Annotated in this window: 46 protein-coding genes and 3 tRNA genes (1 of these 49 only partly in view); 11 read left to right on the top strand and 38 right to left on the bottom strand. The window is 59.4% G+C overall.

From position 1 onward, the window contains the following. A partial coding sequence (locus MM194_RS12870; RefSeq protein ID WP_241343753.1) for a hypothetical protein occupies nt 1-256 on the top strand: 256 nt, incomplete at its 5' end. A gap of 10 nt (nt 257-266) precedes the next feature. Here MM194_RS12870 and gmhB read toward each other — a convergent pair. The 22 genes from gmhB to MM194_RS12760 form a co-directional block, all read right to left on the bottom strand. After that, entirely contained in the window at nt 267-809 is a 543-nt protein-coding gene (gene gmhB / locus MM194_RS12865) for a D-glycero-beta-D-manno-heptose 1,7-bisphosphate 7-phosphatase (RefSeq protein WP_241343752.1), read from the bottom strand. A gap of 110 nt (nt 810-919) precedes the next feature. Then, on the bottom strand, nt 920-2,104 hold the full coding sequence (tuf, locus tag MM194_RS12860) for an elongation factor Tu (protein ID WP_033130105.1): 1,185 nt from the start codon (nt 2,102-2,104) through the stop codon (nt 920-922). A 54-nt stretch (nt 2,105-2,158) separates the two neighbouring features. Beyond that, entirely contained in the window at nt 2,159-4,264 is a 2,106-nt protein-coding gene (gene fusA, locus MM194_RS12855) for an elongation factor G (protein WP_241343751.1), read from the bottom strand. Nucleotides 4,265-4,338: 74 nt separating this feature from the next. Further along, nucleotides 4,339-4,809: a 30S ribosomal protein S7 gene (gene rpsG, locus MM194_RS12850; RefSeq protein ID WP_033129801.1), complete on the bottom strand. Its 471-nt coding sequence runs from the start codon at nt 4,807-4,809 to the stop codon at nt 4,339-4,341. 93 nt (nt 4,810-4,902) lie between these two features. Further along, nucleotides 4,903-5,277, bottom strand: coding sequence for a 30S ribosomal protein S12 (rpsL, locus tag MM194_RS12845; protein ID WP_005306278.1), 375 nt, complete (start codon nt 5,275-5,277; stop codon nt 4,903-4,905). A gap of 182 nt (nt 5,278-5,459) precedes the next feature. After that, nucleotides 5,460-5,738, bottom strand: a complete 279-nt coding sequence (gene tusB / locus MM194_RS12840) for a sulfurtransferase complex subunit TusB (protein ID WP_241343750.1) — start codon at nt 5,736-5,738, stop codon at nt 5,460-5,462. Between the two features lie 7 nt (nt 5,739-5,745). After that, on the bottom strand, nt 5,746-6,102 hold the full coding sequence (tusC, locus tag MM194_RS12835) for a sulfurtransferase complex subunit TusC (RefSeq protein WP_033129800.1): 357 nt from the start codon (nt 6,100-6,102) through the stop codon (nt 5,746-5,748). Nucleotides 6,103-6,111: 9 nt separating this feature from the next. Next, entirely contained in the window at nt 6,112-6,504 is a 393-nt protein-coding gene (gene tusD / locus MM194_RS12830) for a sulfurtransferase complex subunit TusD (protein WP_241343749.1), read from the bottom strand. Between the two features lie 86 nt (nt 6,505-6,590). Next, complete coding sequence (locus tag MM194_RS12825; protein ID WP_033129798.1) at nt 6,591-6,971, bottom strand: RidA family protein; 381 nt, start codon at nt 6,969-6,971, stop codon at nt 6,591-6,593. Between the two features lie 25 nt (nt 6,972-6,996). Next, nucleotides 6,997-7,713, bottom strand: coding sequence for a transcriptional regulator (locus MM194_RS12820; protein ID WP_033129797.1), 717 nt, complete (start codon nt 7,711-7,713; stop codon nt 6,997-6,999). Nucleotides 7,714-7,909: 196 nt separating this feature from the next. Next, nucleotides 7,910-12,214, bottom strand: coding sequence for a DNA-directed RNA polymerase subunit beta' (gene rpoC / locus MM194_RS12815; RefSeq protein ID WP_241343748.1), 4,305 nt, complete (start codon nt 12,212-12,214; stop codon nt 7,910-7,912). An 80-nt stretch (nt 12,215-12,294) separates the two neighbouring features. Next, complete coding sequence (gene rpoB / locus MM194_RS12810; RefSeq protein WP_033130099.1) at nt 12,295-16,323, bottom strand: DNA-directed RNA polymerase subunit beta; 4,029 nt, start codon at nt 16,321-16,323, stop codon at nt 12,295-12,297. A gap of 221 nt (nt 16,324-16,544) precedes the next feature. Next, the gene (gene rplL, locus MM194_RS12805) at nt 16,545-16,907 is read right to left on the bottom strand and encodes a 50S ribosomal protein L7/L12 (protein WP_033130100.1); all 363 of its coding nucleotides are present in this window, start codon (nt 16,905-16,907) and stop codon (nt 16,545-16,547) included. A gap of 51 nt (nt 16,908-16,958) precedes the next feature. Further along, nucleotides 16,959-17,459 carry a 50S ribosomal protein L10 gene (rplJ, locus tag MM194_RS12800; RefSeq protein WP_033130101.1) on the bottom strand — a complete coding sequence of 167 codons (501 nt, stop codon included), beginning with the start codon at nt 17,457-17,459 and terminating at the stop codon, nt 16,959-16,961. Between the two features lie 257 nt (nt 17,460-17,716). Then, on the bottom strand, nt 17,717-18,418 hold the full coding sequence (gene rplA / locus MM194_RS12795; protein WP_033130102.1) for a 50S ribosomal protein L1: 702 nt from the start codon (nt 18,416-18,418) through the stop codon (nt 17,717-17,719). Nucleotides 18,419-18,422: 4 nt separating this feature from the next. Next, a complete protein-coding gene (rplK, locus tag MM194_RS12790; protein WP_016352267.1) occupies nt 18,423-18,851 on the bottom strand; it encodes a 50S ribosomal protein L11 in 429 nt (142 codons plus the stop codon). 134 nt (nt 18,852-18,985) lie between these two features. After that, the gene (gene nusG / locus MM194_RS12785; RefSeq protein ID WP_033130103.1) at nt 18,986-19,537 is read right to left on the bottom strand and encodes a transcription termination/antitermination protein NusG; all 552 of its coding nucleotides are present in this window, start codon (nt 19,535-19,537) and stop codon (nt 18,986-18,988) included. A 9-nt stretch (nt 19,538-19,546) separates the two neighbouring features. Continuing rightward, complete coding sequence (secE, locus tag MM194_RS12780; RefSeq protein ID WP_033130104.1) at nt 19,547-19,918, bottom strand: preprotein translocase subunit SecE; 372 nt, start codon at nt 19,916-19,918, stop codon at nt 19,547-19,549. A 60-nt stretch (nt 19,919-19,978) separates the two neighbouring features. Further along, a tRNA-Trp gene (locus MM194_RS12775) sits at nt 19,979-20,055 on the bottom strand. Between the two features lie 52 nt (nt 20,056-20,107). Continuing rightward, nucleotides 20,108-21,292 carry an elongation factor Tu gene (tuf, locus tag MM194_RS12770; RefSeq protein ID WP_033130105.1) on the bottom strand — a complete coding sequence of 395 codons (1,185 nt, stop codon included), beginning with the start codon at nt 21,290-21,292 and terminating at the stop codon, nt 20,108-20,110. A gap of 173 nt (nt 21,293-21,465) precedes the next feature. Next, a tRNA-Gly gene (locus tag MM194_RS12765) sits at nt 21,466-21,540 on the bottom strand. Between the two features lie 37 nt (nt 21,541-21,577). Then, nucleotides 21,578-21,662 (bottom strand) — tRNA-Tyr (locus MM194_RS12760). A gap of 261 nt (nt 21,663-21,923) precedes the next feature. On the opposite strand from MM194_RS12760, the gene coaA reads away from it, so the two are divergent. Further along, a complete protein-coding gene (gene coaA / locus MM194_RS12755; protein WP_033131263.1) occupies nt 21,924-22,862 on the top strand; it encodes a type I pantothenate kinase in 939 nt (312 codons plus the stop codon). A 77-nt stretch (nt 22,863-22,939) separates the two neighbouring features. Here the strand turns inward: coaA and birA are convergent, their stop codons facing one another. Next, on the bottom strand, nt 22,940-23,905 hold the full coding sequence (gene birA / locus MM194_RS12750; RefSeq protein ID WP_033131262.1) for a bifunctional biotin--[acetyl-CoA-carboxylase] ligase/biotin operon repressor BirA: 966 nt from the start codon (nt 23,903-23,905) through the stop codon (nt 22,940-22,942). Continuing rightward, nucleotides 23,902-24,939: a UDP-N-acetylmuramate dehydrogenase gene (gene murB, locus MM194_RS12745; protein WP_033131261.1), complete on the bottom strand. Its 1,038-nt coding sequence runs from the start codon at nt 24,937-24,939 to the stop codon at nt 23,902-23,904. The genes birA and murB overlap by 4 nt, the downstream gene beginning before the upstream one ends. Nucleotides 24,940-25,065: 126 nt before the next feature. Here murB and MM194_RS12740 point away from each other — a divergent pair, with 126 nt between their 5' ends. Beyond that, complete coding sequence (locus MM194_RS12740; RefSeq protein WP_033131260.1) at nt 25,066-25,719, top strand: TrkA family potassium uptake protein; 654 nt, start codon at nt 25,066-25,068, stop codon at nt 25,717-25,719. Next, nucleotides 25,716-27,071, top strand: coding sequence for a TrkH family potassium uptake protein (locus MM194_RS12735; protein WP_241343747.1), 1,356 nt, complete (start codon nt 25,716-25,718; stop codon nt 27,069-27,071). The genes MM194_RS12740 and MM194_RS12735 overlap by 4 nt, the downstream gene beginning before the upstream one ends. Before the next feature lie 83 nt (nt 27,072-27,154). On the opposite strand, the gene MM194_RS12730 is transcribed toward MM194_RS12735, so the two are convergent. Then, nucleotides 27,155-29,122 (bottom strand): DNA topoisomerase III, encoded by a 1,968-nt coding sequence (locus tag MM194_RS12730; protein WP_241343746.1) that lies wholly within the window; start codon nt 29,120-29,122, stop codon nt 27,155-27,157. 347 nt (nt 29,123-29,469) lie between these two features. On the opposite strand from MM194_RS12730, the gene MM194_RS12725 reads away from it, so the two are divergent. Further along, nucleotides 29,470-30,600 carry a NapC/NirT family cytochrome c gene (locus tag MM194_RS12725; protein ID WP_241343745.1) on the top strand — a complete coding sequence of 377 codons (1,131 nt, stop codon included), beginning with the start codon at nt 29,470-29,472 and terminating at the stop codon, nt 30,598-30,600. 22 nt (nt 30,601-30,622) lie between these two features. After that, the gene (torA, locus tag MM194_RS12720) at nt 30,623-33,103 is read left to right on the top strand and encodes a trimethylamine-N-oxide reductase TorA (protein ID WP_241343744.1); all 2,481 of its coding nucleotides are present in this window, start codon (nt 30,623-30,625) and stop codon (nt 33,101-33,103) included. Nucleotides 33,104-33,247: 144 nt separating this feature from the next. On the opposite strand, the gene MM194_RS12715 is transcribed toward torA, so the two are convergent. The 4 genes from MM194_RS12715 to MM194_RS12700 all read right to left on the bottom strand — a co-directional run bounded on the left by MM194_RS12715 (nt 33,248) and on the right by MM194_RS12700 (nt 36,282). Next, on the bottom strand, nt 33,248-33,709 hold the full coding sequence (locus tag MM194_RS12715) for a hypothetical protein (protein WP_042644464.1): 462 nt from the start codon (nt 33,707-33,709) through the stop codon (nt 33,248-33,250). Between the two features lie 43 nt (nt 33,710-33,752). Further along, nucleotides 33,753-35,102: a sensor histidine kinase gene (locus MM194_RS12710; RefSeq protein ID WP_241343743.1), complete on the bottom strand. Its 1,350-nt coding sequence runs from the start codon at nt 35,100-35,102 to the stop codon at nt 33,753-33,755. A gap of 78 nt (nt 35,103-35,180) precedes the next feature. Next, a complete protein-coding gene (locus MM194_RS12705) occupies nt 35,181-35,837 on the bottom strand; it encodes a response regulator transcription factor (RefSeq protein WP_005306366.1) in 657 nt (218 codons plus the stop codon). A 112-nt stretch (nt 35,838-35,949) separates the two neighbouring features. Further along, a complete protein-coding gene (locus MM194_RS12700; RefSeq protein ID WP_033131253.1) occupies nt 35,950-36,282 on the bottom strand; it encodes a hypothetical protein in 333 nt (110 codons plus the stop codon). 63 nt (nt 36,283-36,345) lie between these two features. Here MM194_RS12700 and MM194_RS12695 point away from each other — a divergent pair, with 63 nt between their 5' ends. Beyond that, complete coding sequence (locus tag MM194_RS12695; RefSeq protein ID WP_241343742.1) at nt 36,346-36,597, top strand: PepSY domain-containing protein; 252 nt, start codon at nt 36,346-36,348, stop codon at nt 36,595-36,597. Nucleotides 36,598-36,609: 12 nt separating this feature from the next. On the opposite strand, the gene MM194_RS12690 is transcribed toward MM194_RS12695, so the two are convergent. Both MM194_RS12690 and msrP read right to left on the bottom strand, forming a co-directional pair. Further along, nucleotides 36,610-37,278: a protein-methionine-sulfoxide reductase heme-binding subunit MsrQ gene (locus MM194_RS12690; protein WP_241343741.1), complete on the bottom strand. Its 669-nt coding sequence runs from the start codon at nt 37,276-37,278 to the stop codon at nt 36,610-36,612. A 28-nt stretch (nt 37,279-37,306) separates the two neighbouring features. Further along, nucleotides 37,307-38,311: a protein-methionine-sulfoxide reductase catalytic subunit MsrP gene (gene msrP, locus MM194_RS12685; protein WP_241343740.1), complete on the bottom strand. Its 1,005-nt coding sequence runs from the start codon at nt 38,309-38,311 to the stop codon at nt 37,307-37,309. Between the two features lie 365 nt (nt 38,312-38,676). On the opposite strand from msrP, the gene MM194_RS12680 reads away from it, so the two are divergent. Beyond that, nucleotides 38,677-39,150: a DUF1097 domain-containing protein gene (locus tag MM194_RS12680; protein ID WP_033131249.1), complete on the top strand. Its 474-nt coding sequence runs from the start codon at nt 38,677-38,679 to the stop codon at nt 39,148-39,150. A gap of 77 nt (nt 39,151-39,227) precedes the next feature. On the opposite strand, the gene MM194_RS12675 is transcribed toward MM194_RS12680, so the two are convergent. The 4 genes from MM194_RS12675 to MM194_RS12660 form a co-directional block, all read right to left on the bottom strand. After that, nucleotides 39,228-40,508 (bottom strand): sigma 54-interacting transcriptional regulator, encoded by a 1,281-nt coding sequence (locus MM194_RS12675; protein WP_033131248.1) that lies wholly within the window; start codon nt 40,506-40,508, stop codon nt 39,228-39,230. Nucleotides 40,509-40,557: 49 nt separating this feature from the next. Further along, a complete protein-coding gene (locus MM194_RS12670) occupies nt 40,558-41,064 on the bottom strand; it encodes a hypothetical protein (protein ID WP_241343739.1) in 507 nt (168 codons plus the stop codon). 356 nt (nt 41,065-41,420) lie between these two features. After that, entirely contained in the window at nt 41,421-42,821 is a 1,401-nt protein-coding gene (locus MM194_RS12665) for an ATP-binding protein (protein WP_241343755.1), read from the bottom strand. Nucleotides 42,822-42,921: 100 nt separating this feature from the next. After that, nucleotides 42,922-43,014, bottom strand: a complete 93-nt coding sequence (locus tag MM194_RS12660; protein WP_152599273.1) for a YnhF family membrane protein — start codon at nt 43,012-43,014, stop codon at nt 42,922-42,924. A gap of 126 nt (nt 43,015-43,140) precedes the next feature. On the opposite strand from MM194_RS12660, the gene MM194_RS12655 reads away from it, so the two are divergent. Further along, nucleotides 43,141-43,689 carry a 2-amino-4-hydroxy-6-hydroxymethyldihydropteridine diphosphokinase gene (locus MM194_RS12655; protein ID WP_033131246.1) on the top strand — a complete coding sequence of 183 codons (549 nt, stop codon included), beginning with the start codon at nt 43,141-43,143 and terminating at the stop codon, nt 43,687-43,689. 110 nt (nt 43,690-43,799) lie between these two features. Here the strand turns inward: MM194_RS12655 and MM194_RS12650 are convergent, their stop codons facing one another. Both MM194_RS12650 and MM194_RS12645 read right to left on the bottom strand, forming a co-directional pair. Next, nucleotides 43,800-44,504 (bottom strand): SDR family oxidoreductase, encoded by a 705-nt coding sequence (locus MM194_RS12650; protein WP_241343738.1) that lies wholly within the window; start codon nt 44,502-44,504, stop codon nt 43,800-43,802. Between the two features lie 74 nt (nt 44,505-44,578). Further along, on the bottom strand, nt 44,579-45,115 hold the full coding sequence (locus MM194_RS12645; protein WP_033131244.1) for a DUF2301 domain-containing membrane protein: 537 nt from the start codon (nt 45,113-45,115) through the stop codon (nt 44,579-44,581). Nucleotides 45,116-45,197: 82 nt separating this feature from the next. Here MM194_RS12645 and MM194_RS12640 point away from each other — a divergent pair, with 82 nt between their 5' ends. After that, a complete protein-coding gene (locus MM194_RS12640; RefSeq protein ID WP_033131243.1) occupies nt 45,198-45,962 on the top strand; it encodes a transporter substrate-binding domain-containing protein in 765 nt (254 codons plus the stop codon). A gap of 334 nt (nt 45,963-46,296) precedes the next feature. On the opposite strand, the gene asnC is transcribed toward MM194_RS12640, so the two are convergent. Further along, nucleotides 46,297-46,758 (bottom strand): transcriptional regulator AsnC, encoded by a 462-nt coding sequence (gene asnC, locus MM194_RS12635; protein WP_033131242.1) that lies wholly within the window; start codon nt 46,756-46,758, stop codon nt 46,297-46,299. A gap of 153 nt (nt 46,759-46,911) precedes the next feature. Between asnC and asnA the strand changes: the two genes are divergently transcribed. Continuing rightward, nucleotides 46,912-47,141, top strand: the start of a protein-coding gene (gene asnA / locus MM194_RS12630) for an aspartate--ammonia ligase (RefSeq protein ID WP_241343737.1). It continues 763 nt past the right edge of the window; only the first 230 of its 993 coding nucleotides appear in the window; it begins with the start codon at nt 46,912-46,914; the stop codon falls past the right edge of the window.

Below are 47,141 nucleotides of genomic sequence, written 5' to 3'. Positions count from 1 at the left end.
AGATTGCTTGATTCAAATTGTTAAAGAGCGACGCAGCTTTTGGCTGCTGCGGGAGTGGCATTCTACTCAACCGCCTTCTCGAGTCAAGCCTTATTTTCAGAGGCTTTTCGAGGCACCGACTGGCTTAGCTGCGTTGCCGCTTGCCCTGTCGATGGAGGCGCATTATAGGGAGTTGAAACGTTCTGGCAAGTGCTTAATTGCAAAAAGATGGCTTTCGTCGACCGTTAGCTTACAAAGCCACCAAACTGCATATTAAGCGCACGAAATCAGCCTGCTGCAGGCACCGAGATAGCAAAATCCTGCAGATTGTCATGGATGGCATCGGCCAATGCGATACCAGCATCGGTGATCGGCTTGCCGGTACGCACCATGACTTTATGACCGACCTTGGCATTGGCTGCCGCTTTCAAGTCGGAAGGTTTGTCACCCACCATATAGGAACGACTCATGTCGATACCCAGCTCCTGTTGTGCCAGCAACAACATGCCAGGTCCAGGCTTACGGCAATCACAGGGCAAGCCGTGATCCGGGTGATGGGGACAGAAGTAGATGCCATCCAGATCCACATCCCGATCGGCCAGCGACCAGTCCATCCACTCGGTCAGATTAATGAAGTCATCTTCACTGAAATAACCGCGGGCGATGCCCGACTGATTGGTGACCACAACCAGCAGGTAACCTTTCTTCTTCAACAATTGCAGGGCTTCGATGACACCAGGCAGGAAGTGGAAGTCATCGACCTGGCTGACATAGCCGGTGTCTTCGTTGATGACACCATCACGATCCAGAAAAATGGCGGGCTTGCTCACGGGGACTACCTCTATCAATGTTTCGCACAGTATCTCACAGGCCATATAAAGCCCAAAAAGTAAAAGGGGTGGCCGAAGCCACCCCTTTATGTGTGCATATAACGAATCGATTAAGCGATTACGCTAGCTACAACACCAGCACCTACGGTACGGCCACCTTCACGGATAGCGAAACGCAGGCCGTCGTCCATCGCGATCGGCGCTATCAGGGTAACAACCATTTTGATGTTGTCGCCTGGCATTACCATTTCAACGCCTTCCGGCAGTTCGATGGTACCGGTCACGTCGGTAGTACGGAAGTAGAACTGAGGACGGTAGCCCTTGAAGAACGGAGTATGACGACCACCTTCTTCTTTGGACAGCACGTACACTTCAGATTCGAACTTGGTGTGCGGCTTGATGGAGCCCGGCTTGGCCAGTACTTGACCACGCTCTACGTCTTCACGCTTCACGCCACGCAGCAGCGCGCCAACGTTCTCACCGGCACGACCTTCGTCCAGCAGTTTGCGGAACATTTCAACACCGGTACAGGTGGTGGTCACGGTATCTTTGATACCGACGATTTCTACAGACTCACCAACCTTGACGATGCCGCGCTCTACACGACCGGTAACGACGGTACCACGGCCAGCGATGGAGAAGACGTCTTCGATAGGCATCAGGAACGGCAGGTCGATTGCACGCTCCGGCTCCGGGATGTAGGTATCCAGGTGGTTAGCCAGCTCGATGATCTTCTCTTCCCAAGCAGCGTCGCCTTCCAGTGCTTTCAGGGCGGAACCACGAACGACCGGCAGGTCATCACCCGGGAAGTCGTATTCGGTCAGCAGTTCACGCACTTCCATTTCGACCAGCTCGAGCAGCTCTTCGTCGTCGACCATGTCGCACTTGTTCATGAATACGATCATGTACGGGATACCAACCTGACGACCCAGCAGGATGTGCTCACGAGTTTGCGGCATCGGGCCGTCAGTCGCTGCAACAACCAGGATCGCGCCGTCCATCTGGGCAGCACCGGTGATCATGTTCTTAACGTAGTCGGCGTGACCCGGGCAATCTACGTGGGCGTAGTGGCGGGCAGCAGTGTCGTATTCTACGTGGGAGGTGTTGATGGTGATACCACGCTCACGCTCTTCCGGCGCCTTGTCGATCTGGTCGAAGGCGAAAGCTTTACCACCGAAGTGCTTGGCCAGCACGTTGGTGATGGCGGCGGTCAGGGTGGTTTTACCGTGGTCAACGTGGCCGATGGTGCCGACGTTTACGTGCGGTTTGTTACGCTCAAATTTTTCTTTAGACACGACGTAGTCCTTCTAGGTTAAACCCGCCTACCGTCGTAAGCGGGGAATCATAAATTACTTGGATTTGCGCTCTTCGATGACTGCCTGAGCCACGTTGTTCGGGGCGTCGGAGTACTTAGCAAATTCCATAGCGTAGGAAGCACGACCTTGGGTAGCGGAACGCAGGGCGGTCGCATAACCGAACATCTCGGCCAGCGGCACCAGGGCGCGTACGATCTTGCCGGACGGGCCGTCTTCCATACCTTCGATCAGGCCACGACGACGGTTCAAGTCACCGATAACGTCGCCCATGTAATCTTCCGGAGTTTCGACTTCGACCTTCATGATCGGCTCGAGCAGGACCGGGCTTGCCTTCATGTAACCAGCCTTGAAGGCCAGGGAAGCTGCGATCTTGAACGCCAGTTCGGAGGAGTCGACATCGTGGTAAGAACCGTAGTGCAGACGCACGCCCAGATCCATTACCGGATAGCCTGCCAGCGGGCCGGATTTCAGCTGCTCACGGATACCCTTGTCAACGCCCGGGATGTATTCACCAGGAATCACGCCGCCCTTGATGTCGTTAACGAACTCATAGGCTTTGCCGGCTTCCAGCGGGTACATGTCGATGATGACGTGACCGTACTGACCACGACCACCAGACTGCTTGGCGTGCTTACCTTCGATATCCTTGACGGTTTCACGAATGGTTTCACGGTAGGCAACCTGCGGCTTACCTACGTTCGCTTCAACCTTGAACTCGCGACGCATACGGTCAACGATGATGTCCAGGTGCAGCTCACCCATACCGGCGATGATGGTTTGGCCAGATTCTTCGTCAGTCCATACGCGGAAAGACGGATCTTCCTGCGCCAGACGGCCGAGTGCCAGACCCATCTTCTCTTGGTCAGCCTTGGTTTTCGGCTCAACCGCGATGGAGATTACCGGCTCCGGGAATTCCATACGCTCGAGGATGATCGGTGATTTTTCGTCACACAGGGTGTCACCAGTGGTCACGTCTTTCAGACCGATGGCGGCAGCGATATCACCTGCGCGAACTTCTTTGATCTCTTCACGCTTGTTGGCGTGCATCTGAACGATACGGCCAAAACGCTCGCGCTTCTCTTTGACAGAGTTCAGCACGGAGTCACCGGAGTTAACTACACCGGAGTAGACGCGGAAGAAGGTCAGGTTGCCTACGAACGGGTCGGTAGCAATCTTGAATGCCAGAGCAGAGAACGGCTCTTCATCAGAAGCATGACGCTCGTCTTTGGTGACGCCGTCCAGCTTCAGACCGTCGATGGCGGCTACGTCGGTCGGAGCCGGCAGATAGTCAACCACGGCATCCAGCATGGCCTGTACGCCCTTGTTCTTGAACGCGGAGCCACAGGTAACCAGGATGATTTCGTTGTTCAGAACACGCAGACGAAGAGCTTTCTTGATCTCTTCCTCGGTCAGTTCTTCACCACCCAGGTATTTTTCCATCAGGTCTTCAGACGCTTCGGCAGCGGCTTCAACCAGGGTCATGCGCATTTCTTGCGCTTGTTCCAGCAGCTCGGCCGGGACGTCTTCGTAATCGAAGGATACGCCCTGGTCAGCTTCGCTCCAGTTGATGGCTTTCATCTTGACCAGATCGATAACGCCCTTGAAGTTCTCTTCTGAACCGATGTTCAGTTGCAGCGGAACCGGGTTACCTTTCAGGCGGGTCTTGATGTGCTCAACGCAGCGCAGATAGTTGGCGCCAGTACGGTCCATCTTGTTGACGAACGCGATACGGGGAACCTTGTACTTGTTAGCCTGACGCCATACGGTCTCAGACTGTGGCTGTACGCCACCTACGGCACAGTACACCATCACGGCACCGTCCAGAACACGCATTGAACGCTCTACTTCGATAGTAAAGTCAACGTGGCCCGGGGTATCGATGATGTTGATACGGTGCGGTTGGAACTGTTTGCCCATACCGGACCAGAATGCGGTGGTCGCGGCGGAGGTGATAGTGATACCACGCTCTTGTTCCTGTTCCATCCAGTCCATGGTGGCGGCGCCATCGTGAACTTCACCGATCTTGTGACTTACACCGGTATAAAACAGAACGCGCTCGGTAGTGGTAGTCTTACCGGCGTCGATGTGAGCAGAGATACCGATGTTACGATAACGCTCAATGGGGGTTGTACGAGCCATTGTCATCCTCTTACTAGGAGCGTGCCCCTAGATAACTGAAGGTGCGCAGAGCCAAAAGACCCTGCGCAAGCGGATTACCAGCGGAAGTGAGCGAAGGCCTTGTTCGCTTCAGCCATACGGTGAACGTCTTCACGTTTCTTGACAGACGAACCCTTATTGTCAGCGGCATCCAGCAGCTCGCCAGCCAAACGCTGAGCCATTGATTTTTCACCACGTTTACGAGCGGCATCAACCAACCAGCGCATTGCCAGGGCATTGCGACGGACCGGACGAACTTCTACCGGTACCTGATAAGTTGCACCACCGACACGACGAGATTTAACCTCGACGGACGGACGGATGTTGTCCAGAGCGACTTCGAACAGGGCCAGGTGCTCTTTGCCAGATTTGGTGGCAATGATGTCCAGGGCGCCATATACGATGGCTTCTGCAACAGATTTCTTACCGTCAACCATTACTACGTTGACAAATTTAGCCAGCAGCTCTGATCCGAACTTAGGATCCGGCAGGATTTTACGCTGACCAACAACACGACGTCTTGGCATTTCAAATTCTCCGTAACTTCAGGGATTACCCAAAACTAGAAAGTTATCTAACTAGAAACGAATTAACGTTTGGCCTTACTTAACGGAGAACCATTAAGCTTTAGGACGCTTCACGCCATACTTGGAGCGAGCCTGCTTACGGTCTTTAACACCGGCACAGTCCAACGCACCACGAACGGTGTGATAACGAACACCTGGCAAATCCTTGACACGACCGCCACGGATCAGAACAACGGAGTGTTCCTGCAGGTTGTGACCTTCACCGCCGATGTAGGAGGTGACTTCGAAGCCGTTGGTCAGACGTACACGGCACACTTTACGCAGTGCAGAGTTAGGCTTCTTCGGGGTGGTGGTATATACACGAGTGCATACGCCACGCTTCTGAGGGCACGCTTCCAGCGCCGGCACGTTGCTTTTTACAACGAGCTTGATGCGTGGCTTGCGAACCAACTGGTTAATAGTTGCCATCAAAAGGCTCCTGATAATGACTTCATAAACGTGTGAAAAATCCTCCCCGCAGATACGGGGACGCGAAATTTTATGCCCTGTTGTCTGGGGAGTCAAGATTTATACAATTCGTACGGCCAAAGGGCAAATGACATCCTGACAGGAGTGTGGTAACCATCTGAGCTACCGAGTAAAAATAGAAACTAGCCAGCCCAGGTCTGTGGCGATCCCTGCTCGGCGATCAGCCTGATCAGGCCGAGCATATCGAGTTCCATCCCGATCCGGCCCTGCAATCCCCGCGCCTTCAGGTCTTCTTCCATCACATAGAGCGGGATCCCGACCAAACGCGCGCACCATTGCGGGGCTGTTGCCGCCACCACGGCGTCCTGCATCAGCACCAACACATCCTCGGCATCCCGATAACGCAGCGCCTGCTCCAGATCCTGGCTCAGGAAGGGAGAGTTCAATACCAGCTGTATCATGGGGACCTCAGAAGCTGATGTGGGTTGTACAACCGTTCCACTGATGGCGGATCTCGGCAGGTGACAAAACCGTCACGGGGATCAGCAGAGCCGAGGCTGTCAGGCCCCGCTCTGCCAGGGACGCCGCACAGACATAGACCTCTTCGATATCGTACAGTTCCAACATCTTGAAGGTCGGCGCGTAGTGGCGCTGCAATATCCCCTGTGGTGACTGCTCCCTGACCAGTTGCAACACCCCGTCCCCGATCAGGAACAGGGCCAGAGATTCGGTCAATGCCGAGGTCGCCAGCAAGGCATCAAGGCCTTCCCGACCATTCGCCGTGCCGTGGGGACCCCGTCGACAGATAAAGGCAATCTTGCTCATCGAGCCTCCCTAGAACTGGACGAAGCGATCTGCGGTCAGGCTGGCCTCGGCCAGCTGCCCCAATCCACTCAGGCGAAACGGGGCCTGCAGGTTGAACTGGGTCTTGCCGACCCCTTTCGCCTCGGTTTCATCGAGCACACCGCGCCGCATGGCGGCCGCGACACACACATCGATGGCGATGCCTTGCGCCAGCGCCAGCTCACGCCACAGCGCCACCAAGTCGGTCTCGTCGGAGGCAGGGGCATGCAAGCTGCTGCCGTTATGAACCCCATCCTGATAGAAGAACAGGTGAGACAGGCGATGACCCTGGTCGATGAGGCTCAGGGCAAAACGATAGGCGGTGCTGGCCGTCTGGGTGCCATAGGCGGACCCGGTCACCAGCAGGGCAAAACTCAGACTCATATCCGGGCTCCTGCGCAGGTTTTCATCCATTCTACCCCAAAGACGAAAAAGCCCCTCCAGAGAGGGGCTCTTCCTGTCACCCTGGATCAGACGTAGGCGATGGCTTCGACTTCGACCAATACATCCTTGGGCAGACGCGCCACTTCCACGCAGGAGCGTGCTGGTGCGGCTTCACCGAAGTAGCGGGCATACACCTGATTGAAGGCCACGAAGTTGTTCATGTCGCTCAGGAAGCAGGTGGTCTTGAGAACCTTGCCAGTATCGGCACCGGCCGCCTTCAATACTGCAACCAGGTTCTTCATCACCTGCTCGGCCTGCGCCTCGATGCCACCGGCTACGATATCCATGGTGGCGGGATCGAGCGGGATCTGCCCGGAGGTAAAGACCAGCTCACCCAGCTTGGTGGCCTGTACATAGGGGCCAATCGCGGCGGGAGCCTTGTCGGTTGCAATCACTTCTTTAGCCATTCTTATCTATCCCCTTCTATGGCGCTTATTCGCTCTCTTCTTCACCCTGCTTGCGCTGTCGGATATAGAGATACACGGTATGTTTGGAAATATTCAGCTTGTCGGCGACCAGGTTGATCGAATCCTTGATGTCAAATATGCCCTTCTCGAACAGCTGGGTCACGATAAAACGGTTCTTGGCATTGTTCGCCACGGACGGATCGCGGTTGATCTCGTCGATGGTGTTGTCCACCGTCTGGGCGACCAGCTCTTCAACGCTGTTGGCGAAGGTCTCCGGCGACTGACGCTCCACTTGCTGCGGCGTCGGGAAGAATTCGGCCACGAACTCGTGGAAGGGCGCATTGATGTGCAAGTTGATGCAGATAAGGCCGATCACCTGCTTGTCGCCATTGCGGATGGCGATGGTGCTCGACTTCATCAGGGCGCCGGTACGGCTGCGGGCGAAGTAACTCTGGGTGTAATCCTGGCCCGTACTCTCGATGTCTTTCAGCATCCGCAGGGCCAGATCGGTGATCGGTGCCCCCAGAGTCCGGCCCGTGTTGAAGCCGTTCGCTATCTTGATCACCGACTCGTGCAAATTCTCCAGGGAGTGCAGCACCACTTCGCAGTGCTTGCCGAACAGTTCGGCCAGACCCTCGATGAGGCCCTCATAAGAGCGCAACAACTCCCTGTCTTCGTCTGTAAAAGCGCGACCGCTCAGCTGCTCTTCGGGAAGCAGCACCTCCTCGATACCGACCGCCATGTTCTACCCCTGTAATAACCATTCAACTTTCCCGAGTTTTCAATTGCGGGGGATCAATGTCAACTTTTTTTGATTTTTTGCTCTATAAGCTTGCACTGGATCATCCCCTGCCCCAGCCCGGTGCAGGGATTTTACCCTGCCGCAGACAAAAAAAGGGCCCCTTCAAGGGGCCCTTTCTCATCACTGCAGCGGAAGATTACTCTTCGTCAAAACTGCCGGCTGCGTTGAGCAGATCCGCCAGATTTTGCTGAGCCTCATCGGCAGTCACCTGCGGCACACCGACAGCACGAGCTGCGGCGGCACGCTGGTTGATCCGGGTGTGGTGGTAGGCAAAGCCGGTACCAGCCGGGATCAGACGACCCACGATTACGTTCTCTTTCAGGCCACGCAGTTCATCACGCTTGCCGCCAACGGCCGCTTCGGTCAGAACCCGGGTGGTTTCCTGGAAGGAAGCCGCGGAGATGAAGGACTCGGTGCTCAGAGATGCCTTGGTAATACCCATCAGGATGTGACGGTAGGTGGCCGGAGTCTTACCTTCGGCAACCAGCTTACGGTTGGCAATCTTCACACGGGCCACTTCAACCTGCTCGCCTTCGATCAGGTCGGTGTCGCCAGCGCTCAGGATCTCGCACTTACGCAGCATCTGACGAACGATGACTTCGATGTGCTTGTCGTTGATCTTAACGCCTTGCAGACGGTAAACGTCCTGCACTTCGTTGGCGATGTAGTTGGCGACCGGGCTGATACCGCGCAGACGCAGGATGTCGTGAGCAGACTCAGGACCGTCCGCCAGCACTTCACCCTTCTCAACTTTTTCACCTTCGAACACATTAAGGTGACGCCACTTCGGAATCATCTCTTCGTAGATGTCGCCACCGTCGGTCGGGGTGATGACCAGACGGCGTTTGCCCTTGGTCTCTTTCCCGAAGGAGATGGTACCGGAGATCTCGGCCAGGATAGCCGGTTCCTTCGGTTGACGTGCTTCGAACAGATCCGCAACGCGCGGCAGACCACCGGTGATGTCCTTGGTACCGCTGGATTCTTGCGGGATACGCGCAACCGCGTCACCCACACCCACGTTGGCACCATCTTCCAGGTTCACGATCGCCTTGCCCGGCAGGAAGTACTGGGCGGCTACATCGGTACCCGGGATCATGACATCCTTACCGTTCAGGTCGACCAGTTTCACGGTCGGACGCATCTCTTTACCGGCACTCGGACGCTCGTTGACATCCAGCACGACGATAGAGGAGAGACCGGTCAGCTCGTCGGTCTGACGAGTGATGGTCACGCCTTCGATCATGTGCTCGAAGTCCAGACGACCTGCTACTTCGGTGATGATCGGGTGAGTGTGCGGATCCCAGTTGGCGACGGTGTCACCGGTGCTCACGGCCTGGCCATCCTTCACTTCCAACACGGAACCGTAAGGCAGCTTGTGGCTTTCCTTGGTACGGCCCATCTCGTCCATGATGGTCAGTTCGGTAGAACGGGAGGTGATAACCAGCTTGTCGGCACTGTTGGTAACGAACTTGGCGTTCTGCAGCTTGATGCTACCGGTGTTCTTGACCTGGATGCTGCTCTCGGCAGCAGCTCGGGATGCGGCACCACCGATGTGGAAGGTACGCATCGTCAGCTGGGTACCCGGTTCACCGATGGACTGGGCGGCGATAACACCGACAGCCTCACCCTTGTTCACCAGATGACCACGGGCCAGATCACGGCCGTAGCAGTGAGCACAGTTACCGAAGTCGGTCTCACAGGTGATGGCAGAACGTACCTTCACGCGGTCGACGGAGTTGCGCTCCAGCAGGTCACACAGATACTCGTCGAGCAGAGTGTTACGCGCTACCAGCACTTCTTCTTCGGTACCCGGCTTGATCACGTCTTCGGCGACCACACGGCCCAGCACGCGCTCACGCAGCGGCTCGACCACGTCACCACCCTCGATCAGCGGAGTCATCCACAGACCTTCGGTAGTACCGCAATCGTCCTCGGTGATCACCATGTCCTGTGCCACGTCAACCAGACGACGGGTCAGGTAACCGGAGTTCGCCGTCTTCAGTGCGGTATCCGCCAGACCTTTACGAGCACCGTGAGTGGAGATGAAGTACTGCAGTACGTTCAGACCTTCACGGAAGTTCGCCACGATCGGCGTTTCGATGATGGAGCCATCCGGCTTGGCCATCAGGCCACGCATACCGGCCAGCTGACGGATCTGGGCGGCGGAACCCCGTGCACCAGAGTCGGCCATCATGAAGATGCTGTTGAACGAGGCTTGCTCTTCCTCTTCCCCTAAGGAGTTGACGTTCCGCTCCTTGGAGAGGTTATCCATCATGGCCTTGGAGACGCGATCGTTCGCGCTGGCCCAGATATCGATAACCTTGTTGTAGCGTTCGCCCGCAGTCACCAAACCGGACAGGAACTGGTCCTGGATCTCGGCAACTTCGGCTTCGGCAGCAGCAACGATGTCTTTCTTGGCATCCGGGATGACCATGTCATCGATACCAACGGAAGCACCGGACAGGGCCGCATAATGGAAACCGGTATACATCAGCTGGTCAGCGAAGATGACGGTGTCCTTCAGGCCCTGCTTGCGATAGCAGGTGTTCAGCAGACGAGAGATGAGCTTCTTGCCCAGCGCCTTGTTGGAGACGCACTTGATCCAGTTCTGCGGATTGGCAGCCAGATCCGCTTCTTCGGCAGCGGTCAGCACCTTGGGCTCGTCGATCAGCGCGTATTCCATGCCTTTCGGCAGGATCAGGCTCAGGATCGCACGACCAACGGTGGTGTTCTTCAGCTCGGTGTGCGCGACCAGGGAATCATCTGCCTGACGCAGGTATTCGGTGATACGCACTTTCACGCGAGCATGCAGATCGGCCAGACCGGCGCGATACACCTTCTCGGCTTCTTTCGGGCCGGCCAGCACCATACCTTCGCCCTTGGCGTTGATACGGGCACGGGTCATGTAGTACAGACCCAAGACCACGTCCTGGGAAGGAACGATGATCGGCTCACCGGAAGCAGGCGACAGGATGTTGTTGGTGGACATCATCAGGGCGCGTGCTTCGAGCTGGGCTTCCAGGGTCAGCGGTACGTGGACCGCCATCTGGTCACCATCGAAGTCGGCGTTATAGGCGGCACAGACCAGCGGGTGCAGCTGGATGGCTTTACCTTCGATCAGGGTCGGTTCGAACGCCTGGATACCCAGACGGTGCAGGGTCGGTGCGCGGTTCAGCAGCACAGGGTGTTCGCGGATCACTTCGTCCAGGATGTCCCAAACGACGGCTTCTTCGCGTTCCACCATCTTCTTGGCGGCCTTGATAGTGGTCGCCAGACCGCGGGATTCCAGCTTGCCGTAGATGAAGGGCTTGAACAGCTCCAGCGCCATCTTCTTCGGCAGGCCGCACTGATGCAGACGCAGGGTCGGACCTACGGTGATAACGGAACGACCGGAGTAGTCGACACGTTTACCCAGCAAGTTCTGACGGAAACGACCCTGCTTACCCTTGATCATGTCGGCCAAGGATTTCAGCGGGCGCTTGTTGGAACCTGTGATGGCACGACCACGACGGCCGTTATCCAGCAGGGCATCCACGGACTCTTGCAGCATACGCTTTTCGTTGCGCACGATGATGTCCGGGGCGGCCAGGTCCAGCAGACGCTTCAGGCGGTTGTTACGGTTGATCACGCGACGGTACAGATCGTTCAGATCGGAAGTCGCGAAACGGCCGCCGTCCAGCGGTACCAGCGGACGCAGGTCCGGCGGCAGCACAGGCAGCACTGTCATGATCATCCACTCCGGCTTGTTGCCGGACTGCAGGAAGGCTTCCATCAGCTTCAGACGCTTGGTGGTCTTCTTGCGCTTGGTCTCGGAGTTGGTCTGTTCCAGCTCCTCGCGCATGGTCTTGACTTCACCTTCCAGATCGATGGCACGCAGCAATGCAAGGATTGCCTCGGCACCCATCTTGGCGTCGAATTCGTCGCCCCACTCTTCCAGCGCGTCCAGATAGTTCTCTTCGGACAGCATCTGGCTGCGCTCGAGGTTGGTCATGCCGGGTTCGATCACTACATAGGATTCGAAATACAGCACGCGCTCGATGTCACGCAGGGTCATGTCCAGCAGCAGACCGATACGGGACGGCAGGGACTTCAGGAACCAGATGTGGGCAGTCGGGCTGGCCAGCTCGATGTGGCCCATGCGCTCGCGACGGACCTTGGTCTGGGTCACTTCTACGCCGCACTTCTCGCAGATCACACCACGGTGTTTCAGGCGCTTGTACTTGCCGCACAGACACTCGTAGTCCTTCACCGGTCCGAAGATACGGGCGCAGAACAGACCATCACGTTCCGGCTTGAAAGTCCGGTAGTTGATGGTCTCAGGCTTTTTGACTTCACCGAATGACCAGGAGCGGATCATGTCAGGAGAGGCCAGACCGATCTTAATACTGTCAAACTCTTCGGTCTTGGTCTGAGCCTTCAAAAACTTGAGTAAGTCTTTCACGTGTTTCCCCTGTCAGGAGTCTAACCTCGGCGCCCCTTTCGGGGCGCCCACGTCAATTCTCGAACAATAAGAGCGAGCTCTTACTCTTCGTCCAGCTCGATGTTGATACCCAGAGAGCGGATTTCCTTCAACAGTACGTTGAAGGATTCGGGCATGCCCGGCTCCATACGGTGGTCGCCATCCACGATGTTTTTGTACATCTTGGTACGGCCATTCACATCGTCAGACTTGACGGTCAGCATTTCCTGCAGGGTATATGCCGCACCGTAAGCCTCCAGGGCCCACACTTCCATCTCACCGAACCGCTGGCCACCGAACTGTGCCTTACCACCCAGCGGCTGCTGGGTAACCAGGCTGTAGGAGCCGGTAGAACGCGCATGCATCTTGTCGTCTACCAAGTGGTTCAGCTTCAGCATGTACATGTAACCCACGGTGACCTTACGCTCGAAGGCGTTACCGGTACGACCGTCGAACAGGGAGATCTGACCGGATTCCGGCAGATCGGCCAGCTTCAGCAGGGCCTTGATTTCGTGCTCTTTGGCACCATCAAAGACAGGTGTAGCAACCGGCAGACCCTTACGCAGGTTACCCACCAGGGTACGCACGTCGTCATCAGACAGTTCGGCAATGTTCACTTGCTGGGTGTCTTTCTCGCCCAGGTCATAGACCTGTTGCAGGAATTCGCGCATCTCGTGCAGCTCGCGCTGCTCTTTGATCATGCGGTCGATCTTCTCGCCGATACCCTTGGCCGCGAGGCCCAGGTGCACTTCGAGGATCTGACCGATGTTCATACGGGATGGTACGCCCAACGGGTTCAGTACGATGTCGACCGGACGGCCGAACTCGTCATGAGGCATATCTTCGACCGGGCAGATCTTGGAGATAACACCCTTGTTACCGTGACGGCCCGCCATCTTGTCACCCGGTTGGATGCGACGCTTGACTGCCAGGTAAACCTTGACGATTTTCAGTACGCCCGGCGCCAGATCATCACCCTGGATAATCTTGCGACGTTTGTTCTCGAACTTCTTGTCGAAGTCGGCTTTCAGCTCGATGTGCTGTTCGGCGATCTGTTCCAGTTCGATCTGCTTGGCTTCATCTTCGATGGCCAACTCAAACCACTTGGTACGATCCAGCTTGTTCAGACGATCTTCGCTGTAACCGGCGGCCAGCAGCAGGTTGCGGGAGCGGCCAAAGATGCCGTCTTCCAGGATCTTGAACTCTTCGGTCAAGTCCTTCTTCGCTTCCTTCAGCTGCATCTCTTCGATTTCTTTGGCGCGCTTGTCTTTTTCCACGCCATCGCGGGTAAAGACTTGCACGTCAACCACGGTACCGTACACACCGTTCGGCACACGCAGGGAGGAGTCCTTCACATCGGAGGCCTTCTCACCGAAGATGGCGCGCAGCAGCTTCTCTTCCGGGGTCAGCTGGGTTTCACCCTTGGGTGTTACCTTGCCTACCAGAATGTCGCCGCCCTTCACTTCGGCACCCACGTAGACGATACCGGACTCGTCCAGCTTGGACAGAGCGGCTTCACCCACGTTCGGGATGTCGGCAGTGATCTCTTCCGGACCCAGCTTGGTGTCACGGGAGATACAGGCCAGTTCCTGGATATGGATGGTGGTCAGGCGATCTTCCTGAACCACGCGCTCGTTTACCAAGATCGAATCTTCGAAGTTGTAACCGTTCCACGGCATGAACGCGACGCGCAGGTTTTGGCCCAGCGCCAGTTCGCCCAGATCGGTAGACGGGCCGTCAGCAACCACGTCACCGGCCATGACCGGCTCACCCAACATCACGCAAGGACGCTGGTTGATACAGGTGTTCTGGTTGGAACGGGTGTACTTGGTCAGGCTGTAGATGTCGATGCCGGCTTCGCCTGGCAGCAGCTCATCTTCATTGACCTTGATAACGATACGGGAGGCATCGACATAGTCGATCATGCCGCCACGCTTGGCCACTACGGTTACCCCGGAGTCCACGGCTACAGCGCGTTCCATACCGGTACCTACCAGCGGCTTGTCGGCACGCAGAGTCGGTACGGCCTGACGTTGCATGTTCGAACCCATCAGGGCTCGGTTAGCATCATCGTGTTCCAGGAACGGGATCAGGGCCGCTGCGACAGAAACGATCTGCTGCGGGCTCACGTCCATGTACTGGATCTGGTCGGCGTTCATAAAGGTGGATTCACCCTTATGACGGCACGGGATCAACTCATCTTTCAGACGGCCATCTTCGGAGGTCGCGGCGTTAGCCTGAGCGATCACGTACTTGCCTTCTTCGATGGCGGACAGGTAATCCACTTCGTCGGTGATCACACCGTCGATGACCTTGCGGTACGGGGTCTCGAGGAAACCGTACTCGTTGGTGCGGGAATACACGGACAGCGAGTTGATCAGACCGATGTTCGGACCTTCAGGCGTTTCGATAGGGCACAGACGACCGTAGTGAGTCGGGTGTACATCTCGAACTTCGAAGCCGGCACGCTCACGGGTCAGACCGCCCGGGCCCAGCGCGGAAATACGACGCTTGTGGGTCACTTCGGACAGCGGGTTGTTCTGGTCCATGAACTGGGACAGCTGGCTGGAACCGAAGAACTCTTTGACCGCGGCAGAGATCGGCTTGGCGTTGATCAGATCCTGCGGCATCAGGGTGTCCAGGTCGCCCAGAGAGAGACGCTCCTTGACCGCACGCTCGACACGCACCAGACCGACGCGGAACTGGTTCTCGGCCATTTCACCGACAGAACGAATACGACGGTTACCCAGGTGGTCGATATCGTCCACCTCGTCATTGCCGTTACGGATGTCGATCAGACGCTTCATGACCTCGACGATGTCGTCTTTGGTCAGCACGCCTACGCCGGTCTCGTCTTCACGACCCAGACGGCGGTTGAACTTCATCCGACCTACGGTAGACAGGTCATAACGCTCGGAAGAGAAGAACAGGTTCTCAAACAGCTGCTCGGCCGCTTCGCGAGTGGGCGGCTCGCCCGGACGCATCATGCGGTAGATTTCGACCAGGGCTTCCAGACGACTGGAGCTGGAGTCGATGCGCAGGGTCTCGGACATATAAGCACCGTGGTCCAGTTCATTGGTGAACAGAACCTCGAAGTGCTTGAAGCCGGCTTGGGACAGGTTGGCAACCGCTTCCAGGCTCAAGGCCTGGTTGGCAGTCACGACCATCTCGCCAGTCTGCGGATGTGCGTAGTTCTTGGCTGCAACTTTGCCAACAACATACTCCACCGGCACCTCGATCTGGGTGATGGCGTCTTTTTCCAACTGACGGATGTGGCGCGCGGTCACACGACGACCGGTCTCGACCACCACGGTGCCATTGGCAATGATGTCGAAGGTCGCGGTTTCACCACGCAGGCGCTCGGGCACCAGGTCCATCATCAACTTGCCATCTTTTACCTCGAAACCAATGGTCTCGAAGAAGGTGGCCAGAATCTGTTCGGAACTGAAGTCCAGGGCGCGCAGAATAATGGACGCCGGCAATTTACGACGACGGTCGATACGGACAAACAGGTTGTCTTTCGCATCGAACTCGAAGTCCAGCCAGGAGCCACGGTAAGGGATAACGCGGGCGTTATACAGTACCTTACCGGATGAATGTGTTTTGCCTTTATCATGGTCGAAGAAGACGCCCGGGCTGCGGTGCAGCTGGGAGACGATGACCCGCTCGGTACCATTGATAACAAAGGTGCCGTTCTCGGTCATGAGCGGAATTTCGCCCATGTAAACTTCTTGTTCCTTGATGTCTTTGACGGTGCCGGCAGCTGCTTCACGGTCGTACAGAACCATACGAAGCTTGACACGCAGCGGCGCGGAGTAGGTCACTCCACGGATCTGGCATTCTTTTACGTCAAATACCGGCTCACCCAGGCGATAGCTGACATACTGAAGCTCAGCACTACCGGAGTAACTGGTGATCGGGAAAACGCTACGGAAAGCGGCCTCTAGGCCATATTCACCTTCCGGGTCAGCCTCGATGAACTGCTTGAAGGAGTCCAGCTGAATGGACAACAGATAAGGCGTGTCCAGTACCTGGTCTCGCTTACCGAAGTCCTTACGAATGCGTTTTTTTTCGGTATAAGAGTAAACCATAGGGTTCCTCAGCTCGCTGATAAGTGACCCACTCTGTCCCGCGGGACAGCTCTGTCTCAACACCGTTTTGTGTTGGCCCGGACGATGAGGCGGTCCGGATTGCTGGTGCACCGAGAGTCGTAAACGGCGTGAAATGCTCTCAGTCTACAGCGCAAAAAGGCTGGTGAACAAATATTCACCAGCCCTAGCCTGTTTATCAGGCTAATCTACATAAATGCAGATTATTTGATCTCAACAGAAGCACCAGCTTCTTCAAGCTGCTTCTTCAGAGTTTCAGCTTCGTCCTTGGAGACGGCTTCTTTCAGGTTGGTCGGTGCAGCTTCTACCAGGTCCTTGGCTTCTTTCAGGCCCAGACCGGTGGCAGCACGAACGGCCTTGATGACGGCAACTTTGTTGGCGCCAGCAGCAGTCAGAACTACGTCGAACTCGGTCTTCTCTTCTACTGCTTCAGCGGCCGGACCGGCAGCTACAGCAACAGCGGCAGAAACACCGAACTTCTCTTCCATTGCTTCGATCAGCTCAACAACTTCCATTACGGACATGGAAGCAACGGCTTCGATGATTTGGTCTTTAGTGATAGACATGACAAAAATTCCTGATGTTGAATAAACTCAAACAGCCTAAATAGGCGAGAATCAAGCAGCAGCTTGTTTCTGGTCGCGAACAGCAGCGATAGTACGAACCAGCTTGCCAGCAGAGGCTTCCTTCATGGTAGCCATCAACTTCGAAATCGCTTCGTCGTAGGTCGGCAGCGTGGCCAGACGATCAATTTGTGCTGCGGCGATAAACTCACCGTTAAAAGCGCCAGCCTTGATTTCGAACTTTTGGTTCGCTTTAGCAAACTCTTTGAACAGACGAGCGGCAGCGCCCGGGTGTTCGTTAGAGAAAGCAATCAAGGTAGGACCAGACAATACGTCGTTCAGGCAACCGAATTCGGTACCTTCAACTGCGCGACGCAGCAGGGTGTTACGCACAACGCGCATGTACACACCGGCTTCGCGAGCAGATTTACGCAGGCTGGTCATCTTTTCTACAGTCACACCGCGAGAATCGGCTACAACTGCAGAAAGAGCGCCTTTGGCAGCTTCGTTGACTTCAGCAACAATTGCCTTTTTGTCTTCGAGTCCCAATGCCATTGGCTTAACTCCTGGATTGAATCCGGGTCTATAGACCCAGTACTGACACATCCCCCCTACCTTCACAACAGAGGGGAACGATGCGGTAGCAGGATTCCAGAAGAGAAAGAAAACTTTCTCGCTGGGTTTCCGGCACCGTCTACGCAGGTAGGATTAAGGCCTTGCAGCCACCTGCGGTCTTGGACGGAGGTCGAAACCCCCAACCAATCAAGGCGCAAAATTATAGATTAAATCTTGCGCCTTGTAAAATCCACCAATTAGGCCTGAGCTTCCAGAGAAGCTTGGTCTACGGCAACACCGGCACCCATGGTGGTGGAGATGCTGACTTTCTTGATGAAGATACCTTTGGCGGAAGAGGGTTTGCCCTTTTTCAGAGCAACCAGCAGCGCTTCCAAGTTTTCTTTCAGCTGAACTTCGTCGAAAGAAACCTTACCCAGAGTGGTATGGATGATACCATTCTTGTCATTGCGGTAACGAACCTGACCAGCTTTAGCATTCTTCACAGCTTCAGCAACGTTCGGGGTAACGGTACCCACTTTCGGGTTAGGCATCAAACCACGCGGGCCCAGGATTTGGCCCAGTTGACCAACAACACGCATGGCATCCGGGGATGCGATCACGACGTCGAAGTTCATCTCACCTTTCTTGACCAGCTCGGCCAGGTCATCCATACCAACCAGTTCAGCACCGGCAGCCTTGGCGGCTTCGGCGTTGGCACCCTGGGTGAATACGGCGACGCGGATGTCACGACCAGTACCGTGCGGCAGTACAGTAGCACCACGTACGTTCTGGTCGGATTTACGAGCATCAATACCCAGGTTGACAGCAACGTCAACGCTTTCAACGAACTTGGCGGTAGCCAGTTCTTTCAGCAGGGCAATGGCTTCGTTGATGGAGTACTCTTTGGTACCGTCAACTTTTTCGCGAATAACGCGCATACGCTTGGAAAGTTTTGCCATTGTCTTAATCCTCCACTACCAGGCCCATGGAACGAGCGGAGCCTGCGATGCAACGTACTTTTGCATCCAGATCGGCACCAGTCATATCCGGCTCTTTGGTCTTGGCGATTTCTTGCAGCTGGGCAACAGTCACCTTACCAACTTTGTCTTTGTTCGGCTTGGCGGAACCAGACTGGATACCTGCGGCTTTCTTCAGCAGGAAGGAAGCAGGCGGAGTCTTGGTTTCGAAGGTGAAGGAACGGTCACTGTAAACGGTGATCACGACCGGAGTCGGTGAGCCTTTTTCCAGCTTCTCTGTACGAGCGTTGAACGCCTTACAGAATTCCATGATGTTGACACCGTGCTGACCCAGCGCAGGACCAACGGGAGGGCTGGGGTTAGCACTGCCAGCCTTAACTTGCAGCTTGATATAAGCTGTGACTTTCTTAGCCATTACGAAAATACCTCAAAAATGGGTTCTAGCGCCTCGGAGACATGCTCCTGCAAACGGCTCCCCAACAAATAAAGGGGCAGCGAATTATAGAGATATTCGCTGCCCCTGACAACCGTTAAACGTACAGACTTTAATCAGCCCTTTTCGACCTGACCAAAATCCAGTTCTACCGGCGTTGAGCGACCGAAGATCAGTACCGAGACCTTCACGCGACTCTTCTCGTAGTCCACCTCTTCAACGGTACCGTTGAAGTCGGCAAACGGACCATCGGCAACCCGCACCATTTCACCCGGTTCAAACAGGGTTTTCGGACGCGGCTTGTCATGGGCATCTTGCAGACGATTGAGGATGGCATCCGCTTCCTTATCGGAGATAGGAGCCGGACGATCGGAAGTGCCACCGATGAAACCCATCACGCGCGGTACGTTACGCACCAAGTGCCAGGTGGTTTCATCCATCAGCATCTGCACCAGGACATAACCCGGGAAAAATTTGCGCTCACTCTTGCGCTTCTGGCCAGCACGCATCTCGACCACTTCTTCGGTCGGGACCAGCACTTCGCCAAACATCTCTTCCATGCCATGCATCTTGATATGTTCACGCAGGGATTTGGCAACCCGACCTTCATAGCCGGAAAATGCCTGCACGACATACCATCTCATACGTTGTTCACGTTGTTCAGTCATGGCTTTTCCTTACACACCGGTAATCAGGTTGACCAACCACACCAAGGCGCCGTCCAGGATGAACAGCAGCAGCCCCATCACGGCGGTCACCGCCAGCACAATCAGGGTTGTCTGAATGGCTTCCTGACGGGTCGGCCATACGACCTTGCGGACTTCCAGGCGTGACTCACGGGCAAATGCCAGTGTTGCCTTACCTTTGGTGGTTTGCAGGGCCACAGCACCCGCTGCGGCGATGACAACGACCACACCCAGGGCGCGAACGGCGGCAACAACGTCATGGAGCAGGTAGTTGCCTACTACAGCCGCCGCCAAAATGATGAAAACCAGACCCCACAGAAGGGTATCCTTGCTTCCGCCCTGTCCCTCAGAACTAACACTCATACAACCCACCTGTATCTGACGTAACCAAAGACACAAAAGCCCCGTACGAGACGAGGTATATGGCAGGGGCGGCAGGACTCGAACCCGCAACCATCGGTTTTGGAGACCGCTGTTCTACCAATTCGAACTACGCCCCTGCATAAGAAAGCCCCTATTATAGGGGCTTTGCTTTATTTATGTAAGCCAAGATTAAGCGATTACGCTAGCTACAACACCAGCACCTACGGTACGGCCACCTTCACGGATAGCGAAACGCAGGCCGTCGTCCATCGCGATCGGTGCTATCAGGGTAACAACCATTTTGATGTTGTCGCCTGGCATTACCATTTCAACGCCTTCCGGCAGTTCGATGGTACCGGTCACGTCGGTAGTACGGAAGTAGAACTGAGGACGGTAGCCCTTGAAGAACGGAGTATGACGACCACCTTCTTCTTTGGACAGCACGTACACTTCAGATTCGAACTTGGTGTGCGGCTTGATGGAGCCCGGCTTGGCCAGTACCTGACCACGCTCTACGTCTTCACGCTTCACGCCACGCAGCAGCGCGCCAACGTTCTCACCGGCACGACCTTCGTCCAGCAGTTTGCGGAACATTTCAACACCGGTACAGGTGGTGGTCACGGTATCTTTGATACCGACGATTTCTACAGACTCACCAACCTTGACGATGCCGCGCTCTACACGACCGGTAACGACGGTACCACGGCCAGCGATGGAGAAGACGTCTTCGATAGGCATCAGGAACGGCAGATCGATTGCACGCTCCGGCTCCGGGATGTAGGTATCCAGGTGGTTAGCCAGCTCGATGATCTTCTCTTCCCAAGCAGCGTCGCCTTCCAGCGCTTTCAGGGCGGAACCACGAACAACCGGCAGGTCATCACCCGGGAAGTCGTATTCGGTCAGCAGTTCACGCACTTCCATCTCGACCAGCTCGAGCAGCTCTTCGTCGTCGACCATGTCGCACTTGTTCATGAATACGATCATGTACGGGATACCAACCTGACGACCCAGCAGGATGTGCTCACGAGTCTGCGGCATCGGGCCGTCAGTCGCTGCAACAACCAGGATCGCGCCGTCCATCTGGGCAGCACCGGTGATCATGTTCTTAACGTAGTCGGCGTGACCCGGGCAATCTACGTGGGCGTAGTGGCGGGCAGCAGTGTCGTATTCTACGTGGGAGGTGTTGATGGTGATACCACGCTCACGCTCTTCCGGCGCCTTGTCGATCTGGTCGAAGGCGAAAGCTTTACCACCGAAGTGCTTGGCCAGCACGTTGGTGATGGCGGCGGTCAGGGTGGTTTTACCGTGGTCAACGTGGCCGATGGTACCCACGTTAACGTGCGGTTTATTACGCTCAAATTTTTCTTTAGACATGATCGTCCCTCTAAACTAACGCTGAGTACGCGGTGGCAAGCTAACCACAGAACAGTTTATATGATGGATTTGAATCAGGGGGAGTAGAGAGGATGGAGGCTGACAGGCAGGTTCGATTGCCGAACTCACCCTAAGGTGTGGCTCTCAGTATTACCTGAGCCATATCAGCATCTTGGAGCGGGCAGCGGGAATCGAACCCGCATCATCAGCTTGGAAGGCTGAGGTAATAGCCATTATACGATGCCCGCATTTCTCTCACCCAAAGAACTCAAACCGCGAGAAATATGGTGGAGGGAGAAGGATTCGAACCTTCGAAGGCAGAGCCGTCAGATTTACAGTCTGATCCCTTTGGCCGCTCGGGAACCCCTCCAGTGCACAAATGCCACAACGGTAATTCTGCTTGCACCCGTTGTTTTATCGCTTTTGCTGGGCAAATAGGCGACAGACATCTAAGCGTCGCGCATTTTATGGGAAGGATTTTGGGGATGCAACCATTGCACTCTGCAAAATGTGCATTATTGCCGGGATCCATGCAAAAAAGTGCTCCTTCCCCGTCCGAACCGGATGCGTCCCTTGTCGCTCCCGATCCCTTGGTGTATGGTCGCCCTGCCCAAGAAACAGTGATGACATCATGACGACAGAGCATAACCCCTATTTGCAATTCACCCGCGAACAATGGGCGTTATTGCGCGATGCGGTCCCCCTGACCCTGACCGAAACCGACCTGCATACCCTGCGCGGGATCAACGAGAAGGTGTCATTGCGGGAGGTAGAAGAGATCTATCTGCCCCTCTCCCGTCTGCTCAATCTCTACGTCAAGGCCAAGCAGCGCCGCAGCAGGGTGCTGGAACAATTTCTCGGCCAGTCCCGTGGCAAGGGCACCTACATCATCAGCATCGCCGGCAGCGTGGCGGGGGGCAAGAGCACCACAGCCCGCATCATGCAGGCGCTGCTGGAGCGCTGGCCCGAGCACCCGCGGGTGGAGCTGGTCACCACCGATGGCTTTCTCTATCCGAACAAGGAGCTGGAGGCGCGCGGCCTGATGCGCCGCAAGGGCTTCCCGGAATCCTACGACATCCGCCATCTGGTGGAGTTTGTCACCAAGATCCGCGCCGGCCACGAGCGGGTCGAGGCGCCCGTCTATTCCCACCTCATCTACGACATACTGCCCGATGAGAAGAAGGTGGTGGAGCAGCCGGACATCCTGATCCTGGAGGGGCTCAACGTGCTGCAAAGCGGCATGGACTACCCGCAGGAGCCCCATAGAGTCTTCGTGTCAGACTTCGTCGACTTCTCCATCTATGTGGATGCCGATGCCGAACTGCTGCGCAGCTGGTATGTGGAGCGCTTCCTCAAGTTCCGCAGCGGCGCCTTCTCGGATCCGGACTCCTACTTCCACCACTACGCCAAGCTGGCGGAGACGGAGGCGACCGAGATCGCCAACAACATCTGGCAAGATATCAACTATCTGAATCTGCAAGAGAACATCTTGCCGACCCGGGAGCGGGCCAACCTGATCCTGACCAAGGGACAGGAGCACGCCATCGAGCAGATCAAGCTGCGCAAGTGACCGCAGCGGGTCGCCGGACAACGAAGAGGGGGCCCGCAGGCCCCCTCTTCTATTGGGTTCTCATGAGCCGACCTCGCTCAGTCCCCGCGGCGCAGGGAGATCTCGCCCCCCAGGTAGTATTTGATCCCCTCGTCCGTCTCCAGTCGCAGCGCGCCACGATCGTCGATACCACGGGCAATGCCTCGGATGACCTGCTCCCCCATCAACAGCTTCACCGGCTGGCCGGCGAAATAATCGAGCCGGTTCCAGCTATCGACAAAGCTGGCCAGGCCACTCTGCTCGAAAGTGACCATGGCTTGCTGCAGGTGCAAGAGCACGCAGGCCGCCAGCTGATTGCGCTCCACCAGTTCGGGCTTGACGTGGCGCAGCTCTGACCAGGCCTGATCGATCTTTTCCCCCTGCCGCTCCGGCATCGCCAGATTGAGGCCAATGCCGATCACCAGGTGACAGCTGGCGCCAGCGCTGCCACTCATCTCCACCAGGATGCCCGCCAGCTTGCGGCCCTGATAGTAGAGATCGTTCGGCCACTTCAGCTCGACACCCGGATAACCCAGGGATTCCAGCGCCTCCACTACGGCCACGCCGACCGCCAGACTCAGCCCCATGGCCGCCGCCATGCCCTGCTCGAGTCGCCAGTACATGCTCAGGATCAGCTGGCAGCCAAAGGGGGAGACCCAGGGCTTGCCGCGCCGACCCCGCCCTGCGGTCTGGCACTCGGCAAGACAGCTCTCGCCGGAGCGCAGCTGATTGACCCGCTCCAGCAGATGCTGATTGGTGGAATCGATCACCGAGAAGCAGTGCACCGGCGCCATGGGTGCCAGGGCCTGCAACTGCGCTTCGTCATACAGCGCCATGGGCACCGCCAGCCGGTAGCCCTTGCCGGTCAGGCTGAACAAGTCCAACCCCAGATCCTTGAGGGCCGCCATGTGTTTGCTCACCGCGGCGCGGCTGATGCCAAGCTGCTCACCGAGCTGCTCACCGGAGTGGAACTGGCCGTCGCTGAGCAAGCCGATCAGAGTCTGCCTGATGGGAGTGAGTGTCATGCTAGCACCTCGTCGAGCCAGGTCTCACCGGTGAGCCCCATGAAACGCACCTCGTGTTCCAGCACGACCCCGAACTTCTGCTCCACGCTGTCACGCACGTGGGCGGCCAGGGCGATCAGCTCCATGGCGCTCGCCCCGCCGAGGTTGACCAGCACCAGCGCCTGCTCCTGATGCACGGCGGCGCGGCCGATGGCAAACCCCTTGAGGCCGCATTGATCGATGAGCCAGCCCGCCGCCAGCTTGGCCTGCTCCTCCCCGGCCGGATAAAGCGGCATCTGTGGATAGTGCGCCTTGAGTTCCTCCGCCAGCGCCAGGGGCACCAGGGGATTCTTGAAGAAGCTGCCGGCGTTGCCGAGCACAGCGGGATCCGGCAGCTTGGCCATGCGGGTCTCGCAGACGGTGTCGAAGATGGCCTGGGCACCGGGATGTTCGCCGAGGGCCGCCAGCGGGCCATAACCCGCCACCGGCTGCCAGGTCTTGGGCAGACGCAAGCCGACGGCGGTGATGAAGTGGGTGTCCTGATAATCGTGCTTGAAGATACTGTCACGGTAGCCGAACTGACAGTCGGCCGCCGCTATGCGCTCCACCTCGCCGCTCTGCCAGTTGAACGCCTCCACGTAGGCACAGAAGCGGGCCAGCTCGACCCCGTAGGCGCCGATGTTCTGTACCGGGGCGGCCCCGACGGTGCCCGGGATCAGCGCCAGGTTCTCCAGCCCATGCCAGCCCTGTTGCAGGGCATGGCACACCAGCTGATGCCACTCCTCCCCCGCCGCCACGTGCAGCAACCAGTGGCTGCCATCATCCTGCAGCGCTATGCCTTTCATCCGATTGAGCACGACCAGACCGGCGAAGTCATTGCAGAACAGGATATTGCTCCCACCGCCCAGTACCAGGCGCGGCAATGCCGTCAACTCGGGGTTGGCCAGCAGTTGCCTGAGATCATCCAACTGGGTCACTTCGGCCAGCCAGAGGCAATGCGCCTCGAGACCCAAGGTATTGAGGGCCACCAGGGGGGCGTGGGGGGTGAGTTTCATCTGCGTGTCCCGACAAGATCAAGGGAGGCAGTTTACCCCAGATCCCCCGGGACGAAAAACCCGGGTACTGTTCGGACTCAAACCGCTGGAGTAAAGTAAGCCCTTCAGCCCGTTGAGGAAGCATGAATGAACAATCAATTCGCCGTCATCGGCCTCGGCCTGTTCGGCAGCGCACTGTGTGAAGAGCTGCAGTTGCAGAATGCCGAGGTGCTGGCCATCGATATCGACGAGAGCAAGACCCGCCAGATCGCGACCCTGTGCAATCACGTCATCGTCGCCGATGCCACCGATGAGGCCACGGTCGCCGAGCTTGGCCTCGCGAATTTCGACATCGTCTTCGTGGCCATCGGCGACAACCTGGAGACCAGCATACTCACCACGCTGGTGCTGAAGGAGGCGGGGGTTAAGAAGGTGTGGGTCAAAGCCCGTGACAAGTTCCACGCCAAGATCCTGCAGAAGGTGGGCGCCGACAAGGTGATCAACCCGGAGTGGGACATGGGGCGCCGGGTCGCCCAGAGCATGCTGGACAACCGGTTGTTCGACTACCTGGAGTTGGGTCACGACATGGTGCTGACCGAGTTCGTCATCGGCCTGCAGCAAAACAGCCGCACCCTCGGCGATCTGCACCTCTTGCAGCAGAACGACTTCCAGCTGCTGGCCATCAAGCGCGGCCAGGTGCTGCACAACGTCCTGACCGGCAAGATGGAACTGCAGCTCGGTGACATCCTGATCCTGGCCGGCAACAAGCACGCCATCGATCATTGGCTCGACACCCTATGATCCACTGGCGCAGCAACTACGCCTTCGCCTTGCCGCGGGAGAGCCGCTCCCGCTGGAGCGAGGCCAGGCTGATCCTGGGCAGTTTTCTCATCATTTTGCTGATCGGCACCCTGTTTCTGGTGCAGCCCTCCAGCCACAACGGCGAGGTCACCTTCATCAACGCCCTCTTTACCGCCACCTCCGCCATCAGCGTGACCGGTCTCGGGGTGGTGGATACCGGCACCGCCTTCACCCTGCAGGGGCAGATCATCCTGCTGATGCTGATGGAGATTGGCGGTCTCGGCCAGATGACCATGACCCTGCTGCTCATCGCCATGTTCAGCAAGCGGGTCGGCCTGCGCCAACAGGTGCTGGCCAAGGAGGCGCTGGGGCAAGAGGGCTCGGTCAACATCATCCAGCTGGTCAAACGCATAGTGCTGTTCGCGCTCATCGCCCAGCTCATCGGCACCGCCATCATGGCCATCCGCTGGGTACCGGAGATGGGCTGGCACCACGGCCTCTACGTCAGCTTCTTCCACGCGGTGTCGGCCTTCAACAACGCCGGCTTCTCGCTGTTTGCCAACAACCTCATCGACTACAGAGACGATCCCATCATCAGCCTGACCATACCGGCCCTGCTCATCCTCGGCGGGATCGGCTTCACCGTCATCGTCGATCTGGTACGCAACCGTCACTGGCGCAAGCTGAAGCTGCACAGCAAGCTGATGTTGCTGATGACGCCGGCCCTGCTGCTGCTGGGCACCCTGATGTTTTGGCTGCTGGAGCACAACAATCCGGGTACCTTCGGCAAGGCAGGCATGGGCGGCCAATGGCTGGCGGCTTTCTTCCAGTCCGCCACGGCGCGCACCGCGGGCTTCAACACCGTCGACATAGGCCAGATGGTGCCCGCCTCCCTGCTGTTCATGATGATGCTGATGTTTATCGGGGCTGGGGCAACCTCGACGGGGGGCGGCATCAAGGTGACCACCTTCGCCGTGGTGTTGCTGGCAACCCGGGCCTTCCTGACCAAGCGACCCCATGTCACCGCCTTCGGCCGGACCCTGTCACCCCAGATAGTGACCCGCTCCCTGGCCATCATCATCGTCAGCACCATGGTACTGATGCTCGCCATGTTCCTGCTGACCCTGACGGAATCCGTTTCGCTGGACAAGATCATGTTCGAGACCATCTCGGCCTTTGCCACCGTCGGCCTCTCGACCGGCATCACCGCCTCCCTGAGCGAGCCGGGCAAGCTCATCCTGGTGCTGGTGATGATCTGCGGCCGTCTCGGTCCCCTCACCCTGGCGCTGATGCTGGCCAGACCGAGCGAGACCCGCATTCGCTACCCGGAAGAGGGGGTCTACACAGGTTAACTCACTGCTTCATTGCATAATTTCAATATAAAGAAGGGGCGAAAGCCCCTCTTTTATATTGCAGACATAGGCCTCGAAAAGCCTCAGGCCGCCTTGGTTCGGGTCGGGCGCTTGCTTGTACTCTTGCTCGTACTCTTGCCCCCACTCTTTCCACTGCTACGGCGGGTGAAATGCCGCTTGGCGGCTCCTTCTGGTGCCTTGGGCAGGGCGCTGAAACTGGCGCCGGAATCCTGCCTGGCCCCCTCAATCAACCCATATAGCTGCTCGGTGAGCGGCCCCATGAACTGCTGGTAGCTGGCGTGACGCTCGGCGATCTGGCCGAGGTGCTGCTCCCACAGCGCCGTCATGTCCGGGGTGGTGGCGCTGGCAGGCAACGCCAGGATCAGGGCCCGCCCGGTGGGGGTGGCCTTGATGCTCTTGCCCTGGCGCACCAGGAAGCGCCGCTTGAACAGCAGATCTATGATGCCGGCCCGGGTCGCTTCGGTGCCTAGGCCATCGGTCTCGCGCAGGGTCTTGCGGATCTCGGGATCCTGCACATGGCGGGCGATGCCGGTCATGGCGGCAAGCAGGGTGGCGTCGGTGAACGACTTGGGGGCCTGGGTCATCTTCTCCAGCAACTCGCCCCGTTCACACTGCAACTGCTCGCCCTGGCGCAGGGCGGGCAGGCTCCCCGCCTCCTCTTCATCGTCCTCTTCCACCCCCAGCAGCGCCTTCCAGCCGGCCTTGAGGATGCGCCTGGCCTTGGCCTGGAACAGGCCCCCGGCGATGCGCAGCAACACCTTGCTGTCGTTGTACTCGAACGGCGGGTAGAACTGCAGCAGATACTGGCGGGCGATCAGGCCATAGATCTTGCCCTCCTCGGCGGAGAGACTGGCCTCGTTGCCCCGCTTCTCGGTGGGAATGATGGCGTGGTGAGCATCGACCTTGCTGTCATTCCAGGCCTTGCTGCGGATCTTGCCGTCCGCCTCGCTCACCGCCTTGGCCAGGGCCGGCGCAGTCGCGGCGATGGCGTCGCGCACCTGGGGGGCCCTGCTGAAGTGATCGCTCGGCAGGTGCCGGCTGTCGGATCTGGGGTAGGTGATGAGCTTGTGGCGCTCGTAGAGCCCCTGACAGATGTCCAGCACCCGCTTGGCATCCATGCCGAAGCGCTTGGCCGCATCGATCTGCAGGCTGGAGAGGTTGTAGGGCAGCGGTGCCGTCTGCTTGCGGGCCTGCTCCTCCACCTCCTCCACCTGGGCAGGCTGGCCTTTGATCCGCTCCACCACCTTGGCGGCCAAGGCCCGGTTGAGCACCCGCCTCTCCTCATCCTGCCAGGGAGCGCAGGCCTCGGAGGGCAGCCACTTGGCGCCGAACCGCTCGTTGCCCGGCGTCACCACATGGGCCAGCACCTCGAAGAAGGGCTTGGGCACGAAGGCGTCTATCTCCAGATCCCGCCGAACCACCAGCCCCAACAGCGGGGTCTGTACCCGGCCGACCGACAGCAACTCGCTGCAGCCTCCCTTGCGCCCGAGCAGGGTGTAGGCCCGGGTCATGTTGATGCCATAGAGCCAGTCGGCGCGGCTGCGCGCCAGGGCCGAGACCGCCAGCGGCACGAACTCCTTGTTGTCCCGCAGCTTGTCGAGGGCCCGGCGCACCGCCGGCGGGTTGAGGTCGCTGATGAGGCAGCGCTGCACCGGTTTGGTCTTGGGGTAGCCGAGAAAATCGATTACCTCGTCCACCAACAGCTGGCCCTCCCTGTCCGGATCGCCGGCATTCACCACGCAGTCGGCCTGCTTGATCAGCCGCTTGATGACGGTGAGCTGGGCCCTGGTCTTGGGCTTGGCCACCAGCTGCCACTGGCCGGGAATGATGGGGAGCTGCTCCATGCGCCACTGCTTGTAGGCGGCGTCATAGGCATCGGGCTCGGCCTGCTCCAGCAGGTGGCCGATGCACCAGGTCACCACGTCGCCCTGAGCGGTCTCGATAAAGCCCTCCCCTTTCTTGTGGGGCTTGGGCAGGGCATCGGCGATGGCGCGGCCCAGGCTGGGCTTCTCGGCAATAAAGAGTCGCATGACTGACAAACCTGATCACTGTATATGCAAACAGTATATATCGAGCCTTTCGCAAAGCCCAACACCTGTCCATTCAGAGCCCGGCTGTCATACCGGAAAGCAAAACGTCGAGTCAGAGCCGTTTCCAGCATGGCTCGTGCGGATTTGATGATTTAAAGGGTGCCAAATAAGGCTAAAATAACAAGGTTAACAACTAGAATTTGATTTAAATTCATACATGAAGACTTAAATGGAATTTAAAACGAAAAAAATCCCATTTAAAGAATAAAAACCATAACCGAGGTCAACCCCTCATCCGCCAAGACTACTACTATATTGGTAATATTTGATCGTAGGGAACTGCCGCCATGCTTGGAAAAATGTTGAGAAAGACCTGGTTCTGGCTCCTGCTGCTCGGGGCCCTGCTGGGCGTCGCGGCGCTGGGAGTCACCGTCACCGTGCTGCACAAGACCAGCTCCACCGAGTTCTGTGTCTCCTGCCACTCCATGCAGACACCGCTGGCCGAGTATCAGGGCAGCGTCCACTTCCAGAACGTGAAGGGGATCCGTGCCGAGTGCGCCGACTGCCACATTCCCAATGAGCCCGCCTCCTACCTCTGGACCAAGATCCGCGCCGTGAAGGACATCTATCACGAGGCGATCGGCACCCTCGACACTCCTGAGAAATACGAAGCCCACAAGCTGCGCATGGCCCAGACGGTCTGGGATCAGCTCAAGGCCAATGACTCCGCCACCTGCCGCAGCTGCCACAGCTACGCCGCCATGGACATTCTGGCCCAGCGCCCGAACGCCCGCGCCGAGCACCCGGTCGCCATCAAGGAGGGCCAGACCTGCATCGACTGCCACCGCGGCGTCGCCCACATCATGCCTGACATGAGCGGTCTGGCAGCCGCCGGCGCCAGTGAACTGGCTGCCGCCGCGGCCCAGACTCCGGCCAGCGTCACCACCCGTTACGCCATCGCCACCACGCCCCTGTACCTCGATGCCAAGGCCACCACGGACGAGGGCACCCTGATGCCGTCGACCCAGGTGGAAGTGCTGGCCAACGACAACGGCCGCGCCCAGGTGCAGATCGAGGGCTGGCAGCAGGACGGGGTGAGCGAGGTCTTCTACGCCGCCCCCGGCAAGCGCATCCTGAGCGTGCTGGTCGGCGATGCCGCCAAGCAGGCGCTGGTCACCGGCAAGAGCGAGACCGACAGCGCCACCAACCTCACCTGGCATCAGGTCAAGCTGACCGCCTGGGTGGATCAGGCCCAGCTCATCGGCGATCAGGGCAAGCTGTGGCAATACGCCTCCACCCTGATGTCCAACAACTGTACCGGCTGCCACGGTCTGACCGCGCTGGATCACTTCAATGCCAACCAGTGGATAGGCGTCATCAAGGGCATGGAATCCCGCACCTCCCTCACCCCGGAACAGGCTCGCATGCTGACCCAATACGTGCAGAAACACGCCAGTGACATGAGCGCGGCACACTAAGGCTGGAACAGAGGAATTCGATATGACTTTTTTCAATGATCAACAGACCAATCTGTCCCGCCGCAGCCTGCTCAAGGGCCTGGGGGCCTGTGCCGCCCTGCCCCTGCTCGGTGCCCTGTTCCCGAAACACGCCCTGGCCCAGGCCATCAGCACGGCGCTGGAGCAGTTCCCCACCCTGGTCCCCGCCCAGAAGGGCATACTGACCGGCGCCCACTGGGGAGCCTTCGAAGCCATAGTCGCCGATGGCCGCATGGTGCGGGTCCAGCCGGTGGCCGATGATCCGGCACCGAATGACCTCATCGACATGGCGCCGTTCCAGGTCCATGCCAAGAACCGCATCAAGTACCCCATGGTGCGCAAGAGCTGGCTGGAGCACGGCCCGGGCGCCAAGCCCGAGCTGCGCGGCGCCGACGAGTGGGTGCGGGTGAGTTGGGAGCAAGCCATCGAACTGGTGGCCGGCGAGATCCAGCGGGTCCAGCGCGACTTCGGCCCCCAGGCGATCCACGCCGGCTCCTACGGCTGGAAGAGTGTCGGCATGTTCCACAACAGCCGCACCCTGCTGCACCGCCTGATGAACCTCAGTGGCGGCTTCACCGGCTATGCCGGTGACTACTCCACAGGCGCGGCCCAGGTGATCATGTCCCATGTGATGGGCTCCATCGAGGTGTACGAGCAGCAGACCGCCTGGCCCAACGTGGTGGAGCACGCCGAACTGGTGGTGCTCTGGGGGGTCAACGCCCAGGTGACCCTGAAGAACAGCTGGAACATGCCGGATCACGAGGGTCAGGCCGGTTTCAAGGCGCTGAAGGAGAAGGGCACCCGCATCATCAGCATAGATCCCGTCTACAACGAGACCGCCAAGCTGGCCAACGCCGAGTGGATTGCGCCGAACGCCTACACAGACGTGGCCATGATGCTGGGGGTTGCTCATACCCTCTATAGCGAGAAGAAGCACGATCAGGCCTTCCTCGAGCGCTACACCGTCGGCTTCGACAAGTTCCTCGACTACCTGCTCGGCAAGGACGACGGTCAGCCGAAGAGCGCCGAGTGGGCTGCCACCGTCTGCGGGGTCGAGGCCAAGGTGATCCGCCAGCTGGCCCTCGACATGGCCTCCAAGCGCACCATGATCATGGCGGGCTGGGGCATGCAGCGTCAGCATCACGGCGAACAGCCGAACTGGATGCTGGTCACCCTGGCCGCCATGCTGGGCCAGATCGGCCTGCCGGGGGGCGGCTACGGCTTCAGCTACCACTACTCTTCCGGCGGCAGCCCCACCGCCAAGGGCGGCATACTGGCAGGCATCTCGGCCGGGACGGCGCCGCAGAACAGCCCGGCACCGATCCCGGTGGCCCGCATCGCCGACTGCCTGGCCAACCCCGGCAAGACCATCGACTTCAACGGCCGCAAGCTGACCTACCCGGATGTCAAACTGGTCTACGTGGCGGGCGGCAACCCCTTCCACCACCATCAGGACACCAACAACCTGCTGCAGGCCTGGCGCAAACCGCAGACGGTGATAGTGCACGAGCCCTACTGGACCGCCACCGCCAAGCACGCCGACATAGTGCTGCCGGTGACCACCAGCTACGAGCGCAACGATCTCGAGATGGGGGGTGACTACTCCCAGCGTTACGTCTTCCCCATGCATCAGTGCGTGCCGCCCCAGCACGAGTCGCGCAACGACTTCGACATCTTCAGCGCCGTCGCCGCCAAGCTTGGCCTGCAGGAGGCCTATACCGAGGGCAAGGACGAGACCCTGTGGCTCAAGCAGATGTACGACGGCATGGCCGCCCAGGCCCGCGGTGCCAAGGTGGCGCTGCCGCCGTTCAACATGTTCTGGGAGTCCAACAACTACATCCGCTTCCCCATCCCGGAGGCGAACCGTCAGTGGATCCGTCACGCCGATTTTCGCGACAACCCGCTGCTCAATCCGCTCGGCACCCCGTCCGGCAAGATAGAAATCTTCTCCAATGCCATCGCCGGCATGAGTTATGCCGATTGCGTCGGCCATCCCAAGTGGTATGAGCCCAAGGAGTGGGCCCAGGGTGAGCAGGCCAGCCGCTATCCGCTGTCCCTGAACACCTCGCACCCGACCCAGCGGCTGCACTCCCAGCTGGATAACACCCCGCTGCGGGACAAGTTCGCCATCGCCGATCGGGAGGCCATCCAGATCCACCCGGACGATGCCAAGGCCCGTGGCATCCAGGCTGGGGATCTGGTGCGCGCCTTCAACGAGCGCGGCCAGATCCTGGTGGGCGCCCTGGTGTCGAAGGACATTCGCCCCGGGGTGGTGCGGATCTGCGAGGGAGCCTGGTTCGATCCGGCCAAGCCTGGCGAGGTCGGCGCCATCTGCAAGAACGGCAACGTCAACTGCCTGACCTTCGACGAGGGCTCATCCAGCCTGGCCCAGGGCAACTGCGGCCACATGGCCCAGCTGCAGATCGAGAAGTACAGCGGTCCCGAGCTGCTCAACACCGCCCACGGGGTCCCCGCCAACGCCTGAGTACAGCGCTGGCCAACAAAAACGGCGCCATCTAGGCGCCGTTTTTTTATTTATCACTGTTGTGGAGGTCCGAGAGCCGTTCAGCAGCCCTTCGTTTCACCATATAGTTCGCTAGTTTTTATAAAAATATATGTCACTAATCGATTAAAAATCGCCTTCTACCATATATTCTTCCGCACACTCGACCAGTTGTGGCCAGAGATCCTCTGGCACCCAGGCTTCGGGATCGTCCTCATCGCCATCGTATTGGGTCCAGAAGAAGGCACGCAGCCCGCTCGCGAAGTCGTCGCTGATCTCCGCCAGCTCGGAGAGCGGCCCCAGCCAGGCGATGCGGCGCAGGCCGGAAGCGAGATCGTTGATGGCATCCATCAGACCGCGATCATCCTGGCTCTGCTCCACCAGCAGGGTGAAGCGCTCGCGCGCACTCTCGGTCTGATCCTCATCCAGCTCGCCCGCGTCGGCCAGCAGCTCGACGAAGTCTTCCAGCAAGAATTCGATCAAGGATGCCCTGTCCTCGAACCACTGGAGCTGGGCGCCCTTGGTGCCCAGCACCGAGGCATCGAATGAATCATCGAGATGGCACAGTGCCCATGGATCGTCAGTCATTGCTACCCTTCCTACCACTTGAAATAAGGACCATATCTTAAGCCTAGCTCTCGACCCTTGCCACCTTGGGCAACGACAAAGAAGCGGCAAGACCACCCAGCTCTGCTCGTCCCATGATGAGACTGCCTCTGTAGGCTTCCGCCAGGTCTGACACTATGTTGAGACCCAGGCCCGAGCCCGGCACCTTCTCGTCGAGCCGCACCCCGCGCAATACCGCTTTGGCTATCTGATCCTCGCTCATGCCGGGGCCGTCATCCTCGATGCGCAGGGTGATCCAGCCCCCCAGCTCGGCGCTGGAGATGCGCAGTTGAAGGCGAGACCACTTGAAGGCGTTCTCCAGCAGGTTGCCCACCATCTCGTCGAAGTCCTGCTCCTCCACCCCGACCGCCAGATTGGCCGGCACCTGCAGGTCCACCTCCTTGCCCGGATAGAGGCGGGAGAAGGCGCGGCAGATGTATTCCACCCGCGCGCGCACCGGGGTCGAGACCCCCAGGATCTTGGCGGCCCCGGTCACCCGTGCCTTGCCGAGGTGATAGTCGATGTGGCGCTGGATCTGGTCGAGCTGCTCGCCGATGGCGGCCTGATCCTCGGGGGGCAACTGGGTCACCTGATTGCGCATGATGCTGAGCGGTGTCTTGAGGGCATGGGCCAGGTTGCCGGTGTGGGAGCGGGCCCGCTGCAGCAACTCACTGTAGTGGTGCAGCAGGCGGTTGATGTCCTCCACCAGGGGCTGGATCTCCAGCGGGTAGCGCAGCCGGAATCCCTCCTGATGGCCCTGATGCACCCGGCCGAGCTCACGGCGCAGCAGGTGGAGCGGCCGCAGGCCATAGATGATCTGGAACATGAAGCCCAGCACCAGGCCGGTGGCGGCAAAGCCCAGCCCCAGGAACAGGCTGATGCGAGTCTTCTTCAGGGTCTGGGTCAGGACAGTGCTGTCCTTGGCCATCGCCAGGGTAAACACCCGGTCCGACCCCGGCAGCAACACTGTGCGGGTCATGATCAGCAGCGGCTCCTTGTTGGGCCCCTTGCCGACGAACAGATCCGGGTCACCGAAGGCCGACTTCAGACCGTGGGTGTTCAGATGGGCGTCCCACAGGGAGCGGGAGCGGCTGATCACCTCCCCTCCCAGCTCCAGCTGCCAGTAGTAGCCGGAGTAAGGCTGGAGGTAGCGGGGATCCGCCATGGGCTCGGTGGCCAAGGGCAGACCGTTGGGCTGGATCTCGAGGCGGGAGAGCAGATCGTAGAGCTGCAACCGCAGGCTATCGGCCTCCGCCTCCTGCCAGTAGTTGCGCATCATGGTCTGCAGGCTGAAGCCGGTGGCGAAAAGGAACAGGCCGCACCAGACCAGAGCGATGACCACCAGCCGGCCGCGCAGGGTACGTACCAGTCTCATTCATCGACTCCCGGTCCGGTTATCAACCCAGGCTGGCTCATTCGCCGCTCCCTTGCCGCGTTGGCATCGAGGTCAGACTCATTCGTTGATCCGATATCCGAGGCCGCGCACCGTCTCGATCAGATCGGCGTGGGTCTTCTTGCGGATCCGGCCGATGAATACCTCCACCGTATTGGAGTCCCGATCGAAATCCTGGGCGTAGATATGGTCGATGAGCTCGCTGCGCGACACCACCTTGCCCCTGTGCTGCATCAGGTAGCCCAACACCCGGAACTCGTGGGCGGTGAGCTTGATGGGAGTGCCCTCGTACCAGACCTGGGAGGCCGCCATGTCGAGCCGCACCCCGCCGATCTCGAGGATCGAGCTGGCGTTGCCCGCGGCGCGGCGCACCAGGGCATGGACCCGGGCCACCAGCTCGGCGACCTGGAACGGCTTGGTGAGATAGTCGTCGGCGCCGGCGTTGAGCCCCTCTATCTTCTCGTGCAGCTGACCACGGGCGGTCAGCACCAGCACAGGAGTGTCTATGCCCTTGCTGCGCCACTCCTTCAGCACGCTCAGGCCGTCGCGGCCCGGCAGGCCGAGATCCAGAATGATGGCGTCATAGGGTTCGGTCTCGCCGAGGAAGCCGGCTTCGTTGCCATCGTGGCAGAGATCGGTCACGAAACCGGACAGGCGCAGTTGTTCTGCCAACTGGCCCGCCAGGGTCTTCTCGTCTTCAACTATCAGAATGCGCATGGTTTTTATCCAAAATGAGGGCTGTTTTTATCGGCTTTCCTGGCTCAATGCCAACCTGCCAACACAGATCCTGAGTCAGTGCCCGGCGGACGGGCGTGAGAACCGTTCGGGCTCACTCTTCTTCCGGTGGCGGGGGAGATTCGAATAAGCGCTCCAGATGATGCCCTTTTAGCCACACCATCTCCAGGTTGTCGGCGCGGTAGCCCACCTTGATCACGCTGTTCTCGCTGTCGATGAGTTTGAGCTCATAGAGCCAGACGCCATCTTCCTCTCCCAGATCGACACGCAGCACGCGCACCGGCAGATGGGAAGCCACCTCCATCAGCTCATGAAAAGGTCTGATCCGCCCCTCGCTGACAGCCTGCTGCAGCAAGGCCTCGTTCGGCTGGGCCGCCTGCGCCAGCAACGGCAGCAGCAGTCCACACAGGGGCAGCGCTCTATTCATGGATGATTCATCTCTCAAAACCTAACATAATGCCGTTTATAGTGTGCCAGCCATGAATCCGGAATGAATATGATCCCACGCAGTATCCTGCTGATCCTTTGTCTCTTTTCCACTTTTGGCTGGGCGGCACAGACGCGCCTCGACATGCCGGGGCTGATCAAGATGCTGCTGGCACAAGGGTACCACGACATTCGGGAAGTCGAGCTGGAAGGCGACAGATTCGAGGTCAGCACCCTGGACGCCAGGGAGCAGAAGGTGCGACTCAGCGTCGATGCCTACACCGGCGAGATCACCCAGCAAAAAGAGGCCGATTAGGCCTCTTTTTTGTTATGTGCGATCCACGCCGGTGAGCGGGGGACAGGCCTCTCTCAGGCGCTGGCGTTTCTGCTGCCACTGTCGCCAGGGTCGCAACAGCTTGTCGCGCCGCGGCACCAATAGAGCACAGGCCAGCAGCAGATAGATGAGCGGCTCCTGCCAGCCGCTCTTGACCGACCACCAGTAGTGGATCGGCACCAGCAGGGTCACGGCGTAGATCCAGTTGTGCAGCCTCTGCCAGCTCGGGCCCATGGCCCGCAGCAGGGCCGGGATCGAGGTCAGACTCAGAGCCGTCAGCAACAGCAGCGCCACCGCCCCCACCACTATGTAGTTGCGCTTCACCAGCTCACCGCCGATCAGTCGCCAGTCGAACTGCAGATCCAGCCCCAGCCACACCATGAAGTGCAAGCCGGCCCAGGCCGCGCACCAGAGCCCGAGGGGGCGACGCAGCTTGATGAGCTGCCCCTGCCGCCAGCGCTTGGCGAGCGGCGACACCAAGAGGGTTAGCAACAGCAAGTGCAGGGCCCCCTTGCCGAGGTAGTGGGTCAGCCCCTGTATCGGATCCCCCCCCAGCAGCCCGGCCGGCACCGCATAGCCCAACCAGAGCAGGAAACCCAGGGAGCCCAGGTGTACCAGCGCACGCAGCATGCCGATATGGCGATTGGTCAGTCTCAGTGCCATGAATTCAGCCCCCTTTCTTGCCTCTGTATCAATACCACTTGCGCAGATCCATGCCCTGATAGAGGGACGCCACCTCGTCACCGTAGCCGTTGAACAGCAGGGTGGGCTGGCGCTTGGCGCCGAAGATGCCGCCCTCGCCGATGAAGCGCTCGCTGGCCTGGCTCCAGCGCGGGTGATCCACCTGCGGATTGACGTTGGCGTAGAAGCCATATTCGTTCGGTGCCAGCAGATTCCAGGTCGTCGACGGCATCTCCTCCACCAGCCGGATGGAGACGATGCTCTTGATGCTCTTGAAGCCGTACTTCCAGGGCACCACCAGCCTGATGGGCGCCCCGTTCTGGGCCGGCAGCGTCTTGCCGTAGAGCCCCATCGCCAGGAAGGAGAGCGGGTGCATCGCCTCGTCCATGCGCAGCCCCTCCACATAGGGATAATCGATGCCGCCCCCGAGATTGCTGGAGGCTTGCCCCGGCAGCTGCTCGGGATCGTAGAGCGTCTCGAACGCCACGAACTTGGCGCGACTGGTGGGTTCGGCGCGGCGGATGAGGTCGGCCAGGGCGATGCCGCTCCAGGGCAGCACCATGGACCAGGCCTCCACGCAGCGCAGCCGGTAGATCCGCTCCTCCAGCTCTGTCTTGTTGATGAGATCCCACACATCCAGGGTGAAGGGCTTGGTCACCTCTCCCTCCACCTTCAGCGTCCAGGGCTCGGGTTTGAGGTAGTGGGCATTGCGAGCCGGATCCCCCTTGTCGGTGCCGAGCTCATAGAAGTTGTTGTGGGTGGTCGCCTTCTCCAGCGGGGTGAGGGTCACCCCTTCCGGCCGGGCTGCGGCCTTGTAGTGGAGCGCCTTGGTGGCGGGGGCCGGGGCGGGCTCCTCGGTGGAGAACAGATCCAGCAGGCTGGCCTGGGCCGGGAAGGCCAGGCTGGCGGTGCCCAGCCCAAGACCCTTGAGGATGAGGCGGCGATCCTGATAGACGGCTTCCGGGGTGACATCCCGCTCGGTGGGGTGATGGGGGGTAGAACGCTTGATCAACATGAAGAAACTCCCGGGGCTGTGAGGCAACATTCATAAGACCGGCCCCGGTGAGGTTTTATTTCACGGCTTACATCATCTGGTAGAGAGGCAGCGCCTTGGCCATGGTACCGACCAGGAACAGCAGGATGAATACCAGCAGGGGGACTATCACGTTTGGCGCCATCAGACTCACTCCATGAGCAGGACAGGGCCTCTAACTATGGTGCAGGGTCCTGGACGCCACCATGAATTTTTTTCGCGAGCGCAAGCGTATTCCCGAGTTGAAAAGAGTGACCAAGATCACACACAATCCGGCCCCTGCTTGCCGCCCCTTCGCCGAAGGGTAGGCTGCCTCCTTTTCCAAATTCAACCACGAGAGTCATGTCATGAGCCCATTGATCGCCATCGCCATCACGACCGGGATCCTCTCCGCCGTCTGGGGCGGACTGGCAGCCGCCCTCGGCCTCATCTCCTGGGTCGGCTTCCTCGGTTGCACCAGCTACTTCGCCTCGAGCGGCGGCTACAAGGCGCTGCTGCAGACCCTGCTGTGCAATGCCAGTGGCATGCTGTGGGCACTGGTGCTGATCCACGGGGAAAACTGGTGGGGCGCCGGCATGGCGGGCTATCTGATGACGGGAGTGGTGGCGACCCTGATGTGCGCCCAGGCCAAGCAGCGGTGGCTCGGCTACATCCCCGGCACCTTCGCCGGTTGCTGTGCCACCTTCGGGGCAGCCGGAGAGTGGCGCCTCATTCTGCCTTCCCTGGTGATCGGCGCCCTGTTTGGCTACCTGATGAAGGCAAGCGGACTCTGGCTCTCCCGCAAGACCCAGGCCACCACGGGTGTCACCGATCCCGCCTGAGCCTGAACGCAGGCAGCCGATGAGCAAAACGCCCTGACCACCGCCGTGGTCAGGGCGTTTTCTTTTTGCCCTTAAGATCAGCTCTTCAGCTTGAAGTTCGCCGCCTCTATACCGTGCCGGTTCAATAACTTGTAGAAGTCGGTGCGGTTGCGTCCCGCCATGTTCGCCGCCAGGGTCACGTTGCCCTCGGTGGTGCGCAGCAGACGGATCAGGTATTCCTTCTCGAACTCGGCGCGCGCCTCGTTGAACGAGGGGATGCCGCCCACCCCGCCACTCAGTGCCGATTCCACCATGGCGGCCCCGATCACCGGGCTGCAGCAGAGGCTGGCGAGCTGTTCCACCACCCCGCAGAGCTGGCGTACGTTGCCGGGCCAGGCCGCTGCCGCCAGCAGGGCCAGCGCCTCCGGCGAGAAGCCGAGGGCGGCACAGTTGTCATGGCGGCTGCGATAGTCGTCGAGGGCCTGGCGAGCGAGCAGCGGTATGTCCTCGCTGCGGGCGCTGAGGGGAGGCAGGGTGATGTTCGCCACGTTGAGACGGTAGAAGAGATCCTCCCGAAAACGCCCCTCCTCCATGGCCGTCACCAGATCCTGATGGCTGGAGCTGATGACCCTGACCTCGGCGGTGCCCTGACCGTACTCCGCCAGCACCTGCAGCAACTTGGCCTGCAATGACTCCGACAGATTGCCTATCTCGTCCAGGAAGAGGGTGGCCCCCTTGGCCTCGGCGAACAGGCCGGACTGTCCATCCTCGCCAAACAGCTGCAAGTCCAGCACGGGCCAGGGCAGGGCGGCGCAGTTGATGGTGTGCAGCGGCTTGTCCCGCCGGTGGCTGGCCTGATGCAGCGCCTGGCTCATCACCCCTTTCCCCGAGCCGGAGGGGCCCAGGATCAAGACCGGCACCTCCATGGTGGCGATGTTGCTCGCCTGGATCAGCAACTGCTCCATCTGCGGATTACGAGTCAGGATGAGGGACTGCCACTCCTGCTGTTGTTTGGGACGGGTCAGGCTCAGGGCATGTTCTATGGTGACCAGCAGCTCATCCTTGTCGATGGGCTTGGTGAGAAAGCTGAATACCCCGGAACGGGTCGCCTGGATGGCATCCGGAATGGTGCCGTGGGCGGTCATGATGATGACCGGCATGCCGAGCCACTGAGCCTGAATCCGTTCGAACAACTCCAGCCCATCCATACCCCCCATACGCAGATCGCTGAGCACCAGATCGGCTCGCTGCTGGCGCAACCTGTCCAGCGCCCCTTCGGCGCTGTCGGCGGTGTCCACTTCGTAGCCCTGACTGCGCAGGCGCATGCTCATCAGCTTGAGCAGGCTGGCATCATCATCGACCAGCAGGATGCGACTCATGCTTGTACTCCTTCCTCGCCCAAGGCGGCATTGGCAGCCATCCCGGTCTTCATGGTTTGGCCCCCTCATTGAGCTTACGCTGATTCAACTGCTCATCGATGGCGGTGAGCTGTTCGATTTGGCGACGCAGCCGCTGCACCTCCTGACTCTGATCGTCGCGTCGGCTGTCGCGAGCCAGCAGCTCTTCACCGAGGGCGATCCAGCTGCGCAGGAAGGCCTGGGCATCCAGCCCGAGTTCGGGCAGCAGGGACTTGAGCCGATCCAGCCCGGCCCGGCGATTCGCCACCGACTCGGACGGATGGGTGTTGACCATGGCCAGGCTGACCCGGCTCTCGAGATCGGTGGCACCGCGCAGACGTTGGCGCTCCTGCACTCGTTGCTGGGGGTGGCTGGCCAGCAGCCAGTCCGAGTATTGCAGGCGCACCTGCATCTCTTTATTGGCAAATTCCATCCGCTTGGCGATGGCCTGATCCGACGGCTCAGTCAGGCCGGAATGCGACAGCAGGGAGCAGCCTGAGAGCAGGCTCATCAATACGGGAATAACAAATCGTTTCATCTTTGGCTTCACTTCAGCGTCAACCGGGAACAGGCATCCGCCTGCTCGTCTTTGGTCTGTATCAACTCGCCCTCAGGGGCGTTTCAGCCTGGGCTTTATTTCAGCTCCAGCCGGAAGCAGGCATCCGCCTGCTCGTCTTTGGTCTGTATCAACTCGCCCTCAGGGGCGTTTTAGCCTGGGCTTTATTTCAGCTCCAGCCGGAAGCAGACATCCGCCTGCTCGTCTTCGGTCTGTATCAACTCGCCCTCAGGGGCGTTTCAGCCTGGGCTTTATTTCAGCTCCAGCCGGAAGCAGACATCCGCCTGCTCGTCTTTGGTCTGTATCAACTCGCCCTCAGGGGCGTTTCAGCCTGGGCTTTATTTCAGCGTCAGCCGGAAGCAGACATCCGCCTGCTCATCTTCGATCAGCGTCAACTCTCCCCCCAGGCTCATGGCCGATTCGCGGGCGATGGAGAGGCCCATGCCGGAGCCTTTCAACAGGCCCTGACGCACTGTGCTGCCCTGCTCGAACGGCTCGAAGATCCGTTCCCGCTCGGCCAGCGGGATGCTGGGGCCCTCGTTGGCTACTTCCAGCCAGCTGCCATTGGCATCCTGACCGGCACGGATCCAGACTCGACCGCCCTTGGCGCCGTAACTGACCGCGTTGGAAAACAAGTTGTCGAGGATGAGGCGCAGGCGATAGGGCTCGGCTTGCAGGATGATGGGCTCGGGCGGCAAGTGTACACTGATTTGCTTGGATTCCAGCGCCAACCGGTATTCGGCCAACAGCTCAAGCAGCAGGGGAGCCAATGGTACAGACGTCAGGCTGAACACCTCCTGTTGGCTGAGGCGGTTGAAATCGAGCAAGCGCTCGATCAGGGTCTGCAGCCGACGGCTGTTCTCCTCCAGCATCTGGCAGATCTCCTGCTGATCCCCGTTGAGCGGGCCCATCAGTTGTTCCGACAGCAAGTCTGCCCCTTCCCTCAGCACCGCCAGCGGCGTCTTCAGCTCGTGGGATACGTGGCGCAGGAACTGATACTTCTGCTGCTCCAACTCCTTGAGCTTGTCGTGCAACCAGCCGATCCGCTCCCCCAGCAACACCAGCTCGGCGGGGCCATCCACCGGCCGCGGGTCAGGCTCGATGCCGGCCCCCAGGCTCAGGATCCGCGACTCAATCTGACGCACAGGGTGGATGATCAGATAGGTAAACAGCAGGATCAGCAGCAGGCTGAGCACCGCCACGAAACCGCTGATCCACCAGATCTCCGTTCTCAGCTCGGCGATGGCCGCGCGCATTCGTACCACGTGCTCATCCACCTGGCTGCGGGTGATCACCTCCAACTGCTGGTTGGACTCATTGAACCGCTCGAAGTGAGGGCTGGTTGCCTCGGCTCTGGCCTTGCTCAGCTCCTGCAAGCCGTCAAGCCAGCTCAGTACGGTGTCGAGATCCGCATAGACGGCGGCATCCGGGATGGATTGCCGATGGATGGCGAGCAACTCGCGATAACGCGCCAGCTGCTGCCGATAGGAGTCGAGGATGCGCTCGTCCCCCAGCACCGCATAACGGCGCAGGGTGCGCTCCAGATCGATGGCCTGGCTGGTGAGCAGGGTCGCCCGGCGGGTATCCCGGACGACACGATCCACCTCATCGCTGGTAAGCTGGCTCAGGTGGGAGAGGGCCTGACTGTCGTGCCAGATCATGCCCCCCAGGGGCATCAGGACCAGTACGAAGCCCATCAATACCACCTGGAGCAGGGAACGCGGCCGAACCTTGGTCATCTCGAACAGTCTCTCTTCATCTTGGGGGGCCAGCATATCCGCACTCCCCCAAAAAGCAAAACCGGCCAAGTGGCCGGTTTGGTTGCATTCGGGAGAGGCGTCACGCCAGACCGACGGATGCCACACAGATGATCAGTATCATGACGAGGGCCCCGGAGGCGGTCAACAGCGCCCATTTCAGCTCCACACTCATACAAACCTCCTTTTTTACCAATCAGAGTTGGATCACAGTAGATAAAACTATGTTAATTCATAGTAAATCTGATAACCGTGAGCTGCGTATATATTTCACACGAGCCCAACCCTAGGAATGGAAAGCATGTTCTACCTGTGTAGCATTGGATCGAATCTTGACCCCGCCCAGCACGTCAGCCAGGCCGTGGGAGAATTGCTGACGCGCTTTGGTCATCTGCGGCTGAGTTCGGTGATCCAGACCAAGCCGGTGGGCATGCGCTCGTCCCATGACTTCCTCAACTGCCTGCTCGTCGTCGAGAGCGAGCTCTCGGCACCCCAGCTGAAGGCCGAGTTCGTCACCATGGAGCTGGCCCACGGCCGGGATCGCAGCAACCCGCTGTGCAAGGTGACGGACAGGCCGCTCGACATCGACATCCTGGCCAGCGGCCCGCTCGACAGTTTCGCCACGGCCGGGGTGGACGCCTATCTCGGCGAGCTGCTGGCCGAGCTGTATGAACAGGGATCGGTGCGGGCTCACAGGGTGAGGCTGCGCCTGCCGACCAGCAAGGTGTTCGCCGAGCAGGTCTTTGGTCACGAGAGCGTCGAACTCTGGTCCCATGCCGATGACCGCCAGGGCCTGGGCAGCCTCCCCCCGGCGACGGATCCCCGCCCTACCCCTCCCCGTCATCAGTAGCCCGGTCGCCCGGATAATGGCGGGGGTCCGGCCAGCCTCCACCCGGCGGCGGATCCCCGTCCTACCATTCTCCTCGCCGTCATCAGTAGCCTGAGCACCTGGACGACGGCCTAGATAACGGCGAGGGCCCGGCCACCATCGACCCTGATGCTGGCCCCCGTCATGTAATCGTTCGTCATCAGCAGTTGCACCGCCTGCCAGATGGGCTCCAGTCCCCCCTCCTTCGCCAGCGGCGTCCGGGCCAGCACCTGCTGGCGCCACGCCTCCCCGTGCTCGTCGAGGAACAGTATGGGGCCGGGCTCTATGGTATTGACCCGCACCGCGGGGGCCAGCTCGCGGGCGAAGCTCATGGCCAGCGAATGGGCGCCCGCCTTGGTGGCCACATAGGCGGCGAACTGGGGCGCCGGGGCGTGGATGTAGATGTCGGTGATATGGATGATGCCGGCGTTGCCCTGGCGTGCCAGCCCGGGTGCCAGCGCGCGGTTGAGCTGGAAGGGCGCCGCCATGTGTACCCGGTAGAACTGCTCGAACTGGGCGAGCTGGGCCGCCGGCTCCGCCGCCTGCGGCTCAAATGCCGAGGCGTTGTGGATGACGAGCGTCAGATCCTCGTGAGCGGCCAGGGCCGCGATCAGTCGCTCGACCTCCTCCTCTTTCGCAAAATCCGCCTGTACCAGCTCCACCCCCAGGGCCCGCAACTGCGCCAGCTCGGGGCGCTCGCTACGATAGCTGCCCGTCACCTGCCAACCCGCGGCCACCAGCTGCTCGCACAGATAAAAACCCAGTCGACGGCCACAACCCGTCACCAATGCACGCATACCCTCTCCTTGTCGTTTGGCCGCACGGGCCCTGTCACTGCGCTATGCCATCCGGATGATCCGGGGCGGGCTACCTAGAGCTGATAACGCCCGCGGTCGCCGATATCAAAATGCAGGGGCATGCGCCACTTGGCCAGACACAGCAGGCAGAGCAGCAGGCCGCTCACCAGGGCCACCAGGGCGCTAGCCCAGTCCAGCCGAGCCCATTCCAGCAGCCACAGCAAGGGCAGCAGCAGCGGCAACAGCCGAATACCCGGGATGGCGAAGCAGAATTGCTCCTTGAACGCCAGGCCGGACAGCGTGGCCAGGACGGCCCCCAGCAGCAGGGCATCCGGCGCGCCGCAAGCGGCCAGCAGCAGGCCGCCCCACCCCAGCCCCTGCAGGAGAAACCGGATCCGTTTGTCATAGATGTGCAGGCAGAATCCGCACAGGCCGCTCCCCACCACCAACGCCATCAACCACAGCCGTGTCGGCAAAAGATCCTGCCCAATCAACAAGCTAACCCCTCGACACAACAGCAGCAAAGCTGCCAGACTCAGGCCGAGACGATAGAGACAGACCGAGAGCCTGTCGATGCCGTCCAGTTCGCTTTCAATGTCAGGATTCGCCATTCGGGGTCGCCTCTGTGAGATGTCTGCCGGTCACTATACCGAAATGATCGTGAACCTGCCCCGTGCGCACAGGAGATGTGATTTGCGACGCTTGCTTCTGCTCTGTCTGCTACTGCCTTGCTGGCTGTCGGCCAGGGAGCTGATCATCGGCGGCACCCTGGAGCCGCCCCTGAAATGGCTGGATGAGGGCGGTCAGCCCCGGGGTCTGGACGTGGATCTGGTCACCGCCATCTTCGGCACCCTCAAGGTGCCCATCAGGATAGAGCTGATCGATTCTGGCGCCCGCCTCACTCGCAGCGCCGAGACCGGTGTCTACGATCTGGTGATGACCCACTCCTACAAGCCGGAACGAGAGGCCTATCTGCTCTATCCGAAGCAGTCCCATCTGCGCCATAGCTGGCACTTCTTCGTGCGCAAGGGGGACGCGGGCAAGATCCACTACCAGCACCTCAGCGATCTCAAGCCCTGGCGCATCGGCATCACCCGGGATTTCTCCTACACCCCCGAGCTGATGGCGGCCATGACGGATCCCGGTTATCAGTTTCAGGAGATCCCCATCAATGCGCTGCAGCTACGCAAGCTGATCGCCGGTCGCATCGATACCGTCCCCCTGCCGCTGGTCACCGCCTTCGCCCAGATCAAGCAAGAAGGGCTGGAAGGCCGACTCGACTACCTGCCCAAGCCGCTCAAGACCGGCCTCTACTACAGCGCCTGGACCAGAGCCCGGGCCGATGCCGACACCCCGGCGCTGATGGCAGCCTACGACGCCGAGCTGCTGCGCATGAAGCAGGACGGCCGCCTCAAGGCGCTCTACGACAAGTACGGCATCCCCTATGTCGCCCCCTGATCCCGGCTTTCCCCTCCCGAGATCCCGTTTTCAGCCCCCGCGGGGAGAGGGAGTCACTAAAATGGAATGCATTTACATCTTGTTAACTCCGTAAAACATAACAAAAACAGCGTATTTATCTGCCTCGACGGGGCTCTGTCACCAGGGTCGCCCCTTCCCCAAGGCGAGATCTCGTCCAATCGACCGACCTCCGCTCCCATCGGGGCTTCACGTCCCGCAGGGTCGGGGTCTGCAACTAGGTCAGGGCTTCACATCTCTCAATATCGGGTTCTGTAGCGAGATCAGCGTCTCGCATTGAAATGGATCTCGTTCCATGGCCCAGCACCTGCCCATATCAGGGCTTCACATCTCGCAATATCGGGTTCTGCAGTGAAATCAGGGTTTCGGTGGACTGGATCTCGTCTATGGTCTGGATCTTGTGGATCAGCACCGTCTGCAGCTCGTCGATGGAGCGGGTCATCACCTTCATGAAGATGCTGTAGTGACCCGTGGTGTAGTAGGCCTCCACCACCTCGTCCAGGGCCTGCAACTTGGCCAGGGCCGAGGGGTAATCTTTCGCACTCTTGAGATTGATGCCGATGAAACAGCAGACGTCATAGCCCAGCTTCTTGGCGTTCACCTGCACCCGGGTCCCCTCGATGATCCCCGCCTGCTTCATCTTCTCCACCCGCACGTGGATGGTGCCGGGGCTGACGGTCAGTTGCTTGGCGAGCTCGGCGTAAGGGATCCGCGCATTCTCCATCAGGGCGGTGAGGATGGCCTGATCGAGATTATCGATCCGATAATTTTCCGGCACTTTTTTGTACTCCCGTTAACGATATCTCAGTAACTCAGCGGTTATTTTGAAGAAAAAAACACGTAAAGCCTATTTCTATTATCGAATATTGAATTTAGTGCACCATCTGTTGAAGAATCGCCATATCCAACGGATTTGAGACAGGTAATCACCATGAAACAGCACTACATTCGCAGCCAACAGCAGATCAGCTTCGTCAAAGAGATGTTCTCCCGCCAACTCGCCTTGCAGCTCGGCCTGATGGAGGTGCAAGCCCCCATCCTGAGCCGGGTCGGTGACGGCACCCAGGACAACCTCTCCGGCTGCGAGCATGCGGTGCAGGTCAAGGTGAAGACGCTGCCGGAGCACAGCTACGAGGTGGTGCATTCTCTGGCCAAGTGGAA

This window comes from Aeromonas sp. MR16 (assembly GCF_022549315.1).
GTDB classification, from domain to species: Bacteria; Pseudomonadota; Gammaproteobacteria; order Enterobacterales; family Aeromonadaceae; genus Aeromonas; species Aeromonas aquatica.
The sequence above is the reverse complement of the archived record's forward strand: the minus strand, read 5'-3'. Positions and strand labels throughout refer to the sequence as shown.

Excerpts from the sequence above, each read along its gene's own strand:
- fusA (WP_241343751.1), bottom strand. The coding sequence starts at position 4,264 with ATGGCTCGTACAACCCCCATTGAGCGTTATCGTAACATCGGTATCTCT.
- MM194_RS12695 (WP_241343742.1), top strand. The coding sequence starts at position 36,346 with ATGAATATGATCCCACGCAGTATCCTGCTGATCCTTTGTCTCTTTTCC.
- birA (WP_033131262.1), bottom strand. The coding sequence starts at position 23,905 with ATGACACTCACTCCCATCAGGCAGACTCTGATCGGCTTGCTCAGCGAC.
- MM194_RS12675 (WP_033131248.1), bottom strand. The coding sequence starts at position 40,508 with ATGAGTCGCATCCTGCTGGTCGATGATGATGCCAGCCTGCTCAAGCTG.
- MM194_RS12705 (WP_005306366.1), bottom strand. The coding sequence starts at position 35,837 with ATGCGCATTCTGATAGTTGAAGACGAGAAGACCCTGGCGGGCCAGTTG.
- MM194_RS12680 (WP_033131249.1), top strand. The coding sequence starts at position 38,677 with ATGAGCCCATTGATCGCCATCGCCATCACGACCGGGATCCTCTCCGCC.
- rpsG (WP_033129801.1), bottom strand. The coding sequence starts at position 4,809 with ATGCCAAGACGTCGTGTTGTTGGTCAGCGTAAAATCCTGCCGGATCCT.
- msrP (WP_241343740.1), bottom strand. The coding sequence starts at position 38,311 with ATGTTGATCAAGCGTTCTACCCCCCATCACCCCACCGAGCGGGATGTC.
- tuf (WP_033130105.1), bottom strand. The coding sequence starts at position 21,292 with ATGTCTAAAGAAAAATTTGAGCGTAATAAACCGCACGTTAACGTGGGT.
- tusC (WP_033129800.1), bottom strand. The coding sequence starts at position 6,102 with ATGAGCAAGATTGCCTTTATCTGTCGACGGGGTCCCCACGGCACGGCG.
- rplA (WP_033130102.1), bottom strand. The coding sequence starts at position 18,418 with ATGGCAAAACTTTCCAAGCGTATGCGCGTTATTCGCGAAAAAGTTGAC.
- MM194_RS12690 (WP_241343741.1), bottom strand. The coding sequence starts at position 37,278 with ATGGCACTGAGACTGACCAATCGCCATATCGGCATGCTGCGTGCGCTG.
- coaA (WP_033131263.1), top strand. The coding sequence starts at position 21,924 with ATGACGACAGAGCATAACCCCTATTTGCAATTCACCCGCGAACAATGG.
- rplK (WP_016352267.1), bottom strand. The coding sequence starts at position 18,851 with ATGGCTAAGAAAGTCACAGCTTATATCAAGCTGCAAGTTAAGGCTGGC.
- MM194_RS12660 (WP_152599273.1), bottom strand. The coding sequence starts at position 43,014 with ATGAGTGTGGAGCTGAAATGGGCGCTGTTGACCGCCTCCGGGGCCCTC.
- MM194_RS12725 (WP_241343745.1), top strand. The coding sequence starts at position 29,470 with ATGCTTGGAAAAATGTTGAGAAAGACCTGGTTCTGGCTCCTGCTGCTC.
- MM194_RS12735 (WP_241343747.1), top strand. The coding sequence starts at position 25,716 with ATGATCCACTGGCGCAGCAACTACGCCTTCGCCTTGCCGCGGGAGAGC.
- murB (WP_033131261.1), bottom strand. The coding sequence starts at position 24,939 with ATGAAACTCACCCCCCACGCCCCCCTGGTGGCCCTCAATACCTTGGGT.
- MM194_RS12655 (WP_033131246.1), top strand. The coding sequence starts at position 43,141 with ATGTTCTACCTGTGTAGCATTGGATCGAATCTTGACCCCGCCCAGCAC.
- MM194_RS12670 (WP_241343739.1), bottom strand. The coding sequence starts at position 41,064 with ATGAAACGATTTGTTATTCCCGTATTGATGAGCCTGCTCTCAGGCTGC.
- tusB (WP_241343750.1), bottom strand. The coding sequence starts at position 5,738 with ATGATACAGCTGGTATTGAACTCTCCCTTCCTGAGCCAGGATCTGGAG.
- MM194_RS12700 (WP_033131253.1), bottom strand. The coding sequence starts at position 36,282 with ATGAATAGAGCGCTGCCCCTGTGTGGACTGCTGCTGCCGTTGCTGGCG.
- secE (WP_033130104.1), bottom strand. The coding sequence starts at position 19,918 with ATGAGTGTTAGTTCTGAGGGACAGGGCGGAAGCAAGGATACCCTTCTG.
- rplJ (WP_033130101.1), bottom strand. The coding sequence starts at position 17,459 with ATGGCATTGGGACTCGAAGACAAAAAGGCAATTGTTGCTGAAGTCAAC.
- torA (WP_241343744.1), top strand. The coding sequence starts at position 30,623 with ATGACTTTTTTCAATGATCAACAGACCAATCTGTCCCGCCGCAGCCTG.
- MM194_RS12825 (WP_033129798.1), bottom strand. The coding sequence starts at position 6,971 with ATGGCTAAAGAAGTGATTGCAACCGACAAGGCTCCCGCCGCGATTGGC.
- MM194_RS12730 (WP_241343746.1), bottom strand. The coding sequence starts at position 29,122 with ATGCGACTCTTTATTGCCGAGAAGCCCAGCCTGGGCCGCGCCATCGCC.
- rplL (WP_033130100.1), bottom strand. The coding sequence starts at position 16,907 with ATGTCTATCACTAAAGACCAAATCATCGAAGCCGTTGCTTCCATGTCC.
- tusD (WP_241343749.1), bottom strand. The coding sequence starts at position 6,504 with ATGAGTCTGAGTTTTGCCCTGCTGGTGACCGGGTCCGCCTATGGCACC.
- MM194_RS12650 (WP_241343738.1), bottom strand. The coding sequence starts at position 44,504 with ATGCGTGCATTGGTGACGGGTTGTGGCCGTCGACTGGGTTTTTATCTG.
- MM194_RS12645 (WP_033131244.1), bottom strand. The coding sequence starts at position 45,115 with ATGGCGAATCCTGACATTGAAAGCGAACTGGACGGCATCGACAGGCTC.
- MM194_RS12740 (WP_033131260.1), top strand. The coding sequence starts at position 25,066 with ATGAACAATCAATTCGCCGTCATCGGCCTCGGCCTGTTCGGCAGCGCA.
- MM194_RS12710 (WP_241343743.1), bottom strand. The coding sequence starts at position 35,102 with ATGAGACTGGTACGTACCCTGCGCGGCCGGCTGGTGGTCATCGCTCTG.
- nusG (WP_033130103.1), bottom strand. The coding sequence starts at position 19,537 with ATGACTGAACAACGTGAACAACGTATGAGATGGTATGTCGTGCAGGCA.
- MM194_RS12820 (WP_033129797.1), bottom strand. The coding sequence starts at position 7,713 with ATGGCGGTCGGTATCGAGGAGGTGCTGCTTCCCGAAGAGCAGCTGAGC.
- rpsL (WP_005306278.1), bottom strand. The coding sequence starts at position 5,277 with ATGGCAACTATTAACCAGTTGGTTCGCAAGCCACGCATCAAGCTCGTT.
- MM194_RS12665 (WP_241343755.1), bottom strand. The coding sequence starts at position 42,821 with ATGACCAAGGTTCGGCCGCGTTCCCTGCTCCAGGTGGTATTGATGGGC.
- MM194_RS12715 (WP_042644464.1), bottom strand. The coding sequence starts at position 33,709 with ATGACTGACGATCCATGGGCACTGTGCCATCTCGATGATTCATTCGAT.
- rpoB (WP_033130099.1), bottom strand. The coding sequence starts at position 16,323 with ATGGTTTACTCTTATACCGAAAAAAAACGCATTCGTAAGGACTTCGGT.